We start from the raw sequence: 57,671 nt of genomic DNA on the forward strand, positions 1-57,671 counted from the left end.
CCCCTGTTTTGTCGCTTTGAGCTGAATATAATGCATCATGCGCTGATAAGACTTCGGCTCAAACCGGTAGTATCGCGCCCTCTGCCCGTTACCGATTCGTACTTGTCTTGACTCTGTTTTCAGACCCAACTGGTTCAACAAAAAGCTAATATAGCGATTGGGCTGTTTCGGGCGCACTACCTTTTGATACTGCCCTGTTCCCTGAATCATGGAAGCCGGAATTAACCCCTGCCGCTTTAACGCCCATGGAAACTCCTTCTCTATTTGCATCACCCTGTCTACTACCTGCCGAGCTTCTGTTTCTGTCCACTCGTTCAGCCAACCGTTGTTATCGCGCAGAGGTTCAGTCAGATAATGAAGGTATTTCTGCTCCAGCGACTCATATTTCCTATGGCAAAGCTGTGTATCTCTGTCGTCTTCATGGGCTGCAAGGCTCAGATTATTGGCAAAGGGCGTCATGCAAGCCCGACTGAACTTTCTCGCGCCAATGTCCAACCAGAAATCACAATCGTCTTCAGTGAGTTGTGTCGCATCAATGCCCAACTCGAGACCAATTCGATAACGCTGGCAGCTTAATTGTTCGATTTCAGTCTTTAAGGACTGACTGGAAAGCTGCTGATACTCCGTTTCAGACAGCCGTTTTGCCTGAACTAATTTTCGGGGCAGTTCTTCCCTGTGTTTCTGTCGTATAGCTTTTAACTCGTCGGCAACACCGCTATTGTCATCCTCCGGATTCTGGCTTTCAGACAATGGCGTTACCGTGATATTGCGTTGCTCCAGATAATTCCACAGAGCATTGGCACCCATTTTTAACAGCCTTGCTTTACTGGCCCTTTGTCGCTCGACAAATCCCACATAGTCACTGGCATAAGCAGGTTTTGAAGTATCAAATCCCGCCATACGCTCCAGACAGTGAATCCGCTGTAAGAAGTCCTCGCAATCTCTGGAGGGCGGCATTAAATCCCCTATCACGGTAAATTCCTCTGTTTTGCGATAACGGAACATCTGCTGCATGATGGCCGGGGCATCCAGTTTGTTGTAGCTGAAGACATAGCAATGATCCGGTTTAACGCTGGTAACAGACAAACCGCCTACAATCGCAGGAGAATACAGCACCATAGAGTATTTCGGGGCTTCTGTTTCGGGCTGTTGTAAAAATAACTTACCTTCTTGGTGTGAGCTGTTATTGGCATGAATGGACAGGCAACTCAGGTTTGGGTTGCTCTGCTCAACTTGCTCCTGCAGGTCATTGACCAGCTTTTTGCTGTCGGAAGCCACGGTAATAATCTGTCCCAGCTTGATCCGATCCTGCAAGTCGGCAATAGCGGCATTTCTGGCTTTGATTCCTGTGCCAAAACCTACCTTGATATCACTGTCTTCAAAGGGCTTGTCATACACCTCCATTCTGTCGCATAGGTGTGGGAACCATTCACGGAACTGCCAGAGGCAGTCTGACGATAAATCCGCATCCATGCACAAAACCACACCACTGTTTTCGATGGTTTTTTCGATCAAGTCCAACAGTGTATAAAATACTGCCTCCGGGCGGTCGATTTTACCGCTGGTAAACGCCGACAGTATCTGGGTAATCTCATCGAGCAGCAGTACATCTATTTTCTTGATGGAACCGTCAGCGTTTTTATAGACCGGAGTTACCTGTAACTTGTTCAGGCTATGAACCGTCGTTGCCAGCCTGTTAACCGTCGCTGCACTGTCTGGATGCAGGCTTTGGTAATGATCCAGCCCAAAGCTTTCTGCCACCTCCTGTGTCAGCGCACAGTTAGCACTGACCGATAAAATCCGGGCTTCCGGATTTTGGCTCAGACCATGAACCAGCGCTCTGGCGGTCTTTGTTTTTCCAGTGCCATGCCCTGCTTTGATAAAAATTAACTGCTCTGGACTCAGATCAATGGTTCTTGGGCTGATGCTGTCTGTGATCCGGTGATAATGAGTCCCCAGAGACTGGATCAACTTTGGTGAAAACGAATCATTCTGACGAACGACGTCCAGTTGTTGCCGACGATAGCCGTACAGTTTATGGGACAAGCCTTTGAGCGTGTCAGGATGCACACAGAACCGGCAGGCCATGTTGATAGCATCCATCATTTGCTGCTCAGACAGCCGGGCTGGTACCAGATGGTGAAACCGCTGAATGATTTTCAGGGCAGCACTGACGGCCTGAACTGGGCATTCAGAACAAATCGATTGCAAAGTAGCTATGGCCTGCTTGAAATTCTGCTGACTGATCCTGTCTGAAAGCAGTGAATTTGTTGTGACAGTTTGCAGGTCAATCGAAACCAGTGGTGGCCGTGCAGGTTGTAATAGTTGCTGTTTAAGAGCGGCTAATCCTTCACGCTGTCGTACATCACTCCAGTCATCGCCAAACTGCTCAGGTACAAGCCATTGGTAGCCAGTTCGCTGGCAGGCAAAAATTCCTGGCAGGTCGTGATCCAGTGCGACCACCCACTGATTTTTCAGGTGCGGCCACTGCTCTGTTAGCTGCGACACTATGGACGCGGCATTGTTCTCTCCAACAATGCTTATGGCAGGTTCACCTGTTGCCAGATAAACGCTGACACTATCAGCTATCCCTCCCACGATTCTTACTGTACCCACATAGTCAGGCAGCTCTGCAATAGTCATCCCCACCAGAGCAAAACACTTTGAAGTCTGCGTGTGGCGGGTGACTTTTTTATTGTCACTTGGACTGAAACGATCCGGGCATCGTTTATGGGTAGTGGGGTAAACCTGATATTTTGTAGTTGTTTGCTAAAATACGGCGTATGCCGTATTTGTCATGGTGCGATATGAAAATGTGCTCCACGCCAGTTCACTGCCCGAAATGTGGCGGTAATGACGTTAAAAGCTTTGGTTACAGTGTTCATAATGTTCCTCGCTACTTTTGCTGTAATGCTGAATGTGAAACCAAGTCCTTTATGCTTGAGTACCGGTATAAAGCTTATGAGCCAGGCGTTAAAGAAAAAGTCGTCGATATGGCAATTAATGGTGGCGGCATCAGGGATACAAGCAGGGTTTTGGGAATTAATAAAAAAACAGTAATAAACACATTAAAAAAAAAGAGAAAGGCTTAGTTCAAGTTAATCCAAATATTCAGAAAATGGATCTTGGAACGGGTGCTGTGATTCACGTAGGCCGTGCCTGCCAAGAGTCTGAGATAGATGAACAGTGGTCGTATGTGTTTGAAAAAAGTAACCAGCGTTGGCTTTGGCATGCAGTTGATCATGCGACCAATACTGTTTTGGCTTACGTTTTTGGGAAACGAAAGGATGAGGTTTTCAAAAAACTAAAAGAGCTTCTTGAACCATTTGGTATCAAGAAATTTTATACTGATGATTGGGGAGCCTATGAACGTAATCTCGACGAAAGCAGACACATCATTGGAAAAGAAAATACTCAGAAAATTGAACGTAAAAACCTGAATTTTAGAACTTGGATTAAGCGTCTGGCCAGAAAGACAATATGCTTTTCAAAGTTAGAACAAATGCACGATATTGTTATTGGCCTGTTGATCAACAAAATCGAATTTGGCATTGACATCCATGAAATATAACAGGTTTGCCCCACTACCCGTTTATGTAATACGCCTCTTGGGTATATCCGCTCATAGCCGTATAACTGTCCCAGTGTATTCATCAGTGGGTATTCGAGGCAATCTCCGTACCACTGGTCGTGGGTAATTCTTAGTCCCACAAGTTGTTGCATCAATTCCAGACTGAGCTGTTTTTCCTGTAGGTAGCCTGTGGGGTCAGTGCTACTCTTTTGTTCTCTTGCTGCTTGGTGAGTTTGGGTATTAAAAACGACTGGTACTGCCCCCTGAAGACCAGAACCAGGTTCCATCCGACAAGTGTCATTCAACATGGCAAAAGACCTTGCCAAGTATGTCATTGCAGACTAAATAATCAGATGCAATGCTTGGCTATTCTCGGCACGGGTCGCATTGCATAAGAAGCTCGCAGGGCTGACTGCTACATCATGCGGGCTTTTTTTACTTCTCAAAACCTGCTTGAGAGCAAAGCAAGCGCAATCCCGTGTAATAAACAAATAACTACTCATTTGAGAGCAGTAATGAAATTCACAGGAAAAGCACTCAAGTTTTGATGCTCATACTTATATGCCAAATCCCTTGCTCAGTACGGCACTGGTCGTATTTATAATATTGCGAAAGGAAAGTTCGTTTATCTGCCAATTGTGACTGGAATAAGCTTTCAATTAGGGTCAGGTTCGTCATGATCATACTCTCAGAGCAATCATGCCGAAGCCTTATCAAGCTGTAAGTTTGCTATACTTACTCAGTCTTGACGGGGCTTCGTAAATGCTTGTGTCGTTTTGTCAAGATAGCGTGCTTGCACGTGCCCCTCACTTCGTTGCACCGAGGTGAGGGGTTTGCTGCACGCAACTGTTTCTTAATTTAAGCAGTCACCTACGAAAACGAGTAACTTTTTCTCGCTAGTGGTAAATACTTAGTACGAATCGTTATTGTTTTCTATCGAAGCTTGTTTAAGCTTTCCTCATCAAGCTACAACATGGAAAGCAACATGAATGAAATTACCCTGTGTCAATCTGAGTTTCCTGTCGTGAACTTATCTAGTGATGAATTAGACCGAATGAATGAAAGTCCCGACTTTTTTCATATCGTCGATAATGAACATCGGTGCTATTTTGTAAATGATAGCTGGTGTAGACTTCACAATATTAAGCGAGGTTCTCTCGATGGACTGCCTTACTCAGCAATTCCACATAAAGCATATGATACATGTTGTGATCGTTTTGAAGAGCATGATCTTCAGGTTTTCAGAAGTAAAAAGACTGTTCCTAGTTTGGAAATACATGAATATAGCAAAAATGAATGGTTAGCTTTACTTCTTATCATTGCTCCCGTATTTGAAGACAATAATATCAGTGGACTTATCTGTTCGGCAAAGCCACTACCTGTTTTTTTAGCCGACAAATATCATAAAATTCGATCCCAAATATCAACATCGCTGGTAAAAACAGGATTTGGAATGAAGCTTTCAAATCCTGAAAAATTACATGATGCTGAATTCGATACAGCATACTTGTTCTTAATGGGTTTGCAACCTAAACAAATAGCAGCATATAGGAATGTATCTGAAAATACAGTTTATGCAACATTAACAAACATAAGAATAAAGTGTGGTCTTGAAAAAGGAAAGCAGATAATTGACTACGGAATGGAAAATCAATGGTATGACTATATACCAAATATGTTTAGAAGAGCAGAAACAGCTCTCAGGATAAACAACTATCGCTTAGTGTGAATAAAATGATCCCCATTTATATAACATCATCAATCGGCATAACTACCGAATTTGATTTATTTCATCCAATATTTAATATAGGTACAGAGTTACCATGTAGGAGTTCCAAATTATTCATAAGCTTTGCTAATGAAGACGATAAATATCTTTCTGTCAAAATTCATCAAGGGAACAACTGTAACTCTTCATACAACTCACTTCTTAAAAATATAAATATTAAAAAAAACGTTAGTTGTCACAAAGGACAGCCTCAGTTGTCGCTTGAATTAGAAGTAGCCAGGAACTCAGTCATGACTATAATAGCCAAAGATCTTATGAACAAAAAAATTACTACATCCTATATAGAAATAAATTCTTCCTCAACCATTCAGCTAGCAGCACCTCAATTAGAGAATATTGAGCACATAGTAATTGCAAAAAAAATGTCTCATGCAAAGCGACTTGTTCGTATAAATAAAAAGATCATCTACTCAATAAAAACTAAAGATAAATTGGTAAAAGATATTATAGATAGAATGACTTGTGTCACTCAACAGATTGAACACATACTAAATCAAAAAATTGATATAGAAGATTTAGAATATCTCCTAGAAAAATTAAGTGATCTATCCTGGAGGTTAAATATATTAGCATTTACGAATCATATTAAATAAATCACACTGCAGCTTTACTGGAAGAATTTGACTCTTCTCTTCTCTCAAGAAAGAGCCCAAGGGGTATTGATATTATTATCGAAGCTACCCATATAAATCCGGTTTGAGCAATCCAGCCTTTAAAAAGCTCATCCATTAGCTGATTGTTTTCGTAATTTATATTTAACTTTGATGCAAGCATTGTTAGAAAATTTGTATATGCAATAACAGAAAAGACAGCACCACCTGTCATGGTTGCTGCAAGATTACTAAATGCCATGCGAAAATATGGCCTTCGGCTAATTGATCCAATAACCCAGAACACTAATAGGTCAACGGTTCCTCCAATATTAACCGCTAAAAAATTAGCAATACAAACGCTTTCAGGCAGTGTTCCTTGAATGACAAACACAAGTGAGATAACTAAGGAGGCAAGTATCATAATCGACAAATTATATTTCAATTCGATATTTAATCTTTCACCATAATGCTGTGCAAAAGACCTACTCACGTCAATAAAAGGAATAACAGTTATTACACACAATGGAATCCACCAACCTTCACCTAGAAGAAACTCAAGACTAACTTTTTTTGTGCATCCGTACTGCCCTAAAATAGAAAAAGTTAAAAACAAGAAGAGGCAAACAAAATATTTTTTACACACGACAAAGCTCAATTATTTAAATCTGAATATTCCACGGCGATCTGAGATGCTAATTTCGCATTACTTACCAATAATTTTTGCATTGCAAGCTGGCTATTACCCTCGCTTAAGTCATTAACCTTGTTGAGCAAGTAAGTTGTACAATCTGAACCTTTGATCTGTGCTCTTTTCATTTCATTCAAAGCTGTAAAAATTTTATTATCCATATCAACTTTATTAAGAGAATACTTTTCATCTATTGGATTTGCCACAAGCAAACCACCATTAATTTTTAATTTGTATTTTCTGTTTATCACATCAGCGATATCCTTTGTTGACGAAAATGAATTTTCAATTTTACATTCAGAATCTCTGACACATAGAGAGGGAAAGCATTTTGTGTTGTATCCTAAAACAGCAACACCATAAGTTTCCAGATACTCTAAAGTTAGCTTAAGGTCAATTATGGATTTAGAGCCTGAACAAATCAAAACAACATTATTATTAGCTATTCCCTGTAAATCAGGAGAAATATCAAATGTACTTTGAGCATCAATGTGAACACCTCCTATCCCTGCTGAAACTATAAATTTGATTCCAACCAGAGCTGCTATCTCAATGGTTCCAGATGCTGTTGTTACTCCCATTATTTCACTAGCTAGAACTAAAGGAATATCTCTGCGACTCACTTTTACCAGAATATTTTTTTGTTTTGCTATTTGATGCAAATCAACATCAGACAACCCAACTTTTATAACACCTTTACTAATGACAATTATTGCAGGAATTACCCCCTCTTTTTTAGCTGCATCACACATCTCTAGCATAAGCTCAGCATTTTCTGGATAATTGTACGCTCCATGCTGCAAGGCTGTAACTGTTTCAAAAGCAACAACTGGCTTTCCTTCTTTTAATCCCTGATAAACTTGTGGGTCGATTTTAATATACTCACCACAACGACTAATCAGTTCATCTATATTGCTGCTTTCATTTCTCACTTTTAACATTTCATTTACCTTCATAAAAACTTCTAGCACCAAGCACTGAAAGAGGATACGGTATTTTTCATTTATTGCTAATATCAAAAATTTATTAGTAAATTTTTCTAACCAAACAAACGAAAATAAGTATAAACCACTAGCGAAAATAGTCCTTCCCTTTTTTAGTTGTTCTGCTTTAATCGGAAACACTGTACTGATTTTTATTTTGGTGCAACAGAATAAATTTCAGTGAATCAATCATGACTCAAGACACAAGCTCGAAGTCCATCAAGACTCAATACAGTCTAATTATGACTTCGACATGGGCTCTCTTTGGAGGCGCATCATGACGAACCTCATCTCTGCTTCTGAGTGGCAGCTTATCTTTGCCATATTAATCCTGTCCTATTTTATTACTGTGCTCTATCGAGCGTTGCGCAAGCAATTCATTTTCTGGCACCAGGCGTATCTTAATACTCACTCACTGTCTTTTAATTTTTAATCAGATTTTTTAAATCAGACGAGTTTTATTCTTGTTCTGTTATCACTCACTGCATGACTTTAGCCAAATATTCCTATGGTAGGAAACCGGCGGTAGCGTGTCTAAAGAGGCACTTCGGGAAGATGGGAGGCAACCCGGGGTGCAGGAGCTTTTAAATGAATTCTTCCCGTCCCGTGATCGAATTTGAACTTGAGCTGCAAACCCGTCAGGCACAGAGCATGAAAAACTGGCTGACGCATAACCTGGGAGGCATGTTTTATATGCTTGAAGTGGTGTTCAGGAATAAGCCGGAGCTTGATGAGCCCGTAAGGCAGACCATCAACGAAATTGTAGAAGCCTTTGATGACCTTGATGATGATTTACTGGTCTGTATCGAAGAGCAAGACCGAAAAAAGCTGCCTCACAATGACATTAACCTGAAATATTCGAACCCGAAAAATGTGTCTGTTGAATGTTCTACACCGCAGTTACTTTGCTGCCAGCAGTTGTTGAATCACTTTGATCAGGTCGTACAGGCTTTTGATAAGCAGTGGCTGTTGAAACAGATTTCCCGTCAGGAACACCAGCAGAATATTATGACATGGATGCAAAAAGTGTCCAAAGTGCTGTTTGAGTGCAATAAAAAATATCGCTCTGTCCGGCATCAGGTCATGGATCAGACAGATACTATTCCGGCAAAAACCGATGAAACTCAGGCATTATTACCTCTGGCCTGATATGAACCGATTTCTGGTTTTATGGCTGATCTTGATTTCCTGTAGTTCTGTCGCCAGTTCGCTTCAGCAAGAACTGAACAAAATGCTTAACACTCTGTCATCTTCCAGTTCTCCGGCGGTTTATCAGTCCCAGAGACGCGGTGTGATTACGGGTGGTTCATTTCATGCCAGAACCTCGATCAATGAAACCAACCTGACAGGTTTTGTGCCTCCCAACTTCAGTGCTGGTTGTGGGGGTATTGACTTATACGGCGGATCGTTCTCGTTTATCAATAGTGAGCAGTTCAACAAACTGATCCGGGATATTGCCGGTAATGCATCCGGTTATCTGCTGGGGCTGGCGATCAATGCCATGAACGAGAAAGCCTACCAACATATTGAAGCCTTGCAGGAAAAAATCATGCACCTGAACAGCCTGTTCTCGAATTCTTGCCAGATGGGGCAAGGCATCGTAAACAGTCTGCCCATGCCTGCGGCTATGAAGAAATTTCAGACCGACGCATCGTTGAATATCAGTCGTGCCAATGTGGCCGATACCTTTCAGGCTTTTACCGGAACGGGCTTGGCGGACCGTGATCCGGTAAAAGCCTGGAGCCAGTCCGCCAGTGAACAGAGTAAACAGCAGATGACGGGCAATCTTGTCTGGGATGTCCTGAAAAAGTCATCTGCTATCAGCAGTCCGGATTTTCGAGAAGCGGTCATGAGTTTGACCGGAACGGTTGTCGTATCAATGAATGGTGAAGGTAATCCGATCATTTTTCCCTATGTGGGGAACCATTTGAAAGTGGAAGACCTGATTTATGGGAGCCAGAAAACAAGGCTGTATCGCTGTCGGGATCGTGATCAATGTTTATCCTTGTCGTTGCAAGACAGTCAGCAGATTACCGGCCTGTCAGAGCAGTTAATCCAGTTATTGAATGCGGTGGCTGACCACTGGGATCAGAATGCAGGCAGTGCTTTATCGAGAACCTCAAACTCCGTACGACCTTTGTCGGTTTTACAAAGCCTGCCCGTTGGCACTGGCGGAATGATTCGAAACCTGACTACAGCGGACGTGCAGCTTGCCAGGCAGTTTATAGCTCAGGCTGCACCTCATATCGCTTTTTATATCGTGCATCAATTTATTGAAGACTTGCATCAGGTGGTGCAGGCGCTGGTCAACATGGAAGGCGACCAGAATCCTTTTTCTGAGCAGCTTCAGACAACGCTGAGAAGTTCACGGCAGCAGCTACAGCAGGAACTGCACCGGCTGGGACAACGCTATGGTCGCTGGGGAGAGCTTATTCAGGATTACCGCCATATGCTGGCCGTGGCACAACAGGGGCGCTATCAGGGCAGCCAGTATGAAGCGCAGAAATACCACAAGTATCGTTCCAGTTCTCAGTCAACCCACCAGTGACAGATGGAAACGGTATACAGCATTGGGGATGCAAATTTCCTCTACACCATTCTGAATGGCCTTGTGATGATGGTCGGTAATCCCGAGTTTATTATGACCATCAAGATTGGCTTTACCATCGGGGCGTTTTATCTGGCCTTGCAAGGGTTGATCGCGGGTAAGTTTCCCGCTTTTCAGCACTTGTTACTGAGCCTGCTTATTTATTCGGCACTCTTTGGCTTACCTGCCGGTGGTAAAACATACAAGGGCATCGACGTGGATATTTACGACGTTTATACCGATACCAACCGCAAGGTCGATGATGTGCCTTTTGGCATTGCGCTGACCGCTTCCATGCTGTCATCACTAACATGGAAGCTGACAGAGACATTTGAACAAACCTTCCATACGACGGATGCCACACGACTGACCCGCAGTGGTTATATGTCCAGCCTGGTTCGCATGATGGAAGCCAGAAGTTTTGCGATGGAACGGTTTCACACCAACAGGCATCTCGCCCAGTCATGGCTGAACTACATCAAGGAATGCACCTTGATCGGACTGGACCAAAGCCGTAAAGCCATAGAAGATGTGTTCGATAACCCCAATATCCTGTCCGGTCTGGAATACCCGTCAGAAGTCTTCGGAACCCTGATTTTTAAAACCGCACAATCACAGGGGGAGAATGTCACCTGCAACCAGGCATTTCTGTGGTTACGGCAACAAACCCAGCTTTTCTTTGACCAGCAGTTACAGACAGAGTTGAGCAGTCAACGGGGTATTTCATTGGGTGAATCCCTGAGAGCATTAAGTGAACACGCTGAATCCTCCCGGAACTTCCTGATGGCTTCGGCTTTGCTACCCATATATCACGATGCCACTGTAGAACGACTCCAGCAGATGCAGCAACCACAGGCGGCCATTATGACCCAACAAGCTCTGCTGCAAAGGAACTCACAATGGGCAGGTGAACAGCACCTGTTCCTGAGCAGTATGCGGGCAATGATGGCCTATATCGAGGGATTTGTTTTTGCGGTAACACCACTGATGGGATTGCTGGTTTGTGTCGGATTATTCGGTGTGCGGCTGGCGTTTAAATACCTGATGCTGCTGTTATGGATTCAGCTCTGGATGCCTGTACTGGCCATCAACAACCTTTATATTTCCATGGTCGCCAAGGGTGCAATGGCAAATATGTCTGCACCCATCACCAGCTTCAGCGGAATTATGGAAGCGGGACCGATATTGGAATACTGGCTGGGTGTCGGAGGCATGATGGCAGCTTCAACCCCCGCGTTGGTACTGATGCTGCTTTATGGCAGTGCCATCACCGCAACCCATTTGGCAGGGCGTATGCAAAGTGGTGATTTTGTTAACGAGAAAATTCCTACACCGGATGTTCTGATGCCGGGTTCTGCGATCAATCAGCAGGCTGGCTGGAATATCGCTCCACAGCAGGGAGCTACCCGAGGGCAGATTGATCAGGTGGTTCCGGCGTTATCTGCCAGCAGTCAGCTGTCAAGCCTTGTTCAGTCCAAAGATGCCGCCCGAAAAAGTGCGGGGTTGGCCTTCAGTCAGGCGACAACCAACGCTTTCCATCAACGATTCGGGGAAAGTGTTGATGCCAAAGAAATGCAGCAGTTCAGTGATAGTCTGTCGTCCAGCCAGGGGCAAGTGGCTCAGGTAGTGAATGATATGGCGAGGGATATTAAAAAGAATTTTGGTTTGAGTTCGCAGCAATCCAGAGATATTGCTGTATCAAAAACTTTAAATACTGGTGCAGGGCTTGGACATAGCATTGTTGGTGCTTTTACTGGTGTAAAAGCTGATTACGGGCGTACCGAGAAAGGTGCCAATACTGATACGCAACAGAGTAATTTCAGGGAAGCTATGGAGCATGTAAGCAAGGAGGGTTTCTCAAAAGCCTGGGATTCCCGGATCAATAAAGCGATGGCAATGGATGCCAGTAATAGTCACTCCGAAAGCTGGGTAAAGGAGCTAGGCGTCAGTGATAACCAGCAATATCAAAAGTCTGCACAAGAATCCCTCAGCACCGAAAAAAGTTATGAAGAAGCCAGTCAGCTTCAGCACCAATTAGGTCAGGCATTGAGCACTGCTCCGGCAGTCTGGGCAAACAAGCTGGCATCCTCTGATGCGGCCATGTCCACTCTGCAAAATGTACCTTATGACTCTGATTTCAATCAATCAGTGAACAGCAACATAAAGCGGTTTCAGGGGCAGTTTGCTAATTCAAAAGAAGCATTGGCAGCAGCACTGGTGGCTAGCCATATCAATACACCTACCCAGCAAAATTTTGAACGGTTGGGTAAAGCTCTGGGACAAGCAGGACTATCAGAAACCAGCAAACAAACCGCAACCCCATTAGCTAATCAAGAGTTGAAAGAGAATGAGTTACCGAAAGTATCAGAGAATGTATCTGGCAGGTTAACGACTCCCAAAGCCATTGATAAACATGATGTAGAACAGAATATTTCTGGAAGCAGGCTTCAGACAGACAGAGCGAAGTCACTGACAGGTTCATACTTAAGTGGCAGTCAATCATTATCAGGTAGGTTCGAACGGTCAGATCAAAATAAGTCTCAGGTGACAGGTTTGTTAACGCAATCCAGTTTTGGCAGGAATCCTTCTACTGAAGGAAAAGGTTTGAGCATGACATCCAGTGAAGCATTCGATAAAGCTATTGAGTACGGATTGACACAGACTCAAGCAAGCCTGTTTTCATCACTGGTTAAAGACCGCGACCCAAGTTACGAGCGAAGTACAGAACCTGAAGAGCGGAGCCATCGCTCAGGGCAGGCAATCGCTGAAATCAGTCGTGGCTGGGGAGAAAGTGGAGCAACACTGGGCTTGCACGCATTTAACCATTTGACCCATGCAGCAGACCACCCCGAGCACACTCATTCAGCTTTGTCCTTGATTGGCGAAATGAACCGTGTTTATCAGCCAGAGCTGAAAGCATATGATCAGTCTGTTAGTTCTCTACTCAAAGGGCAGGAACTTTATGCTCAGGAAGGCAACTATCTGGATACTTCCATGCCTCCTGAACATATTGGCTCAGGCGTTAAAGAGCAGTTGCAGGCACGGGAGAAAGAAAACAATCAATGGTTATTCGGTAGTGATATCGGTCGCTTCCATGAAAGCTCCGGCAAAATCACAAGAGCGGTGAGAGAAACAAAAAATGATCTATCCAACCTTATCAAGCCAGATTAATATTATTCCTCATGATGGTATCTCCCGTAAGAGCTTCGTACTTCTCCTGTGAATAGTTAGGACTCATAAATGTAGTTTCATCATGGAGTAAATAACACTCCAGATCTTCTTTAAAGAAGTCAGCATCAAACCGCCACAACAGATAAAAGCACACGACAGAGAAAATCCCCCAAAATACAGGCGAAACCAGGACACCCAAGAAATAACCCGGAACTACAACTGAATACCAAACCTGTTCCAGCACCAGACAACTTAACGCCAGTATCATAAAGCTACGACTAAACCGCTTGATACGCTGCCAGAGACTCATAACTCACCTCCCTTCAGGGATGAAAACAGATTCTATGCCACCCGATTTACCGGACAGCATCTCTGTTTTCTACCCAGTGAACATAGCACAACTGAGATTAAAATCATGTTTGCCAAGCGTCCGGTTCCGACACCGGAACCTCAGCAATTTTCCGACTCATTAATGACTGCCAGAGCTTATGATCCGGACAGCCAAGTGTTTTTATGCGACGACAAACACCTGTTCTTTGGATTTCTCTGCATAACCCTGAGTGGATTGGACAATGGTCTGGATGACCGCCTTAATGGGCTGCTCAATCAGGACTGGCCGGACGATGCCCTGATGCAGTGTGGACTGGTATTAAGTCCCGACCTGATGCAGACCATTGAGCAGCTATTGGCTCTACAGGGGCATGTGGACTCTGCTTTTGCTGCCATGCTGGACCAGAATATCCGGCAGTTACGGGCTGGGGTTCACCAGCCCATGACCAATGACCAGAAGTTGCGGCGGGGTATTTTATGGATGACCGTGAAAGTTCCGCTGCGACAACGGTCTCCCAGTGATGAAGAAATGCTCAGGGTTAAGCGGCTACGACAGACGTTTGCCGGTGGTATTGAAACCGCAGGCCTGGCTTCGGCTCCCATGAGCCAGAATGACTGGCTGCGACTGAGTATGATTCTGGTCAACCATCCTGAACAGGGACGCTGGGCGCTCAGCCAGATTGCTGCTGAACCGGAACATGCCCTGAATGAACAGGTGTTTGATCCTGATACACCGCTGGAAGTTCACCCTGATCATTTGGTTCTGGGTACAGGGCAGAAGCAACGTTTTGTCAAAGTGCTGGTTGCGAAACAGCTACCGCCTTTTGCCGCTCTGGGGTTGGCTTTTAATTACATGGGTGACAGCCAGAACGGACACCGGGGCATCAAATGCTACGCCCAGATTCATGTGTTACTGCATTTCCCGCCGGTGCGCCAGCTTCAGACTTCACTGAATAACCGGCAACGGATTGCCATCCAACAGGCATCCAGCCCGATTACCCGTTTTGAACCGCGGCTGATGGAACGCAAAAAAGATTTTGATTTGTTGTTTGGCGCATTGAACCAGGGCGATGCACCTCTGAAACTGACTTTTACGCTGGTGCTGTACTGCGACAGTCAGAAAGAAGCCGACATGTTGTCGTCCAATGCCAGCAGCTATTACCGTGAGTTGGGATTCATGCTCTATGAAGATGTGTATTTCATGCTGCCCATGTTTCTGAACACCTTACCCGGCAATGCCCAGAAAGCCACCCAGACCCTTGCCCTGCACGAGAAGACAGTGGCGACCCGTCATGCGGTGTCACTGCTGCCACTGTTTGATGATTGGTCTGGTCATCAGGAAGTATTGCTGAATCTGGTGTCCCGGCGTGGGCAGTTAATGAACCTGTCCATGTTTGAGTCCAACAGCAACTATAACGCTATTATTGCTGCGACCTCCGGGGCAGGAAAAACCGTACTGGTGAATGAAATTATCAGTAATGTCCTTATCCGAGGTGGGCAATGCTGGACATTAGATATAGGCGAAGGCTACAAAAAACTCTGTCAGCATTTTGATGGACTTTTTCTGGACTTTGATCAGGGCAGCACCATTGGCATGAACCCTTTTGCACTGGTGCATGACTACGAGGAAGAAGGCGATATTCTATTGGCTTTGATTATTGCGATGGTTTCACCGAGGGAACCATTAACGCCTTATCAGGAAGCCTGTTTAAGAGAGCAGATCAGGGAGTTGTGGGAACAGGAAACGACTGGCAGTACGATTGATGGGTTACAGGAACGCTTACGGCAACACCCTGATGAACGTATTACCGATCTTGCCGTTCAACTCAGTGCGTTTACTTCCAAAGGTGAATACGGTCGTTTTTTCTGTGGTGATAATACACTGGACATTAACCAGTCATTTACAGTGCTGGAACTGCGCCACCTGGATAGCCGTAAGCACCTGCAACGAGTGGTTATTCTGGAGCTGATCTACCTGATCCAGCAGATTATGTACTTTGGTGATGTGAACCGAAGAAAACTGGTGGTGATTGACGAAGCCTGGAACCTGATGCGGGACACTCAGGGAGCCGCACTGTTTATCGAACACGGCTTCCGTCGTTTTCGTCGCTTTAACGGCTCAAACCTTATGGCAGCCCAGCGTATTGAGGATTTTTATGAAACCCCGGCAGGCAAAGCCGCGCTGGACAACAGTGCCACCCAGTTCCTGCTGAAACAGGAAGTGGCAACCATTAACGAGCTGGAAAAACAGCAACGGCTGCCACTGTCACCGGAAGGCTACAAGCTATTGCGAAGTGTCCATACGGTGGAAGGTAAATATTCCGAAGCCCTTGTTCTTACCGGGCAAGGTTCTGGCATAGGAAGGCTGATTCTCAATCCTTTCAAGAAGTTACTGTATTCAAGTCATCCAGAGGATGAAGGTGCAATCAGAGCTTACCGAGCACAAGGTCTGTCGTTGAGTGATGCGATCCTTCATGTGCTTAAAGACAGAAATCAACTTTCAGCTTTTTAGTCATGCCTCTCTTTTTCTGCCTGGTAATCATCGGGTTTTGCAGCTGTACTCTATCCGTTCAGGGCAGCGTTCATATCAAATTATTTGTCTCAGCGAGCATGAAACAACCATTGCTGAATGAGTTGCTGAGCCATTCTGAAAGCGAAGTGTTGGTGGTCAGGGGTATCGACTCACGGCAGCAAAGTTTGGCGGTTGCTTTCCAGCAGTGGCATCAGCTGTTGAAAGCCAATAATTCTTCCGCTTCGGTAGAGATTGATCCGGTCGCCTTCAGGCAAGATCAGGTTGATCAAGTTCCTGCCATGTCACTGATAGTCAATGGTAAAACAGAACTCACAGCATTTGGAGTCACATCGGTTAACTGGATGGTGCGCCAATACCATGCTGGCAAGCGAGGCAATATCGGCACTTATGGAATGACTTATCCAATCAGTGAACCGGATTTATTGGAGGTATTGCTACAGCGGTTACAACAGCAAGATTGGCAGACCATCAACGCACAGGCTCAACGACGGTTACAGAGTAAAGTCTTCTCTTTTGGAGTGACATTGCCAACCAGTCGGCAGGTGGCCAGTAGAGTGTTGAAACTGTCCGGTAGCTGGCGCATCCCAATGGTTGTTCTGGATATCAATGACCGTCAGCAACAGCAAGCCGTGGCGTCTTGGCTGCAACAATATCCCGATGCTCTGATCCTGATTTCAAATGGCTCATTGCAGCAGCTTAAACGGCTGCCTGCGATCTGGCACAAACACCCGATGTATGTTGCAACTCCGGAATTAATTCGGCGCTTCCAGTTAAGTTCTTTGCCTGTTTTACTGGCACCTGAAAACCATAATAACTGGCGAGTCACTACCGCAGCCGTTTCGGCGTTCTCGGTGCTGGATAGCTTGTCATGGATTAGAGCCTTGATTTCCAAAGCCTCACAGCCAGCCTATGCGCTTGGCACGACTGACAACCCATCTAAAGCCCTTTGCCAGAACGCGCCAGTTCTCTCTGAAAAGCTCATCACTTCCGTTCCCTGGAAAGAGCTGTTTCCCATCCGAATCGGGTTGGCAAAGCTGGGCTCAGGTAAAGAGCCGAATCACAGAGCCAAAACCAGCACAGGGCTGTGTCTGTGCGAAGACAGTGCAGGCATGTTTCATCCAGGCGTAACTACCGGATTCTGGCGGCCTCAACGACTAATAGAACTTGCCCGCAGTCCGGGCTGCCTGATGGCTCTGGGCGGTCACAAATTGCCTATTGTTGATCAGCGTCGTTGGGGAACTCTGGGTTCAGCCAACATTCCCAAAGGGCTGACTTATATGCACGCCCATGTATACAGCCTGCCATTGATTGAGATGTTGAATATGTTTACGGGCATTGGTGGCTGCACCAGCGATCTGGTGGATTTTGACCTGATGAACCTGTCTGAAGTCGATCCATCATGGAATCACCCTGAGCTGGCTGCCCTGCTCTCTCCGGATATGGCGGCTTATGCCAACCCTGCAGCGATGAATGCCTGTACTGCCGACGGTCTGGCTGCTTTGAATTCACAACCAATGGACAATCTGCACTGGTGCGCCGGAAGCTGGGGTAATATCTATCCTCTGTCAGGTTTCACCAGTACTTATGGCCACTTTGCCGACAACACCAGCCTGCTGGCAACAAGAGCTTTAGCCAAGATTCACCGCATCGGACTTGCCCGAAAAACCGTTGGCGAGGATGCACAGTGCCACAGTCGTATTACCCCCTGGCTACCCAAAAGCCAGTACAAGATGAGCATGTTCTGGCCGGAACCGGAAAAGCAGAAAGCCCACTGGATCGGTACCTCTGCAGCAACTTGGGGAATGCACCGGCATCCGTTGGGTAAAGACGACGCCATGTATTTGGTCTGGCAGTACCGGGACTGTTGTCAAACGGCTGTGAGCCAGTGAAACCGTCATTCAGCACTTAATCTGAGAATTTCCTAAAACCATCTAAAATGTAAAAAATTTTCAGACTGAGCATATGCCATGCAACCTCATCAATTTCACATTCAACGCATCGACCATACGGGGTTGGTGGCCGGTATGTGCAAAGAGCTCGGGATCGCTAACCTCTTGGATTCTCTGGTTCCCAACCAATCTGAAACCAGAAAGATTTCCTTCGGAGAAACCGTTGTCTCAATGCTGCTTAACGGACTGGGCTTCACTGCTCGCACACTCCACATGTTCCCTGAGTTTCACGCCGACAAACCACTGGATAAACTTATTCGGCCGGGTATAGAGCCGGAACATATCAACGAAAGTGTACTCGGCAGAGCCTTGGATCAAATTTTTGAACTGGGTGTAAGTGAGGTCTATTTATCACTGGCTGTCAAGGCCGTTAATGTCTTGAAACTGCCGTGTAATGCTCTGAATCTTGATTCAACCAGCTTTCATGTGGACGGTCGTTATAACAGTGAGTCTGAAGTCGATGAAGAAGATCTGAACTGCATTAAAATCTGTCGTGGATACAGCAGAGATCACCGACCTGAATTAAATCAGGCGATACTGCTCCTAATGACTGAAAATCAGGCGGGTATTCCCGTATTCATGGCCGCATCCAGTGGCAATATAAACGACAACACTAATTTTAAAAAAGTCATCAGCAAGCATTTGAAATGCTACAAAGAGGCGCTGAATAATCGTTACCTGATCGGCGATGCTGCACTTTATACAACAGACAATGTACAGATATTGCATCAGCAAAAGCAACAGTTCATCACCCGGGTTCCGGCTAAAATAAAATCCGCAAGAGAGCTTGTGGACAGTGTCGCTTCTTGTGCGATGACACCGGTTGAAGATGCCGAAGGTTATGAGAGCTGCGAAGTACTGTCCGACTATGCGGATGTATCTCAACGGTGGGTTCTGATTCGCAGTGAACAGGCTCGGAAAAGCGAACAGAAAACACTGCTCAAAAAACTGTTGAAAAAGTCAGAAAAAGAAGCGGAAGCACTGACCAGCAAGCTGGCGAAGAAACCGTTCAAGTGTGAAACGGACGCATTGCGTGCGTTCAATGAGTGGCAATCAAAAAGCAATTATTGTCAGGCAGAACCTGTAATTACGACAAAACCATGCTATACCAAAGTGGGACGTCCGGAGAAAGACAGCAAACCAGATAGCGTGGAGTATTATGTCAGCGGTCATCCTTGGGTATCCGTTGACTGTCGTAAAGTAGCAGAGGCTTCCCTGGGGTGCTTTGTGTTGGCAACAAATGATCTGGACAGGAGCCGGCTAAGTTCAGCAGAAGTGTTGAGCACTTATAAATCACAGCAGTCGGTGGAGCGTGGATTTCGGTTTCTTAAAAGCCCTGAATTTCTGGTCTCCTCGCTGTTTTTAAAGAAGCCGGAACGTATAGAAGCGTTGCTTATGGTGATGACGCTTTGCCTGTTAGTCTACGCAGCGATACAGCATCGAATCAGGCATGAATTAAAGCGTCAGAGTAGGTTCTTTCCGGATATGAAGCGAAAGCCCTATCAGAATCCGACTGCACGCTGGGTATTTTTTTGCTTTCAGGGAATTAATGTTTTATTGGTCGATGGTCATGAAAAACATGTCGTTGGCTTGCAGGAGAGGCAATTAACCATCATTTCAATTCTTGGTCGACCGTACCAAGAGATTTATTCCTGATATAGGTGCTGAATGACGGGTGAAATACTGTCAACCCAACAAAACGTATTGCCTTATTCTCTTTTGCACAAGCACTGCCTTTGCAGAAGAAGCCGCCAAAACCTTTGAGCAGCACACCCGTTCCCAGTGGCTAAACGACATCAATCATAAGACTGAAGCCATTACCCGCAATCCAGAACCGATTATTGGTTCTGACTCCACTCTCATCATGGAAAAGCCTGAAGACCATCAACACCGGCAACAGCTGGAACGCTTTTATCACCATGAAGATTTTGATGGCTTGCAAACCTTTGGCGAATACAGGGCAACCCAGTTGGAAACCGAACAGTCACCGGAAGGCGAAGCCTGGCGTCTGCTGAATCAATCGCCTGATCGCTATTACCCCGACGCCAATGAACACCGGATTCTCGGAGCTATGGAACTGGGCGTAAATGCACTGCAACATCCCAACACGTGGTCAAAACAAAAACACTGGCCTACCGATGCTCAGGGCAATCCGGTTTATGACTCTAATGCAGAGATGAGTGCCACCATTGCCCGGCTGCGCCAGCACTTTAAAGGCTGTGATTACCAGAAAACGCTGGTGCTGAAACCGGATCGGCAAGTGCATAGCCCCGATATCAGGGAATGCACACGGGCATTGGTCACAGACGACAGCGTAACGCTTAGCCGTAAAATCAGAATCAGCCCATTCCTTGAATACGTCTCAAGTTCGGGATTGGCAGGTATGAACAGCTGTGAAAGCAGTTCTGTCAATGAAGGCTGCATTCAGATTCGATTAGGTAAAGACCGGGGCGCAGATAACTACTATCGCTGCGGCTGCTGTATCAAAGAAGAAACATTCACTGTCACATTGCCAAGACCGGAAGCCCTTACCCGTGCCGTCATTCAGGAAGCCCGCTGGGATGACCGGATGCAAATCTGGATTAACGATCATAAGGTATGGCAGAGCAATGGTGACTTTCCACCGGAGAGCGGCGGTGGTTGTGAGCTGGACTCCAACTTTTATCTCAATAGCCCTGTGGTTCTTGATACAGCTCTGGTGACAAACGCAAATCGCCAGCTGACCTTCAAGATCAGAACATCCGTCGGGGGTGATGGTGAGGGCTATGCGCTGGTCAAAATGTATTTTGATACCAGCCAGCTGGTTGAAGATGACCGATGGACACCCGCTTCAGCACTGGCACAGCTACAGAAAATGCGACAGTGGCAACTGGATGGACTGTGTAACCTGTCTTACCAGTGTCTTGAATCCATAAGCGATGCTGAACACACCCTTCATGGCAAAGTGATTCCCTTGAGAGCCACTTTGTCGCCTCAATTACCATCTGACTGTAAAATCGTCAGAGCTGAAGCTGATTGCTTCTACTACAAAACCGCAGCATCACATTACCCGCCGGATCACTGCACTCAATACGCCAATGATCCCAACTGTGAGTTTGTGGACAGTCGTTGTCTGGGTGAAAAGAATACCATCTGCTATACCCGACAAGACCGATACGACTGTGGTTACACAGAGAACCTGAACCGCATAGGCATCAAGGAAAGCATTCAATGTGAAGGCCAGCCCATGCAGTGCATGTCAGGCGAGTGTCAGGCCGATATCACCGAAGCCGATAACAGCGACTTTGCCAGTGCAGTGAGCGGTCTTCATGCAGCAAAACACATGGCGCATGACATGCAGTGCAGTCAGGACGGCACTGGTTGCCGAATATTCAGTGGCAAAGCCTGTACCTGCAAACAGGGCATTTTCAATATGGTGGATTGCTGCAATCTTCCAACGAATGTGAATTTCGCCAGCTATATAAACCTGTTGCTGATGGGCTATCTGTTTGACAAGTCAGCGATTCACCTGCAATCCAACTACCCAAACCAGTTGACCGGACATTACCAGAAAATGCGGGAGCCGCTGATGCAGGGCATTAACAAACTCAGCCAGCCCGCTAAAAATCTCTGGTCGCAGATGGGAAAGACTTGGGACAAGCTCTCAGAAAAACTCTGGCCAACACCCGCCGAAGTCCATACACAGACGGCAACCTCCAAGCCTATTGCTGGTGAACTATCACAGGAAGCTCAGAAAAGTATGCTTGGCAACATGCAGCAACAGCTCATGCGAAAGATGGCCGAAGTCGTCCAAAAAGTGCTGGGAGAAGACGCTACCAACCTGTTGTTCCGAACCGTGGGTGACAATTTGGCTTCACAAAGCGGGCAACTAAGTCAGCAAGCATTGATGCTGAATCCAGCCATCACCTCGGCGATCAGTGCCGTTACCATGCTCTACACCGCCTACACCATGACCAAACTGATCATCCAGATCACCAACAAATGTGGAGACGAAGAGTTTGAGCTGGCAGCAAAGCGGGAAATGAAAACCTGCCACAGGGTCGGTAGCTACAAAAAATCCAAACTACTGGGAATAAGCAGCATGAAGTACAACAGCTACTGCTGCTTCAACTCACCACTATCACGCATTCTGCAGGTACAGATCAGACAACAGTTACACATGGGCTGGGGTTCGGCCAGGCATCCGGATTGTTCTGGTATCACTCCTGAGGTTTTGCAAATAGTAGACTGGAACCAAATTGATCTGAGCGAATGGCTGGCACTACTGAAGCTGCAAAACAAATTGCCAGAACTGAATGCAGATACCCTGAAGCAGCTTAACCTTGAAACCCTGACCGGCAAAGGCTCACGGCTAGATTTTGATGAACAGCGGGAGGATAGCCGGAAACGGCTGGAGGCGAGATATGAGGGTATCAGCCCAGCGCAACTGGACCAATATCAAGGCGGAAAGACCGAACACCTCCGTAGTCAGATCAGAGAAAAACAATGATCTCGTACGAATAGGCGATCAATAGGATTTTGACTGGCAATCCATTGACTGGTGAAGCACGCGGGCAATGACAATGCCGGTTTCAGATTCTCGGAAAAACACAACGTGTGCATTAACAGGGTAAGACCGGAGACCAGACCTTACCTCATCACGCTTTCGTGCCATGCCCGGCGTATCGGCAAGTGCCTGAAACGTCTCAAACAACGCTCGAATGTACGAATCGGCCTGAGCCTCACCAAACTCCTGAAGGGTATAGTCAAATATCCCTTCCATATCCTGCTCTGCCAACGGCCTGAACAGGTACTGCTTTTGTCTGGTCATAGGTTTACCGATGTTTTTTCATCCGGGAAAGAAATTGTTCTACTTCAAGATCCACAGGAGCACCGCTACTGTCGCCCTCATCAATCATGTTTCTCAGTTGCTCCAGACTTGAAGAAGCTTTTTGTTCCCGCAAATTTCTGAGTGCTTCACGCACAACTTCACTCACTGAAGAATATGCACCGGAGTCAACCAGCTTCTGAGCGTAGCTCTGAAGCTCATCTCCAAGGCTAATAGTTTGAGTTCGAGCCATCAAAAACACCTCATGTAAGAATATGTCTTACACAGTATAGACCGTCCTTTTGGATAAAACATCATGGAAATCCCCCGCACCATCAATGACCCTATTCAATTTTTGTTCTGGTCTCTGGATGAAATCTACCCCGTTGCCGTTGGGCTGATCTGGGGCATCTGGTTTGACCGCCTGTTGCTCGGTATGTTTCTCGGTATGATGGCGATTCGACTTTATCGACGCTTTCGTGACCGTAACCCCGATGGACACCTGAGCCACCGGATGTACTGGCTGGGCTTCTATTTTTCCGGCACGAAGACACTGCCAAACCCCTATGTCCGGGTATTTTACCCCTGCCGAAAATGACCGTTTCTGAATACCTGCGTCGCTTCAAACAGTGGCGGCAGCAACTCTGCGTGGACCGACTGATAGTGTTGATGCTGGCGCTGAGTAATTCGTTGCTGTTAATGCACTGCTTAAACAGTAAACCCACTGTTGAGCTATCGCTGCCATTCATGGATGCTCAGGTGGGTATCCAGTCAGGCAAAGCATCACAAGCCTATTATGAATGGTGGGGGCTGGCACTGGCCGAACTGCTGGGCAACCTGAATACTCAAAACCTGTCGTTTGTGGAGTCCCGTCTGCAAAGTCTTTTCTCACCCAACCTGTATCAGCAGGTACAAACCACACTGAACCAGCAGTTCCAGCAGTTGCGAGATGATAAAGTCAGCATGAGCTTTGAGCCGTTAAGTCTTGATTTTAATGAACAATCACAGACGGTTACTGTGGCAGGCAACAGTGTTTTGTCATCCGGAAACCAACGTCTTTCAGGACGAAAAACGTATAGCTTTCGCTTTGACATGATTCTCTATCGCCCCGTATTAACTGCTTTGCAGATCGAGTCAGACCTGAAGTAATCCCTTTACTCAAAATCATTACGAGCATTTCTTATGAACAAAGTCATCGCTGTTGTAGCCGGTTTCTATTGCTCATGGATTATGGCCGGAAGTTCGCCGGTTAAATTGCAGGTATCTCCGGGACAGCAGCAACCCGTTACCCTCAGTCGCCTGCATTTAAACCGGATAGTGACGCCTTTTGCGGCTCCGCAGATACGCACGATTGACCAGGCTGATATCCGGATTGAAGGTTCTGTGATTTATTTGTCGTCTCAACAGGAAGAACCTTTTGTCGTTTACATCACGCCCCACGATAGCGAAGCCCATGCTTTGTCTTTGCTGGTGACACCGCTGGATGTTCCACCGAAAGAAATCCAGCTCTCCCTGCCTAAACAGTGGCAGCAAAAGCTGAACCGGAACCGGGAGACAGCCAAACGCTTTGAGGAAGCCGGGAATTACCAACAAACCATCACTGAAGTGCTGTCTACTCTGGTTAAAGGACAAATTCCCGAAGGCTATGAGTTAACGAAATTCAACAAAGCGAATTATCAGCCCTGCCAGCAAGACGGTTTAAGGTTTGATTTTTCCAAAGGCCAGCAAGTTCAGGGGCATCATTTCAATGTGCTGATTGGCACGGCAAAAAACCACACAGAAAAACCAGTTACCTTCCATGAGCGAAACTGTCAGGGCAGCAATACTTCAGCCGTTGCCATGTGGCCTAAAAACACCCTGTATCCGGGGCAACGACGAGAGTTGTTTATCCTTTCCAGTACCGCAGAACCGGAATCTGCGCCACTCATACGTCCGTCACTGATGAACTACTGATGTTATCAGTACCATGAACGACCTTAGCCAATATATAACACCAAGGTTCAAACGCTATAGCATTGTGTTTGGGAGTGCGCTGGTGCTCGTTATCCTGATCTTTGCCACCAGTAAACGCCATGAAAAACCAGACAATAAGGCACCCGAAAAAGAACCAAAGACGGTGGATTTTACCGGCGTGCCTCCCAAAGAGTTAACGCTGAACCGGATCAGTGCTGACCTTGAGCGAATGCATCAGCAACAACAGGCTCTCCATACACAGCACCAAAAGGATATGGACTCTTTAAAGGAAAGAGTACAGCAGGAAATCCAGCGACTGAGCCAATCAGAACCTGTTCAGCACCCTGCCTCTGCCGCAGAAAGTCATGAGCTTTCAACCATGCCGGATGTATTGCAATGGAATCAATACAGCCCGCCGCCACCCAACGGTTACAACGAACCGGAGAACTATCAACCGCCCCCTCAGCCTCCCAGACCAATTCGAATGCTGGGAGCCACAAGACCAGCAGCATCCGAGCCGAATATTCAATCAGGAGACCAGCCAGGATTACTCCGGTTGATGGCGGGCAGCATTTTATCAGGCCAGCTGATTACCGGACTGGATGTTCCCACCGGGCAAGGCGCACGGCGTGAACCTTATCCCGTTCTTATTCGCATCAAAGCCTCGGCTATTTTGCCGAATCGCTATCGAACCAATGTCAGGGAGTGCTTTGTACTGGCTTCAGGCTACGGCGACCTGAGTTCTGAACGGGCTTACCTTCGCAGTGAAACCCTGTCGTGCATTTTCAGGCATAAAGATAAAGAGCAGGTCATTGAGCGACCATTGGAAGGTTATTTAGCGGGAGAAGATGGCAAGGCTGGACTGCGTGGCAGACTGGTCAGCAAGCAGGGACAGGTCATGGCAAAAGCGGCAATGGCGGGATTTCTCAGTGGGGTTAGTGAAGCCTTCGATATCAAACCTGTTCCCGTATTTTCAGTGGTACCTAACCAGAATGGACAAATCCAGTCACCTTTCCAGTCCGGTTTAAGGGGTAGCGAAGCCCTGCAAAGTTCACTGATTAAAGGCAGCAACAAGGCACTGGAAAAACTGGCGGATTTTTACCTGAAACTGGCTGACCAGATGGTGCCGGTGATTGAGATCAGTGCCGAGCGAAAGGTAGACCTGATTCTTACCCGTGGTCTGAAGAACTGACCAAGGACTTTTCTATGAGATTGTTTTATTTCAAGCCATTGTTACTGACTATCTTATCTACCTCGCTCATTCAGGGTTGTTCCACTCTGGGTTTGGGAGAAAGTGACTATGCCTGTAGCAATCCGGGCAAAGGTGTCTGTAAGTCAGCAAGACAGATTTACAAAGACACCGATCATTCTGTGCTGGAGGAAATGACAGCAACCTCTATGCCCTCCTTTACAAGCCATGTTTCACCTGATCTTTCCATCGTTACCCCTGAGGCAGCTCCCAGTCGCTTACCGGCTCAGGTATTGAGAATCTGGTTGGCTCCATGGGTCGACAAACAGGGCAACTGGCACAGTGGCGGTGTTGTCATGACAGATATTTATCCAAGGGAATGGCAGTCAGCGGTTCCTGTGTATTCCCCTTCTGATAACGAATAATTGGTTTTAAAAGGAGACAGTGTATGTGCAGTTCTCTCTTTCCCTACCACAACAAAAAACAAATTCTACAGATCAAGCGAGTCCTAAAAACCGTTTTGCAATCCTGTGGTTTTGCCTTGATTGTATTTTCACCCTTGCTCTGGGCAGAGGGTATGGCCATCACTGGCGGTAATGACTTTGCGGATATCTATGGTCGGTTAGTGGGCTGGATCAAAGGCGACCTCGGGCGTACGTTGTCCATCGCATTTGTCCTGATCGGACTGGCCTATGGTATGGCTCGCCAGTCATTGATTGGCTTTGCCACAGGCGTTGGCGCTGCCGTGGGTTTGCAGGTGACGCCCACCGTTATTAATTCCATTTTTGGCTTATGACGCCTCTTTTCTCTTCTTCCATATCTCGTCAGGACAGCCGCTATGACTTCCCTTCAGGCTTTAAGCCTTATCCATCGCTGGTTTCACCATGATTCCTCTCAATCCAAATCTGTTGGTTCACCAGAAAAACCGCCGCTACAGGTCACTGAACAACAGGGTTGCTCAGGGTATCAAACCGGAACCGGAGCCATACTGCATCAACAGCAAAAGTTGCTGGATCAGCTTAATGAGCAGCTGAACCTGCCCGATGAGTTGCAGCGCCTGTTCAACCAGACCCTGGATAACCTTGTGAGCTGGATGCATCTGCTTCCGGCGCACCCGCAACATCATTGTGAACCGGCCGGAGCCATTCGCCATGCTCTGGAAACGGCATTCTGGTCAGTGGTGGCAACAGAGCAAATTCATTTTGACCATGAACTATACCCTGATCAGCGCAGGGTGAGGCAACCGTTATGGCGACTAATAGCAGGCGTTGCCGGATTATTGTATGACAGTGGTCGAGTGGTCAGCAGTATCACCGTTCATGATTCCGGAGTCGGGCACTGGCCATCCCTGCAAGCCGGTCTGGAACAGTGGCTACAAAAGTACCGCATTACGGGTTATCAGCCCCACTGGGTACAATCCGATAACCGTCCTGATAAACCTTTGTCCTCTGAATACACCTGCATCAACCTACTGTTACTGGACAAACTGACCAGCAATGAGCTGGGTTATGTCCTGAAACCGGATCACGACAAAGGGTCTTTATGGCAGACTTTTATCGGTTGCTTAACCGGACAAAACAGTCCCCAGTCAGCGGCGCAGATGGTCAGCGCCATTGAGTTAGCCCGTCTGAAAAGTGTGAAACTGCATTTTATCGGTGGTGCCGCATTGGCGGCATTAAACTCGCCGGAACCCGATATTCTAAAACAGGATACTGAAGAAAATGTTGACTCAACAGAGTCTGCTGAGCCACAAAACCCAACTGTTCAAAGCAATGGGTTAGCCCTGAACGGTCTGCAACAAGTCATGAAGCAACTGAAACCGGAAAACACACGCTGGAAAAAAGACAGCCTGGTTTTGCGCTGGCCGGATGACTGTCAGCTCTCAGATCAAGAAGATCAGAGCCCCTTTCCCACGGCAACAGAGTTGCTGAATCAATGGAGTGAACAAGGCTGGCTAAGACAAGTTGGTGACGAAAAAACCTTTCTACGAAATGGGCAGCGTTACGTGTTCCTTCAACCGGACATTTCTCTGCTTTGCCGACAGTGGCTGAATACCCAACCAGAAACGGAATCGTCGCCATGTTAAGTGATCAGCCTTACCTGCAAAGCTGGCGTCCGGTCTATGAACTGTCGTCGGCTGTTTTGTGGTTCACCAGCATGAATACGGCGTTGTGCCTGTCGTTTTTCAGTCCTCTGCCATTATCAGGCTTTCTGGCAACAGCTTCGGTTTGTGCCGGTATGACCGTTTTGCGGTTAGGACAGGCACTCCCTCGCTGGCAGCAACATCGGCGGTTAAAAGGTCAGTCATTGTCGTTTCTGGCATTAAACCCGCAACAATGCCTGAAGCTGCAACAGGATAACGAGCAGAAAGGGCTCTGGCTCGGCTGGGGTTTTGAGTGGCAGCGTGAACACGGACAAAAAGCCTGGGACCTGATGAAAAGTGACAACATGCCCGCCAAGCTGCAAAACTCTATGGGCGCACACTGGATTCACGGCATGGCGGATCATGAGCAGCCCCTGTTTCAACCACTGGAGCAGGTTCAGATGCACACCATGGTCATTGGCGTTCCGGGCAGCGGCAAGACCCGGCTGTTTGACCTGCTGGTGACACAAGCGGTCTTGCGTGGGGAACCTGTCATCATTATTGACCCCAAGGGAGACCATGATCTTGCCAGCCATACCCAGAGAAGCTGTGAATTGTCAGGACAAAGACAACGCTTTATGAAATTTCATCCGGGGTTTCCAGCGGAGTCCGTGAGAATCAACCTGCTTCAGCATTTTAACCGTTCCAGTGAACTCGCCAGCCGCATTGCCGGACTCATGCCGTCCAGTGGCAATAATGCACCGTTTCAGGCATTTGCCCAGAAAGCAGTAGACGCTGTGGTTCAGGGCTACCTGCTATGTGGTCAGCGTCCGACGCTGGTGTTGATCCGGCAGGGACTGGAATCAGGTGTCACCAAACTACTGATTCGGGCATTAACGATGGTTTGCACTCAGCATCAAGCTCAGGCAGAGAAAGCCGTGGCTCAACAAGCAAAACAACCTCAGCCAAAGAATCAGCGACAGCCGTCTTCCAAGTCAGAACAACTGGCAAAAGCCTGGATCAATTATTACCGTGATGAAATCATGCCTGAGCATCCCTGTACGGATGTAGAAGGGCTGATCTCCCTGTTTGAGCATGACCGGGCGCACTACAGCAAAATGATTGCCACACTATTACCTATTCTGGGTATGCTGACCGGCGGCGCACTGGCTGACCTGTTATCCCCCGATCCCACCAATATCAACGACCACCGCCCCTGCACCCAGACTACGGCACTGGTTGAGCAGCAAAAAGTGATGTATTTCGGGCTGGATTCCCTGAGTGACCCGATGGTGGGTAAATCCATTGGGCAGCTGTTACTGGCTGATCTGGCTGCGGTGGCCGGAGACCGTTATAACTATTCAATGCAAGAGGGAGAAAAACAGGCTAAACCGATCAACCTGTTTGTAGATGAAGCGGCAGAAGTCCTTTGCCCACAACTGTTGTCTTTGCTGAATAAAGGCCGTGGCGCAAAATTCCGCTGTTATGTGGCCACGCAGACACTGGCCGACTTTGAAGCCCAGTTAGGCTCTGAAGCTGCCGCCCAGCAATTTATCGATAACTGCAACCACCTGATCTGTTTGCGAACCCAGAACCCTGAAACCCAGAAGTTTATTACCGATAAACTGCCGCCTGTTCGCTACCGCTACTTTATTCGCAACCAGGGCGTCAGCACCGATGCCAACCGCCCGATGGAATTCACCGGCAACCTGAGCGAACAACAACTGGAAGAAACCGGCGACCTCTTTCCACCTCAGCTACTGGGTGAACTGCCCAACCTCGAATACATTGCCCGGTTGGGCGGTGGTCGTTTACTGAAAGCCCGGATTCCAATTCTTACTGAACCGCAGCACTGACTTCCACACAAAACAATTTCTTTGCCATGAATAAACAACAAAAAACCACCAGTCCTTTAATGATCTGGTTTTACGGCCTTGTGCTGATTCTGCTCTGGCTGGCGGTGTCTGGTCAAACCATGACTCAGCATCTTCACCGTGAACAGAAAGGCTACTCAACCACGCTGGGAAAAGAAACCGGCGAATGGATTGTCCGTTATGGCTCACAACTGTATCGCTCAATGATTATCGAATCCGGCTTTCAGGGGTTTCTGATGAAACACACCACTCCGGATGGTCAGATGGGTAATGGCTTTGTCAGAGTGATCCTTTTTTTCAAAGGGGTAGCTAAAAACCTGCTGATTTTGACGCTGCAACTGTTTGAACGGCTGGTGCTGCTATTGGTGTGCTTACCCTTCTGGGGGCTGATTTTGCTGGCGGCAGTAGCGGATGGTTGTTTAATCCGAAAAATTCGCTACCACGATTTTCATTACACCAGCCCACTGCAAAACGTCTGGAGCCGACGGTTATGCCAGTGGATACCGGGGCTGTTCCTGTATCTGGTTATTGTGCCGCTGCCGTTTCCTGCGTGGCTAATTCCCACAATGGCTCTGCTGACTTCAGTCTGTGTCGGATGGTGGACTGCTAACTGGCAGAAAAAAGTATAAATGCGCGCCCTTCATTTATTACTCCTGTTTTCAACTACGTTGGTTGATGCTGGTGCCGATGAGCGATGGTTTGACCGACACTCTGAAGGCTGGTTTTGGTATGAGCCACTTGATGATGAGTCCACCGGTGAAGATAGTCCTCAACCAATGAAAATAACACCCCAACAATCACTTTCAGCTGCGTGGATTCGACAGAACATCGGTCAGTATCTGGACAGAGCCATTGACGAGCCGAGCAAAGAAAATGTCAGTAATTACCTCTACCTGGACCGGATGGTAAAAGAGAAAGGTGAGCAATTTGCCCGAGTAGGTAAACAGGTGATCGAAAGTGACCCCATGCTGGATGAAAACGTCCGTCGTCCCATATCGCCAGCAGCGGCAAAAATCAAAGACGATATGGCACATCAGGCGAAAGAGGAAATACTGAGGAAGGTCGCCAAAATAGCCGGACTGGTTTTTTACTATCGGGGCAACTGTAAGCTGTGCCACCTGCAAGTCCAGTCGGTTCAGTTGATGAAAGAACATTATGGTTTTGAGCTGATTTCATTTTCGACAGATGGAATCCTGATACCTCAACTGCCAGATAGCAGGATTGAGCAATCCCCTCATCCGGCACTGAATATAAAAGCGTATCCAGCTCTCTATCTTATGCAACCACCGGATAACATTGTGCCTTTACGTCAGGGAGGAGTGTCTTTCACCGAGTTAGGTAATCGAATTATCAGTGTATCAGCGCAGCAGCGATGGATTAGTCAGCAAGAGTTTAACCAGACAAAAATCAACATTGAGACATGGGACAACATCCAGGTATCACCACAATCTCTGGGTTTATGAATAAACAGGCTCTCTGACAAATGTCAGATGGGTAGTATCAAGCTCTATGTATAAACGGTGCCATCATGAGTCAAAAATGGGTTCGATTGAAAAAATACTGTGAAGAATCTGGGGAACCAGACAGAACAGTCATGAAGAAACTGGAAGGCGGCTACTACAGGTTGGGTATCCACCTGAAGAAAGATCCTGCTGTCAATTGTTGGTGGGTTAATACAGAGGCGGTGGACGAATGGCTGGACAAAGCAATTACCCGGGGGTAGAAGTCCGGGGTAAATCTCTTCGCATCAATTTCCAGTGGCGCGGTAAAACCCGAAAAGTTCTGGTGCCTGGTATTCCTGTGAATGCTAAAGGAATCCGGCAAGCTGCGGCCCTTCGTGAAATTATCAAGTCTGAGATAGAAACCGGACAGTTTGACTGGTCTCGACACTTCCCCAACCATCGCCTTGCTGAGACGGAAACGGCTCACCCAGCGGATTATACAGTCGCAGACCTTCTGATGGACTGGTTTAAAGACCAGAAAGGTATCCTTTCTCCTAACTATGAGCACAACAGCCAATGGAAAATAGATAGAGTCCTTATTCCTGCATTTGGACACCTGCCTTTAGGTGTTCTGAACTCGGGTCATATCAGGAATTGGGCAAAAAAACTGTCGGTCAGCCGAAATACGGTGAAAAATTATCTCGCCCCCTTAAGGGCAGCGATCAGGGAGGCTCTAGATGATAAGAAGCTCTCAGAGAACCCGCTGGACGACCTGCGTTTACCCAAAGAAAAACGATCTGTCACCAAACGAGTTGAACAGAATCGGGAAAAAATAGACCCTTTCAGCATGGAGGAATACTCACGAATTCTTTCAGGATGCCACTGGCCTGTTGAACGAAACATGTTCCAGTTTGCTTTCTGGACAGGGGTTCGCCCCGGCGAGCTGATTGCTCTGGAATGGCAACATATTGATCTGAAGGATAAAACCGCAGCTATCCGGCAGGCGATGAGCCGTGACGTGGTATCTGATATCAAAACCAGAGCCAAAGGTCGCAGAACTATTTTACTGCTGCCTCTATCACTGGAAGCTTTAAAAAAACAGGCTGAACACACACGAATGACAGATCATGGTCGTGTTTTTATCACCCGGAGAAATGAACCATTCGTCAACTATAATCAGGCTTACTGGTCTTTCCGCTGGGCATGTGAACGAGCCGGAGTCATTAACCGGGGGATTGGGCAAACCCGCCATACATTTGCCAGCTGGATGCTCATGGCCGGTGAAGATGAAATGTGGGTCTCCAAAATGTTGGGGCATACAACAGTAGAGATGGTCAGAAAGCACTACCGTAAATTTATCAAGGATGGTTCACCGACAGGCTACACTCCTAGAACTAACTGGGAAAGTAGTGATGGTATTTCGCTTGAGGGAGATAAACCCCAGTAACAGCTGGTCAGAAAAAGTGTCCTCATTTCTCCCCAAATCCTCCCCATTTGGGAAATTTAAAAAAGCTATTCCTTAATTACCAAAGGCTGGAGAGTCAGTCTATATACCACTCCTAATGGTCTTAGCCCGTCACTTCTTCCCCCAGAATGGCGGGTTTCTTTTTGCCCGGACAAAAGGCAGGAAGCCAGTAATAGCAAGGCCTGACACAGTTTCATTGATTCATCCCTTCAGTCAGCTTTTCATTTTCAACCTCATTTGGGTGCGTAAAAGTGTGTGTATTTGCTCATAAAAACGTGCCAAAAACGTGCCAAGGTGATTCAGCCTGAATCGCCTATCAGATTTCTTCCGATCCCTTGTGAGAGAACGTTGGTCTGACAGGTACACAGGGCAAGTACCAAGAAGTTTTACGGCCTGTTGAATCATCGAATGAATCAACATTTTCATGACAGTTTTGCTTTTTTTAAAGCTCTGTATATCGACGGCTGACTGGTCTCCAGAACTCGGGCAATCTCCCGTTGTGACATGCCCTGTAAAGAAAGTTGGTGGGCTCTGGCAGCCAGAGAATCACCTTCTGTTATCTCAACTTCTTCTACCTCCTGAGCAGAAAAGACATTTGGGTAAGGCTCTTCTGAAGCAGATAATTGATGCACATTGCATCGCATCACCTGCTCATAAGCCCCCTGAACTTTGTTGGCTCTATGGGGCTGAGGCATAGGCCCCCACTGAAAGATAATTTTCAGCAGTGATGCTTCGATATCCAGTTCTCCCAGGCTGACACCCTGCTCTACCCGTTGCTCAAAAAATTTGCTCAGATCATTCCCGTCAATCAGCATCGGGTATTCATTACCCAACACATGGCAGATATTGTTTTTCGCAGCTTCCAGGGCTGCAAAAAAGTCATTCACCCGCCAGCACTGGCTTCCTTCTGACCGGAGTACATCAACCCCGACCTGCACCTGAGGGTGATCAGAACCTAATTTTGTCACCAGCTCCTTTTGCAGCTTCATACGCTGCATCTGGGACTCTGTTTTTGCTTTCCAGTTAGCAGCTTCTTCAGCAGTCACAAAATAACCGACCTTTTGCCGTTGGCGGCCATTAATCCAGACCGTGGCCCGGCTTTTGATCTTTGTTGATGACATAGTTCACCTCCTATACGAAACGAATATAAAGAGGTACCGGATTGTGTTTATGATGGGTTGTGGCATGGTTCACTCAAAACTAGCGACACTGTATTTATATACAGCATGCTGCAATCTGGCAAATTTCCAACATAAACAACTCTGATTTCAACCAAAAAATGCCACTCACTGCAAAAATGCAATGAGTGACACTTTTAAGTTCATAGGATTAGCCAGTCACGGGTTAAAGTAAATAATGAAGACTTTAACTGGCTTAACTGATCAATCATCAGGCTCTTCGGAAACAGGTTTTTCACCAAAGGAACATTGATTCCCAACCCCACCACATCTATCCCTGACTGCTGACAACGACTCACCAGATCGACTACCGCATCGTGATGCTCACAGTCAGGCGCTCCATCCGTAATCATCAGAATTAGGCGACGTTCCGCCTTTGCCTGACAGATTTGGTGAACCGCATGCCACAATCCGGTGGCCATGGGTGTTGAGTCGTGGCTGTCCAGAGCCACCAGTGTTTGAGCTACCTTTTGAGTAGGCTCTTGACCTGTGACGATAGGAAAGACTCTATCTTCTCTGGTACCCGGATAAGCCGATGCTGAAACAGTGACTCCGTTTATCTGCTTCAGTGCATAGACCAGCGCCAGAACCGCTTCCCTTGCCAGCGGCATCCTTACTGCCATGGAAGAAGAAATATCCAGCGAGATATGAACGGTGGCATTGATAGTGATGGATTCTGCCCGTCGTTTGAAAAGACGACCATCATCTAACGCTATTCTGTGCAACCGTTTGCCATCTATCCGGGTACCTCTCTTGCCTGTGCGATCTCTGGTGAGCGTTTTGGCCTGAACCAGTCCGGTTAGCTGTGCGGCTAAACGGGTGGATTCTGACTGCACTTTCCAGAGCAAGTCTTTGGCGGCCTGCCTGTCCTCATCTGTCGTCACCACCGCATCCAGTCCTGGTGTTGTGGTGATGGCTGACAGGCCTGAAGACTGCTCGCAACTCCATGACTCCAGCTCTCCGGCGACCGTTTCAAACAGGTCATCCGGCCAGTCCTGATCGGTAGATTCCAGAATTTGTTTCAAGCTCTCTTTTTGGAGCAACAGGTCTTCAGCCTTGTCTGAAGCATCGCCATTGTCTGAAACGTCCTGGTTACTACTTCCACACGAATGTTCAGGATTATCATCTTCTCTTTCCTCAGAATCGGATTCCTGCTCACCACCTGACACAGAATCTGTTTTACCCTCCTGATCCTGTGCTTCTGGTTCTTGAGAACCTCTCTCCTGTTCTTCTGACGAATTCTCCGGTTTATCAGAACCTTCCTCACCAGAATCTTTGCTGTCAGAATTTTCATTGCTGAGATTCTGAAACAAAGCGATGATCTGGTCAGCCAACGTCAGAGCTTCCCTTGTGCTGTTCAAATCGGGAACCTGCTTTAACAGTCCATTCAGTGAGTCCAGTAACTGTTTGGGAAAACAGGCTTTCATCACTTCACGGGCTTTTATTGCTTCCTGCTTCAGAGCCTTCTGATCCAGCACTTCAAACCGCAAGATAGACAGCAAAGCGTCGTTCAGCACCTTCACAGGCGGGTCACTCTTGTCCGGCGCACTTAATCGACCTTCAGTCACCAACTGGTGAACGACACCCGCAAGAGAAAAAGCAGCACCGGGGTATTCCCGGCTGATGGCTTTTTCAATGCGAATGTCTTCTAAAAGGTTGGTCAGTCTGCGCCGAAGGGCTGAACCTTCATAGTCTAAAAAGAAGTTCGTGTAACGGACATGAGCCGCTTCATGACTCAAGTAACCCCATGCCAGCTTTTCCTGCTCTGGCCGTTGCGGGTCAAAGGCGGGTAGCCAGATACTTTCACCATCGGTGCAAGCCCTGCGACCAGCGACTTCAACCCGAACGCCCATTTTCCTGCCCAATGCACTGCCAACGATGGGTAGTGCTTTCTGTAAAACAGGAGCCATATCCAAATACCTCTCTATCTATATAAAAGAAAAAAGGGACATAGCACCTGCCCAGGCGGGCACTATGTCCCGCCAGGGCTTTTTATCGTAAAAGACAGCGTCCTTTAAAAAGACGCTTTAGAAGTAGAAAGTGGCTGTGGTGTTTGTTTCCTCTGGCACCACGACCGGTTCCTCAATAACAGGCTCTTTCTGAGACCCTGTGTCGTTGACCTCTGGCAATTGATCCACCTCCAATGGTTCCTGCATCTTTACAGGTTCCCTTCTGGGATAATCAATAGCCGTCAGCCCTTCTGCACAACGTTCCATTTGTTCCACAGAGCACAACAGCAACACTCGCTCCATCAGCTGAGTCAGCACCTCACCTTCCAGCGCACCGCTATTGGGTAACTGCGCTAACCCGGCATCCAGCCGCTGCACTATGGGAGCAATACCGGGATCAACAAAAGCCAGTCCGTGTAGTTTATCCCTGAGCCGTAGAATCGGGTTCAGGGCTTTACGGGTGACTTTTTCTTTCCCTCGGAAGGTCTGCTCAAACAAGGTCTGAGCATCCCGACTGATTTCCTCCCGCAATGCGCTGCCCAGCTGATTGACCTGTTGGTTCAGGTTATCGGGCTGAGGCGATGCCACCACTTTGTAAGTCGTGTAACCAAACTGGAAACGCTGACCTACGTGCTGAACATCCGGCACGGCATTCCTGATCGCTTCGGCAAAATCAGGATGGGCATTCACCCATTCCTGAATATGCTGGTCGTAGCGAGTCAGAAAGGTCTGCTTTTCCTGATTGAAGTCCTGCTGCACCTGATCCAGTTTCAGGCTTAAACCTGAAATGGAGTGATCCGGCACCGCATAGCCTCCCAGAAACCGCACTCCTTCTCTGGCACAAAGCCGACACGCCTGATCCCTCAGGCGATGGAACGGCTTCAGCACTTCCCGCTTGCACAGTTTCTTGCTGCCCAGCGACACCACTTCATCAGACGGCAGTTGCCCGCCTTTGCCCAGAACCAAATCCTCTGGTTTCAGACGACGAGCGCCTGACCAGATGGAACAGTCCAAAGCAATTACGGACATTTGATCGAGTATTTGCGTCACTGTGGTATGAGTTGTACTCATGATTCATGACCTCCTTCCCACAGTTCCCCAAACACGTCACTGGCTATCCGGTGAATCGCCTGCCGTTCTGCCAGTTCCACTCTGGCGGTCAGGGCTTGCTCCAGAGCGTATTCAAACACCCTCGGCGCACCCTGAAACCTCAGCGATAGCCTTGCCCAGCGCACCAGCCCACGAGTGGACAATGTAACACTGAGCTGTGACTCCCCTTCCCCTCTTCCATTAGCGTCACCAGTGAACAGACGACGAACCTCGTTGGCGAGCTTCACCATCTTTTCCCTGACGATGGTTGGAAGGTCTGGCACCACCTGGTCCAGAATCATTATCTCAGTGAACTCATCGGGATAGTCCACTTCGATACAACGGAAGCGGTCTAACCAGGCCAGTGACTGTCGCAGAACACCCTGATACAAGCCACTGCCGTCACCTGCTCCGGCACTGTTACCTGTGGCAACAAACCGAAACCTTGGATGCACCGGAATAATCTCTCCGCCGTTCTGCGCCAATACGAGAGGCGCACCGTCCAGCAGATCGTACAATCCGGCCAGCTCTGCGGGATCGGCCACATCCATTTCATCCATGATAAGGATATGACCTTCCTTAACCGCAGTACTCAATGCCCCGTACTGAAAAGGCGTTGCACCCTTATCAAGAACCTTCTGACCCAGAAGGTCGTCCAGTTCCATTCTTCCGTGAACGGGTACCATCTGTGTAGGCCAGTGCAACCTTGCAGCCGCCTGAACCACCAGACTGGTTTTGCCGCAACCTGTCGGCCCCGTCAGGTACAAGCCATCACCTTCAGGGTTATCGAGAAACGCCAGCAACTTACGCAGCCGGTCTCTGTCAAACACATAAGGCTGAACAGTCGGTACTGCCGGATGCCCACACTCCTGAAAACCTTCGAGCAGGATGAGTTGATTCGTATCCAGGTCAAAGGTTTCATTCAGTTCATAAAAAGCAGGCTGTAAAGCCGCTGGCATAGACTGAACTTCAGTTTCCATCGTTAATTTCCTGCCACTTCGTAAAATAAAAAAAGGGCAGGAACCCTCCCCGGATGGAGAAGGTCACTGCCCCACCCGGGTTAAGTAAATGTTGAATCAGAAATAGAAGCTCTGGTGACTCACGGTTGGGTTACGGTCCAACAGCTCGTTGCCTGCTCCATTTAGTCCTGATTCACTGTCGTTCATTCCTTTGTCCAGCAGGGTCACCCTCACCTGCTCCCTGCCCTTACGGCGGAAAGCATCAAGATCAGGTAACGCCAGCTGGTGTTGCTGACACAAGGCCTCCAAAGCCTTTTGGTAGTCCACGGAACCGGCGCAATCACTGCGGCAGATTCGCAAATCATCCGACTCAGCCACCCGAAAAGCGCCCATCAACTTCTGCAACTCATGTTGCATCAGCTTCTGCTGAGACTTTCCGTGGTTCAGTTCTTCCTTTAGCTCATCCAGATGTAACTGACGACGGCGATAAACCGTTGCGAGCTTGTGCCATTGCGCCTGTTCTGACAGACCTTGCGGCACAAATACATCCAGATTCGGGTCTTTGTCCGGCTCATCCCCTTTTTCCACCCGCTGCCAGAACGCTTCTGCTTCCTGCTGCAACGGTTGGATGAGGCTCTCATCCCTGTTGATACAGACCGGCAGAATCGGCATGCCTTTGTGGTAAAAGCAGAGCCAGGCTCTGGGCGCATCCGCAACCAGCATCTGAAACTGCACCTGCACCAATGCACGTCGATAGCCTTCCGCCTGATCCTTCAACGTCTTCACTTCCTCATAAACCTTCTGGCACGGTGCTTTCAGCTCTACCGGAATACCATCTTTGGTCATTCCGTCAAAGCTGGCGCGTAGCCTTGGGTTCTGCTCCCACTCACCGCAAATCGGCAAAAGAGGTGCATCACCCAAAGCCTGTTCCATCCGATTCCGGGCATCGTCTTCATCCTCAATGCCTCGCTGGACATGGGGGTTAGACGACAAATCCGGCTCCTCCAGGAGCCCGGACTTCTCTGCCCAAAGCTGCCAACGTGATTTATAAGGTGATTGCCCCAAGATCACAGCAGCATCACTGGCGGTAATACCTCCACGACGCCAGTCCAGCCACACCTGCGACCGCTGCTCAAGATTGACCGTTTTCATAAGGTCAGCCTCACGCAACAGAAGCCGGTGGTACTGAAGCCGCCTGTGCTTCGTCCAACCGAAACAGGCAGTAATTCAGGGCATTGCCATCGTCCTTAAACCGCTCCTGGGCAAAACCCTGGGCGGCGGTAAAAGCGCCTGTCCCTTTAGCCCGATCCACAATCTGGTCGATAAACGACAAAACTTGTGGTTCCAGATCGCTGGGTTCGGGTACTTCATCAGAAATTACATCCTTTTCTGGCAGTAACTCTCCTGACATTTCAGCCAACGCCTCATCAAAAACATCCGGTTCAGACGACACAGGCTGTGGTTTATCCCTTTCCTGAACACTGTCTAGCTCAACGGGATTTGATTCGGCTTCACGCAGGTCTGGTACCGGTTCACCCAGCTGGGTTTCCAGTAGCCGTTCCGCTTCATCCGGTTCAAATAAACCACTGAGTCCATAAGCAATCCTGATTGCCTGAATTTGCGACTTGTGCCGAAGCATGCGCTTTGGGCAAGTCTGCCAGGGGCCAGGAAACTTCTTGCCATTCTTTATCACAGCAGGCCGGTACAGCTCATCCAGATACTCACGCACCCGAATCGCATGTTCCCGATCTTTGCGATGCACAATACATTCCATCCACGGGTGACAGGCTTTCATATCTTCATCGAAGGTAATCAACTCATCGGGATAACTGAACTCCATACCATCGCTTTGAGGGTAGGAATTCATAATGGATGTCCAGCCATCAATGGAAATCACAGGCAGCACTCCGCCTTTTCTGTCGGATAGCGCCCATATCTGACGAATGAAGGGATTCAGCCCATAGGTGTCTGCCACAGACAGCAAAGACATCAGTTGCTCCCGGGAAGGAAGCGCACCGTTTTGCTGCCTGAAAGCAGTCTGCGCCAAGGTATTCAATAACTCATCTTCACCAAAGCCATAACGCTCCGCAAAACGAGCCACCAGATCATTAGTACTATCATGCATACTATTAGCGGTAACCATAGAAGTTCTCCTTAAAACAAAAGGTTCTTCCCTGTTTTAAGTGGGTAGTTTTCAACGATGTACGCCAGTGGGGTACAAGTCCAAGCCTCCAAGATGAAAGTAGATCGCTGTCTTATATCTTTCACGGTTTCGAAAGCCACAAGCCCGATTCTTCAAACTCTGAATCTTGCTGTTCACTCCCTCTGCTCGACCGTTATTAGCCTCAAGGACAATAGCGTTGATGATACCCCACAAGTGCTCTTTGACCGTTCTGGCAACTTCTTTTATGGGCTCAAGCCGACATCTCTGCGCCCAGCATAGCCACCTCTTCCAGGCCTTGATTGCCCAAGCTCTGGACTTGTAATTCCATAAGCTCATTGCCATTTGCCGGATGGCCCAGGCGCGAGCTGTTTTAAGTGTCGAGTTTCTCAGTGGTTCGAAGTTATCCCACTGCTCTTCAGACATGTTTTCAGGGTTAGTCAGCCAGTCGTAGCGAGTCCCCTTAAGCAGCTCTACACCTTGGTTTACAAGGGCTTTGTTCTCTTCTATCCGAACCTTGTTGACAGCTTTACCCAGAGACTGAGCAACGTGAAACTTATCAAATGCAATCTTCTGATCTGCGTCTGGAACATTCTCACTGACTGACTTGATGTAAGCCTTGGACATGTCCATCGTCACGCATTCGATCCCCTCTTTATGGTCATAGGGCAGTGTGTCAAAGTACTCGTTGAGACTGTCACTTTTACGGTCATCAGAAACGTGAATAACAACGCCTTGGTCGTGGTCAGTGACCACTGTGACGTATTCATGATGCTTTTGAAATGAGGTTTCATCAACAGCGATTCGTTTTGGTGGCTTAGCATCACGACGAGCCAGTCCTCTCTTCACTGCACGCTGCTGAATACCGTCTATGGCATTCCAACCAAGCTTCATTTGTCGTGCAACTGCCTTCGTAGTTGCCTCCTTTAGCCAGTCAATAACAAGGGCTTCAAACAGAGCTGTATATCGAGAGTCAGATTCAGCCCAGGGCACATTGATGGCTAACACCTTATGCTCAGGGCACTGGGTCCGTGGAACCCTGGCAACTAGAATAGTCTGAAACTGACAGGTATCCAGATGACGCCACTTCTGAGTGATGTGGTCGTAGCCAGAGCAGGGCTTATCGCAAACACTGCATTTGCAGGCCTTTTTACCATTGTGTTCAATGAATACCCGAACCTGTTGATCCTGTAATGACAATTCAACTTCAGAAACGAACCAAGGAGACTCAATACCCAGTATTTGAGAATAGAGTTGCTTATCACGCATCGGTGCATCCTTGCATTGAGTGCTTCAGAATATAATAAATCACCCACTCAAATTGAGGAAGAGCCAAACAAAAAGGCAGAACTTCCCTGCATGACAGAGAGGTTCTGCCATGCAGAAGGCGCAGAGTGTTTTTGACAAGTAATGGCAAGTCAGAAAGCTCATACGTCGTTTGGAACGTCACCTAAGTGACGGGGGAAGACAAGGCAGTGGACAAAGCCATCACCTTATTTTGAAAACCAGCTTTCGCTGTCAGCCTTCAAGCGTATCGAACGACACAGACCATTCAGCCAATCTCCGGAAAAACCACACTGCTGCGAATGCCTGAACTGCCGGGTCAGCAGAGACTCTAACCTGTGTGGCCGAACAACCTTTTCATCATAATCGTCACTGGCTTAACCCTGGGGGGGTGAAAGCCGGCTCCTGATGAGCAGGTAAAAGGAGAATTAACTATAGGACAGAGGAACAGATATTCAATGCAGTTTGCTGTGCCAATGAAGCGAACTTTTTCTACCGGAAAGAATCAGACATTGGATACAGTTCTAAAAACTGTATGTGATACACTCAGGATTCATAAAAAAGAGGCTATTAAGGAGAGCATCATGGCTAAATCCAAACGAAAACGCCCTGCTTCGGCAGTGCTGAAACTTATGAGTGACCCCATGTTCAGACAACGCAGGGAGAAGCTTAAAACCCGCTACAACCGTAAGGAAAAACACAACGGACGGTCTGATTCAAGGTCGTACCAGAAAGCATTGAGCGAATCAGTGCTTCCTCGTGCGGCTTGAGTCAGCCTTTCTGTTTTTACGGCTTCCTAAATACGCTGACACTACATGAATGCGGTTGTGGCCTAACTGTTTTACAATGGCTTCTCTGGCTTGTTTATCTACATTTTTATCGGGAATACGATCATCCCTGAAAACGGGTGCCAGACAGCCGGTTAACTGCTGGTATTGCTCACAGGCAAAAGCCGCTCGCAGGTCATGGCGATTATTCAAGCCATATTTCTTCAGTACAGGGCCACTGTGCATTCTTACTAAAGCCAGAAAATCCTCAATACGCTTTCCTTCAGGAATCAGGTTTCTGCCACTTCCCTGTAATCTTGCAGCCTGTGATAAAGCGATATGCGCAGAGTCTGATACCGGAACAAAACGCTCTGCCCTGGAAGGGCTTGTCGCTGTTGATTTACCACGCCCACCCTTGGTACCCAGCTCAATATCAATCTTCCTGTTCTCATGGCTTTGCTGCAGAGCTTTCTGGCAATCCAGCAGAACCGCTTCTCTGGAGCGAAGCCCAAGTTCACGACACAAACCCAATACCGCAGCAATGCGCTCCCGCCCCGCCATGATTAATTCAGCCTGAGCCTGTGCCAGTTTTTCGCGGCTTAACTCCGGTGCTTCGGTACGAGCTTTCTCACGGTTGGCCTGCAAAGCTTCGGAGGGATTGATTCGAATATCATTGTTATTCCGTAATGCTTTCATGACCACATTACAGGTCGATAACAAATTCTGTGCCGTAGCCACTGACAACGGTTTGCCCTGCCCTTCCAGCCTTGCCCGCAGGTAGAACGCATAACGCTTCAAAGTCTGGTTGTTTATCTGGTGGGCTTCCCGAATATTCTGGGTTTTGCTCCAGGCGCAAAACTGCTTCCACCGCTGAGTATGGGTTGCCACAGTACAAAACTGATCTGGCATCATTTCTCTGAGCGCATTATGTCCAGCATAAGACAACTGTCTGCCAAAGCCGAAATTATGGTCGTTGCGTGTTAAATATTGAGGCACAAAAGTATCCCTCCACCCATCTCTTTATCAAAAAAGGGGCACACTGGAAAATCAGTCCCATAACCCTAATCTAAGTTCAATGCGAAGCCACATCACGCAGTGGCCAAACGGGACAACCTGTAACGCAAGGGTTGCGGGCAGTGACGCTCATTGCTCCAGAGAGCTGAGCCTTGCTGATGCCAGCAGCTGAGGCGATGGCTGTTATAACCAATTCTAAAAATTAGCCGGGTTTAGCGAGTCGCCTGCTTATAAAAAAGTCCATCACACATCTGAAATTGCCGATAGAAGACGCTGGTCGATCTGTAGGGCACGGATACCAACGGATCCAGAGAGGGTCTCTCGAAACGGCTTTTTGAAAATGCACTGCAACCGAATTTAAGCACGCCTTTTCCTGTGACCCGATGTAATGGGAGATGAAAAACACAGGTATCAGCACTCTGAAAAACGAGCAGCAATAGAGACAGGTCAATCTGACAAGCAAACCAACCCTAAAGCCAGAGCGATTAAGCCCTGACGGTATCGCAGCAGGTAATCTGCTGAGCAGAAAGACTCGCGAAGAGTGGTGGGTGCCTCACGGCAAAACTCTTTCTGCATCAACGTCGTCGAGGGTAAATTGCAACCCTCTCCTTAAATTGCAGAAAGTAAATTTGCCATGCAAAAACAAATTACTCATGGCAAATAGCAGAATCGAAATTATACCTTAAGTTGGATTTTTTTCACCTATTCAAGCGTTAATCCGCCCCAAGAGCCTTAAAAATCGCATCCACTGGATCAGAATAAAAGCTTGTTTGAAATTTTGCGAATAACTCTCCGGGTACAGTAGGGATATCAGCCACGCTGGCCATTGACAGAAGAATCCGTTTCGCCCCAGCATCCAGTGCAATTTGCAAGCATTCAGCTAAATTTTCAACAGGAATAACATTTCCACCAAGGCTCATGTCCCCGAGGATAACCAGCTGGCTTTGCAATGGTCTTCCGAGAAGCACCGAACTGAACGCTATAAAGTTAGCCATCGCTGTTTGAGTAGATGGTCCAGTATTATGTAATTCAACACAGTGAAGGTGATATTCATGATCTGCAAATTTTGCCGATGCACTGACTCTGGAAACATTCGCCCGAAAGTAGTCAAACCCTACTTTCACTGCTTCTTTAGCAGGCGCATTAGAACCAAATCCTGATGTTGTGTGCTTGCCATTGCCAGGCGTCATCTGGGTTTCTAGTCGATACAATCCTCGATGACCACTGCTGCCAACTCCTACAGTATGAACAACGCCTGGCTTCATAGCATCCTCAGGAATCAGCTTACTTCCACCTTGTTCAGGAATCCCCACAAACACTTCATCCATTGATTCCTGTTCCAGGTAGCTAAAATGCACATCATAAAACTCCATGCCACCCAGCTTTTTCAGCTGTTCCTTAACCCTTCGACGAGCTTCCAGCGCATACTTTAAGCAACGCTCAACAGCTTCTTTATCAAAAGCCTCGTTTGGATACAGTAGTTTCAACAAGCCAGATACAGTCTTCTTAACTGCAATAGTGTCCCTCTGGTTGAGGTCTCTTCCCAGAGTGAAATGCCTGTAGATCGAATCAGAATAATTTCTTTTACGCATTTCCCGGAAGAACTCAGCAAGATAGTCAACAATCAATCCATACTGGTCTGTAAAAAATTCAGGCCGCATCTTAGGTATTTCCCAGCCAGGGATATAAGCATGAAAACGATCAAAGAATGCAGTATCAATCATTGGGGCTGGAAATGGCGCTAATAAATGACTGGTCTTAACCAGAGTATCTACAGACTGATTGATATTACCCACAAACACCATAGATGCATTGGCACTTATAGACTCCCTTCCACGACTGAAAGCACCATTTGCCATAAACCCTTTCATAATCTGGATGCCGTCTTTGTCTTTGAAGTTAATACCGGCAACTTCATCAAAAGTAACAACATCCCATAAACCCACCAGCCCAACTGAACGGCTGCTCATATTGTAAAAGAGATTTGCTACTGTCGTCTGTCCTCCCGAGACCAGAATACTATTAGGACTGATATCCTCGTACATATAGCTCTTACCCGTTCCTCTGGGACCAAGCTCACAAACATTGTAGTTATTCTCAACAAACGGAATCATGCGCGCCAGTAGGTGCCACTTTGTCCTCTCATCAAGATTAGTCGGCTCCATTCCTGTTGAACGCACAAGAACATCTATCCACTCTTCTTCTGAGAAAGCATCCCGCCCTTTCAGCAGTCCGTCCATGTCCATAGTTGGCATCTGGATCGGCTTAAGCTGAGAAACTGAAAAAGGAGAATCTTTTTGATTCTCTTCGTGGAAATACTCTATGGTAATAATGCACCAGATGCCTCCTGCTAACAACTTGTCAAACTCTTTGACTTTGCTGTCGGCAATAAATACACCCCGTAACCCAAGATTGCTGAGCGCTGCCTCATACCGGTCTTTTTTTTCATTAAGCCGGACTGTGACCTTATCGATGATCTTGTAAACACCACTCTCGCGAATTTTCGACTTAATTCGTTCCGCTTCGTCTGGGCGAACATAGTTATCAGAAAGAATCTGCTTCACCCGAGCCAGCCCTTCCTGAATCAATTGCTCATCACTGGACGAGCAGTACATCCCTAACAGGTACTCAAGAACATAAACAGGAACATTCGCCCCTTCGCGAACCAACTTTGTCAGATCCTTTCGGACAATTTTTCCCGGAAAATGTTCTATCAACAGGTCATCAGTCTGGCTCATTAAAAAACTCCCTGATCAAAAGTCATCAAAAAAAGCAATATCTATCAGCACGGGCTGTGACATGACTTCAGAGCGTGTATCTGCTTTTTCCAGAACCAGATAATATTGGGCTTTCCGGTCAAACTGCAGAGCCTTGAGAGTAAAGCGAACTCGTTTTTTTCGCTCATCCATAGAGGCAGATGCACTATCAAAAGTAAGAATTTGCTGATCAGATACTGCCTTTCCGGAGCTGTCCCGGATTTCAGCTCGCAGAGAAACAGCTTTTACTTTTTCGCTGACCACACTGGCTTGCAGCATAGTGAAGTAATGGGTCGGAGTCGTGATCCTGTGGTTATCGCCCAGAATAACAACATCCACATCGGATACTCTCTGTTTATGGGCTGACTGACCTCGTTTAAGGCGAGCTTCGATAACTGGCACCACGGTTTCCTGAGCCAGTAAGCCGCCATGAACAAACCTGGCTCCCCCTTTGAAGTGAAAGCGTTTAACTCCCTTGGGAAGAACAAATTCTTCAGGACCAGATACTCCCGAGGTAATCGACAGTTTGCCATGGTGAACCTGATCATCCACGTCAATACCCGTGCCAATCAGATAGCGTTTGTTCTCTTTGATAAGCATTCCGGAAGACATGGATGCCGGGCTTTTGTCCAGTTCTGAAACTTTGCTTGTCTGATAGATAAAGCCATGATCAGAGGTAATAAATACTTGGGTACCATTCCAGCTATTCACTATTTTATTTACCAGCGTTTTCAGTTCCTCAACTGTCTGACGAACGGCTGCAAATGCTTCCTGCTCTGTGGCTTCCTTGTCACCTTTAGCATCAATAGCGTCATGGAAAATATAGATAACCCGGCTATCTTTGAAACGTTCCCGTCCCATAGTCTTGTTGAGCGATTTGGTTTCCTCAAAATCAAGAGCACAACCATCAAAAGCAGCCAGAACCCTGTTTCTCTCTTCGATGCTAACGCAATTCGCACCGTCAACTTTAACCGTGCTATCAACGAAGCTGATGGTATCTTTTCTCGGTAACAGGGCTGCCTTACCCAGTGCAGTATACGACGGCAACACACCAAGCTGGCTTGACAGTTCTGATTGAACTCTGGATATACCAGCCAGATGATGATTCAGCTCATGAGCTACTTCATAGCGCATGGCATCGCTGACAATAACAAATATCTTCCGCTTGCTATCTTTAGCCAGCTCCGTAGCCACTCTCTCTTTAAAGAAATTAAACTGGTTTGGAATCTGTGGCAGCGTCCATCGTGACAGAAACTCTCCACCAAAGTGACGATCCCACTTCAAAGCAAAAGGTGCCATAAAGGTATTCACATAGGTGTTCTCAATGGTTTCTGTCAGCTGAGTCAATATGCCCCAGTGAGTGACCTGATCGGCATTTTCCCTGTAGATACGGTAATGCATGTCACAGAAGAAATACTGATTCTCATAAGCCTGATACAAATCCGCCGGACTGTCAGATGTATCATTCTTGAAATCTTCTACCGCTGTCAGCAGATTAAGAGCAGCATCAAATGCTTTGTAAACAGCACGAAACCCTTGATGGGTATCATTATTGGATACAGGTGATGCCCAATACCCCTCCAGCCTCTGCTGAACCATATTTTTCAGGGCACCAGCGGCAAGTCTTGGGTGTTCCAGAGTATTGTCCTGCAGAATGCGATCCCTGAGTACAGAGGCAATATACCGTTCAACCGCAGCAAAGGTTTTTGCATCCACCAGATGCTCTATCTCCAGAGAAGCCAGCAAACTGTCGATATTCAGCTCTTTTTCAACCCAGCTTGAGAGTTGATTATAACTACCCATCCAGCTTATAGAATCTCGCCAGGCCGATAACGTAACCACGGTATTATTGGTTGCCCTTGATCCTTTCAGGATTTTAGATTCAAGTGCTGTTGGTATGGATGTCAACGCGGAGTAATTAAAGTCAGAGACCATCAAACAGCAGAGCAAGTGCGCCAGTTTTGGTACTTCTGCATCATAACTGAACTCCTGAGCAACCAAAGCCCAGAAAGCATTCTCAAGGCCGAACTTGCATAAGTCATTCCAGCCCTGGGGCATAACCTCCCAGTTAATGTCTTCAGCTGACTCAAACTGTCCGGAGAACAGGTTATACAACTGGGTTAACAGACTAACGATATCGTAGCGGTCTGAATTTAGCAGAACGCCTAACATCTTCTTTTCCAGCTGGGCATGATCATCCCGCACATCCAGAACTCTTTTGAGCTTCTTTATCCGCTGCCTGTTTTTGAAAAAACTCCGATGTTTTTCAATAAAATCCCTGACTGCCTGCAATGCCAGCTGTGATTCAGGCTTAAGTCCAAGTTCCTCAAGCATTAATGCCGCAAAACCCACGGCAACTTCATCAGAATAGAGCCTTACATCCAGCAACCAGTCGTTCCTGGGTTCTGGTTTGGCCTTTTCACTGAATAACAAAAAGGGCTGATCAGGTTCATCGATTTCTATACGGGTTTTCACACCCAGCATAGGTTCGTTATCCAGCCTGATCAGGGCAACATCAGGCAGATGAGTCATAAGCTCATCCAGTTCATCGGCATACACCCGATCGGTATCGTGCCAGAAAACCAGCCTGTGGCTGGAAAAACGACGCTGAATATCTTCCAGCACTTTCCCGGTAGACCCACCTTTGCTGCTGCCTGCAATGCTGTTGCCTGAAACAAGAGCGTTTTTGCGCTCGGGGCTGATAGACTTATCCACTCACTCTCTCCGCCTGTAGTAGCAGGGCCTGCTCCTGCCTCAGCCGATTCACAACCACCTGAGAAAAAGGCTCCAGCTGACCATTATCATCCGCTGAATTATAGAGCTCGATATACTCTTCTATATCTTCCAGCTTTAAATCGTCCTCAAACAACCCGGAGCCCGATAGAGCCGCTTTACGCATATTTCTCAACTTCACAATATTCAAATTCAATACATCAATACTGGTGTCAGCGTCCTGATCATCTTCTACCGAGGCAACGTAGCCATTGGAGCGGAAAACAAACCGCTCTTCACAATCATCCTGTAAAGGGGTCACTGGCAATGGCCGACTGCCTTTGGCGTGACCACAATGTTCCTGCCGTGGCCCACCATTACAGGATGCCAGTAAATTACTGAACTCCAGCTGGAGTTTCTTGTGTTTATTCTGGTCAAGCACATGTTCGATATGCGTTGAATCCAGTTCAACACGAATGCCACAGTAGCAACACTGCCCCAGCTGATCTCCTATCAACTGTTGCTTAACCTCGTTATAAAGCGGCTGGTTAGCCACGAAGTTTTTATAGGTAGCACCATTACAGCCTTTGTACGCATTAAAAGCAGCAGGGGCAGCCGACTTTTTGATATGTCTCATCGACCCAGTTTCTCCCTGCGTTTCAACAGGATGCCGGCACGGATCAACTCAGGATCGTTACCAATCAGTGTCTGCAACTGATTCAGCTGTTCCCTGGCTTCAGTCGTCTTATTCTCATCCAGCAACAAAAATAAATGATCCAGCTGCTCACGAACCGAAAGCGTTCTGGAAGAGGCGTCCATAACCTCTTCCAGAAGGTCAGAGGCATCCCGTCCATAAACAGCCTCTGCCAGTGGCAGAATGGGAGGTTGCTCATGAATATTCAGGGCATAAACAGCCGCATGCTTCGCATCACCCAGCACTTGAGGGGAATGAGTGGTTATCACAAACTGGCAATTCGGAAATGTGCTTTCCAGACCCGGCACAATATTTCTTTGCCAGCGGGGATGCAGGTGCAGTTCAATCTCGTCAATCAGTATGATGCCTTCGCCCTTTAAAGGGCTTTGACCTGTCGGATTTGCCAGAGCCAACCGGCGTGCAAGGTCGCCGACCAGTGCTAACAGGCATTTCTCACCATCAGAAAGCTGATTAATAACAATGGTTTTGCCAGCTTTTTCTGCCAGTAACCGTGGCTTGTGCTCTTCCCGGTCAATTCTTAGTCCGGAAAGCTCTGGCAGGAACGCGGTAATCGCAGCACGAACCGACATCAACTGGTGATCCTGATAATCAAAATCCTTGAGTTTCAGACGTTGTTCATTTTCCAGGTCTTCACGGTTACGGAACCACTCAAAGAAGCTGTTAAAGCTGGACGCTTTGGTAAAGGCATTAGAAAAAGCGTCCAGCTGATCATAACGCTTACTTTTTGGCTCCAGCTTCGCTTCAGTGACCGAGCGATTGACAGGGTAGTAAGCCACCAGCGGTAAAGCGGTGTCGCGCTGTTCCGTCAGTTGCTGTCGAAAATGCAATGCCAGGGCAGACACATCGTCCATAATGCTCTTTTCAGAACCTGTACGCCCCAGTCGTTTTTTCACCCGCGACCAGAGTACGTCCTGACCATCATGAGTCAGGCATAACTCAACCAGTGCCGTACTTTCATCATTGAGGATATCCGTGTCATCCATTCTGTTCCCGGATGACTTTTCGCTGCGAATACGTGCAGGCAGCCAGGACAGCATCATTCCGATGGCTTCCAGCAGGCTGGTTTTACCGGAACCGTTGCCACCAATAAAAATCAGTGTCTGGGCGTCGGGCAGCGACAGTGTCAGGTCTCTGAAACCCCGAAAATTCTTTAGCTCAACGGACTTAAGTTTCATAGTGCCCGGTTCTCCTTAGTAAAGTGCCGGGAGTGGCAGTACTCCCGAACACATCATCCTTGCCTTTAACAGGAAAAATTATGACTTCTTGCCGGTAATTTTTTTCTCTTCCGCCAGCAGACCGGGGAAGCTACCGTAATTCACCTTAACACCCTGATCGAGATCCAGTTCAATTTTCTGGTCCGCATAATGGCGCAGGTTCTCGTCAAAGGTTTTCAGCTCCACCTGCTTTTCCCGCCAGAGTTTCAGTTTGCGGTTAATCTGGCTTTTCCGGGCGGCATTGTCAGCACTGGCCAGCTCACGATCCAGCTGATCAATCTGGTCACGGAGTCGTCCCTGCATGGGTACAACATACTCCATCCGCATACGGGAAAGCGTGCTCTCGTTGTAACGATGCAGGTAAACCAGCCCCTCAAAGGCTTTTTTCTTTCCGCTGGAGAACAGCCAGTAGATTGGGCGGTTTCTATAGGTTTGCAGATGGTCTTTAAAGAAGTCTTTGGCCATATAACGACGAATACTGTCCATCGCTGTTTCATTGGCTTTGCGCCCCAGGGCATCGGCAATAAAACTCAGGTTCTCGGATAACGTCTCTTCACCCCAGACGGCTACCAGAAACTCACGGAGCTTAAGGGAAAAGTCCTGGTCAAAGGCCAGTTCTGACTCATCACCAAGAGGCACAATACCATCTTCATCCGCAGGGAAAGTAGCATAGGCTGAGGCATCAAATCCTTTGTTGCCACTGTTGGCGTAGACCAGACCGGGCTGATCCAGAGAGTAGCGTCCCATCAGGCAGCCAAGCACATAGGACAGAAGCTCTTTGACTGAGTCTGTCTTGAACAACGCTTCACGCTCTTCACTGGTGAGAGTTTTGTTCTTTTTGTCCGGGTAGCGGTAGGCCGGGTTTTGGGTCAGGGTAATCTGGTGTTCAGGAACATCTGCTTCCAGTTCATTCTGTAAGCCATAGGCATCGATAAAGAGGCGGTTGTTTTCCTCTTCTAACCTTATCATTTCAGCAATCTGTTGCTGACCATGATTTCGCCAGTTGTTGTATGAGGTTTCTGTATTTTGATCTTTGAGATTACCAAAAATCCAAGGAAGCTTTTTAAAATCCCATGAGGTTTCATAGGAATCCCAATCATCTTTAGTGTATTCAGTAAGCTGAATGCTTTTCGTTTTTTCAGGAAACTTTAATACTGGAATCTGTTTGATGTTACCAACTTCAAAGCTCAGATTGGGACTAGTAAATGAAAGTAAACTTGCAGCTACTTTACTATTTAGAAAGGCAAGTGCATCTTGAAGATCAAGCTCATCAGATGAAAAAATCCCAGGCCCTTTATGGCCAAAAATCTGCCCTTTAGGTTGATATCTGAACGAAGGTATTCCTCCTGAAATCAATGACCATGCAATCATTTCTTTAAAATAAAAGGCCATATTCTTTATTGTTCGTGTCGCACTCCCATATAAGGAAGAGGCGTAGTGAATTACGTCAGCACCATCACTTTCCCAGTTTATCAACAAACTGTTATTACCATACCAACGTCTCATGCTTCCTCCTTTAACAAAAGGAAACCATTTGGCATTTTTCTTCTTTTCTTCTTTCTCTGCTGTACATGCTCTCTGGTTATCAACTTCAAACCAGTGACGTAGAAATCGCTCGTCATCACTTGTAGCAAGACCCTGCCGTGGTGCTGACTGTTCACCCAGAAGGTCACCAGTCATAAATACTTTTAAAAAGTTTTTGCTTGCCCAATACGCTACAGGACTTCCTGAAATATTTTGGAAGTCATCTTGTTTAAGATGGTCGAATTGATATTTTCGCTCTAATAACGCCTGCCTCTTTTCCTGAGCATCACCTTCAATCAAGCGGAAAAATACTGGTGTAAATTGGTCAAAATGCTGTTTACCAAGAACCCAGGCTGTAGTTTGCACTACCTCTCCTGAAATTGTTTCAAAAGCACGCGCACCAAAGTGAGCCATTGTAATAATGGTTCTTTGAGTCAGCAGTTCTTCTCGCATTTTTTCAAAGCTGGATAGGAACATCCAAGACTGCATATTGACCTGAGCGTTATAACCTTCTTTTTTTATCAGAGAAAAACCATGTTCCATAAACATGGCAAACAGGTCTGACTTACTATTTGAAAACTTTCTTGAAGCGAAATTTTTCAACTCGGGATTGAGCTTATTCATATAAGGCGGATTAGCAATCACCGCATCATACTTCTGCCCCAATACCCGAGCCTGAGCCACTAACAGCTTCAGTGCCTCCAACTCCGGCTTTTCGAACAGCTCCGCTGACAGCAGACATTCATCAATCTGCTGCTCCATGGCTTCCAGCTTCTCAGTCAGCTCACCGGGCACAGTCAACAGAGAACCGTAGGTTTTGCCGTTATGGAACGTATCCAGCAATTCATCCAGCCCATCTATGGCGAAACGCTGAAGATGAGAAGGATGAACCGCATTACTTTCGCCTACTGCATGAAGGTTCAGTTTCACCGGCTCATCACTGCTCCGCAGCCGGAATATACGACGATTGTCTTTTCTAGCTTTCATCATCAGGGCAAAGCCCGCCAGCTGCACGGCACGCTCATCGATATCGAGACCAAAGAGGTTTTTTTCCAGTATCAGACGAGGGATTTCGCGGTCATTGTAATGGCATTTCTGATAGATCGCTTTCAGCAGCTCATAGGCTTCCACCAGAATATGACCTGAACCACAGGCAGGGTCGAGCACCCGAATGGTTTCAGGGTCGATTTCTTCAGGCGTCATGGCAGCCAGCTGTTGCTGAACAGCTTCGCTCTGTTCTGCCGGTTCAATATAGAACGGCATTTCGTCTTTCAGGTCTGATTCCGGATTGCTCATCAGCCATTGACGACCAATGGAGTTCTGTACCAGATATTTTACAATCCAGTTCGGCGTGAACAGCTGGGTGACCGCAGGAATTTCATCTTTCTTATAGGCTTTTTTCGCCTTCATCAGCTGGGCTTTGCGATCAGAAATATAGAACTGATAGAGCCAGCCAATGGCTTCCACTTCTTCCAGGCTGGATTCCGGCACTTCGGTGACCAGCTTGCGAATCAGGGAGTCGCTGTGCAGCAGGTTATCCGGCAGCAGCAGTTCGGTGTCGTCGTCCAGCTTTTCAAACAGGAAAGGCATCACCTTGTTCAATTCCTGACACTGCGCTTTCAGAATCAGGGCGTACAGGGCCTCACTGTCGTTATTGTCCTGAAGTTCCAGCGCCTTGCGGAAATCAAGAAACTCCAGTTCATCTTCCAGCTCCGTGACGTGTTGCAGAATCTCTGGCTCATCATCTACTGTATCACTGTGCAGAACATGGTAGCCATGTTCCAGGTAGCCATGAATTTCCATATAACGAATAGCCACCAGCCGGTTAAACCAGGTATAAGCCACCTGCTCCATAACCTGCTGAAAGCCATCCCGCCGGATACGGTCTATCAGTGCACGACGCTGCCCTACAATCTGCCGGGGAAAGCTGACACCGTTGATGATAACCACATCACCGGTTTCCTGAGTATCAGCGATCTTTTTCTCTGTCAGGCCAAACTTTTCCGCTTTTTCGCTAACAGCTTTAATAAAATCGATCCGCGCCTGTGGCGCGTATCGTTCAAGGTGTCTTAATTCCATGAGTGTACTACTCCCGATCAATTAACGAATACGGATGCGCTTGCCATTGGTCAGCGCGGTTTCCAGTTCAGTACGTAGCGTCTTCAGAAAATCATCCACGGCGGCCTGGTCTTCCAGAAACTGTCCGGGTTTTAACAGCTGGCTGACGGTCACTTCCTGACTTGGTTTGAGTCGCACAACGGGTTTTGGTTTCGCTGGTACAGGTTTGGGCGCAGGCTTCCCTTCTTGCTCCGCTTTGCGTCTGGCTTCTTCCTCAGCCCGCTTTTGTGCCTCTTCTTCAGTCTTGCGCTGTTTTTCCTGTTCCTGCTCAAGCTTGTCCAGAGACTCCTGAAACAGATCATCAGCACCTTTCGTGGAAGCGTATTGCATATGGGCAACAGAAGTCTGCTGCTCAATAGTTCGCCTTTGTTGCTGCAAACCGTAGAGGCACTTGTTACGCAATATGGCATCGGCATCAGCCGTATCCAGCTGCTGCTCCATGGCGGCGATCAGCGTGTCCACTTTGTCCAGTGCGGTATTACGTTCACGCTCAACCAGTGTCAGGTTAAATTCATCAACGGTAGTGATAAGCGCAGGAACTGTCTTTAATCGCTTGAAGGGTTTGTCATCTTCACGAATTTCCTTCAGTGCCTGCAACGCTTTGGCTGCAGAGTCATCATTCAGAATATGCTCTTTGTTTGGCTCTACTTTCTTCAGAAGGGCTTTCAGACTATCCCAGCCTGTTTTCTGGGATTTATAGAAGTTGTGCAGGTCGTGGATATGATCTGAAGTATCGAGCAACTCACTTTCATTATCGTTGAAAACTTCAAAGAAACGAATGGTTTCCTTGATATCCAGCAGAGGTTCAACCACCACCAGACTGCCGTCAATGATCTGTCCGCCGGGGTTACCCTCATTTGCCAGCAGCCTCCAGGATTTCAACTGGCTTTTCCAACCGGTCAGTAATCGTCTGATATCATCAAACAGTTCCTTCTCGGACGCTTTCAGCTTCTCTTCAAAGAGATCCATGGCCAGCTTGCGGGCGTTCTTCAGAACTTTTTCATCAACCCGTTTGCATTTTCTGACTTCGAGGTACTGCCACTGACTGGTTTTTACCAGCAGATTTTCCAGCTGCTCATGGGTTGCAGGCTCTGTGCCTTTAAGGATTTCGATTTCACCCACATGAACCAGTCGGGCAAACAGCAGTGCTGTTTCCATTTCTGGCCAGCCATAAGGCAGCCCGGCAAAGTTTTCGATTTCCTGCTTGAGAACGGTTCTTTCTTTTCGGATTTCACGATTTTTCAGGCGGTTACGAATTTCCTGCAATGCTTTTTCGTTGGCTTCGCCCGTGGCTCCCAAGGCCAGCTGATCCGCTCCGGTTGGATCACGGCGCAGAGTGTCGCGGATTTCTTTTGCGGTATCGTTGTTGGGGCTGAGCGTATCCAGATAGCTCAGTTTGTTAAAGCGATTCTGGATAAAGTAGGTGAAAGCTTCTTCCAGTATCTCTTTTGGACGGCTCTGCTTTAAGCTGAGTTCTTTTTCAGCTGCATAGCAGGTAGCCTGTGACATCATTTCTTCGAGGCTTTCCCGAAGCACTTTTTCCTGCTCTGCCAGATCAGCCTGCAGGCGATCACGCACCATTTTTGTCGAAGGTTTGGAATTGGAGTGATCTCGCCCAAGGTAGCTGCGGGTTTGCAGGCTCTTCATCATGTCGTCAAATAGCCGTTCATTGTTCGGCAGTCTGAGCAATACGGCTTCCATGCTGTGAACCCTGCAGCGTCCGGCATCACTCCATAACCCATAATCTTCAAACAGGGGTGACACCACCTGAATGGTCAGAGGTCGATCTTTAGCTGAACCTTCGTAATGACCATCACAAATGCGGTTGTATTCAAAAATCTTGCCGTTGGCTTTGTACATGTAGCGATTGTTGTCGCTCAGTATTTCACTGAACAACAGGCTGGCAAGACGTTTATTGATTTCACCATCATCCAGCTTGATCCCCTTGATCTCGTTAGCAATGTCACGCTCTTCATTGGTCAGGAAGAAGTATTCATTACCAGTACGGCTGATCAGGGTTTCTTTTTCCAGTCGTTGCAGGGACTGCTCAATCTTGCGGCGAAGCACAACCAGGTCAGCATCAATCTCATCAATAGAAAGAGATATCAGATTATTGATGGTTCCCGGTATTTCATCTACGTAACGAATCAGGAACAGGGTACGCAGCAACTGGGTATCGAAAGGGTCTTCTTTCAGAACATCATCAGCACTACTAACAGTCGTTGTTACAATAGTGTTCAGTGTATTTTCAATGGCAGAGTAAAAACGCCATAGAGGCATCAAGACACCAACAGATTCGTCCTTAACAGACTGGGCTGCACGCTGGAAGGCACCAATCAGTGAACGCTCTCCACGACTGGTTTGCCCACCCGTCATTTTGACATCACGCAGCCGTTCGAAAATCTTTTGCACCAGTCCGTACTGGTAGGGCACGAAAGGATAATGGGCTGTGAATTCTATTTCACCCTGGTAATTTTTCAGGGTCATTTTCGCATCAGTAAAGCTGAGTTGATGACGAAGAATATCGCCCTTGTCGTTGAATATTTGTTTCAGCTCATTCTCAGGTTCTGCTTCTTTTTCCAAAAGGCGATGTTGAATAACTTCGTCGGTACGGGTGCTGCCAAGAGACATTCTGGTGGCAAATCGCCCCTGGATTTTAGAGAAGTCTTTGTCTTCTTTATCTTTAAGGGCTCCGATTACTGCACTCATATCTTCCTGGGCAGTCACCATCACCCATGCGCGACCGCCACAGTATGTACCCAGATTCTCAACCACAGTTTGCAGGTTCAGCATTAAATCCGAATCACTGCCTACAAACTGGCTGATTTCATCCACGAGAAAATAGATACGCTCATCAGGGCCTTTGCTATCCAGGTAGTCCCGAACATCCTCGGCAAATTTTTCAGGCGTCATGGCAAAGGAGTTATCACGGTTATTCAACCAGTGCTCCATAATGTCTTTGTCCTGTTCCAGAACATTGGCCAGAGCCTGTGAAGCCTGCTTGCTTTTAAACCGGTATCCTTTTCGCTTATCCTTCCAGCTCTCACCACCAGTAATACGGGCAAATTCGTCCTGAAATGCCTGGTACAGCCCCTGCTGTTCCAGTTGGCGCTCTATGGCGGCGATATGAGGAAAGTCCCCACTGTAACCACACACCTTATCGTTAAAAACATTAACAAACACTTTGAGCAATGCATCCTTACCCTTCTTGGCATCGGATTTAC

44 protein-coding genes (2 of these 44 cut by a window edge) are annotated in these 57,671 nt (G+C 47.4%); 24 read left to right on the forward strand and 20 right to left on the reverse strand.

Features of this window, described 5'->3' with window-relative positions; translation table 11 throughout:
- Window positions 1-2,643: the 5' portion of an AAA family ATPase gene (locus tag NX722_RS09230; RefSeq protein ID WP_262567731.1), read on the reverse strand. The gene continues 231 nt to the left of window position 1, outside the view; only the first 2,643 of its 2,874 coding nucleotides appear in the window; its start codon is at window positions 2,641-2,643; the stop codon falls past the left edge of the window.
- A gap of 164 nt (window positions 2,644-2,807) precedes the next feature.
- Between NX722_RS09230 and NX722_RS09235 the strand changes: the two genes are divergently transcribed.
- The 4 genes from NX722_RS09235 to NX722_RS09250 all read left to right on the forward strand — a co-directional run bounded on the left by NX722_RS09235 (window position 2,808) and on the right by NX722_RS09250 (window position 5,953).
- Entirely contained in the window at window positions 2,808-3,092 is a 285-nt protein-coding gene (locus NX722_RS09235) for an IS1-like element transposase (RefSeq protein WP_262564263.1), read from the forward strand.
- 26 nt (window positions 3,093-3,118) lie between these two features.
- Complete coding sequence (locus tag NX722_RS09240) at window positions 3,119-3,571, forward strand: IS1 family transposase (protein WP_262564262.1); 453 nt, start codon at window positions 3,119-3,121, stop codon at window positions 3,569-3,571.
- A 985-nt stretch (window positions 3,572-4,556) separates the two neighbouring features.
- A complete protein-coding gene (locus NX722_RS09245; RefSeq protein WP_262567732.1) occupies window positions 4,557-5,300 on the forward strand; it encodes a hypothetical protein in 744 nt (247 codons plus the stop codon).
- Between the two features lie 5 nt (window positions 5,301-5,305).
- Window positions 5,306-5,953 (forward strand): Hsp70 family protein, encoded by a 648-nt coding sequence (locus NX722_RS09250; protein ID WP_262567733.1) that lies wholly within the window; start codon window positions 5,306-5,308, stop codon window positions 5,951-5,953.
- Window position 5,954: 1 nt separating this feature from the next.
- Here the strand turns inward: NX722_RS09250 and NX722_RS09255 are convergent, their stop codons facing one another.
- Both NX722_RS09255 and NX722_RS09260 read right to left on the reverse strand, forming a co-directional pair.
- On the reverse strand, window positions 5,955-6,608 hold the full coding sequence (locus NX722_RS09255) for a hypothetical protein (RefSeq protein WP_262567734.1): 654 nt from the start codon (window positions 6,606-6,608) through the stop codon (window positions 5,955-5,957).
- Window positions 6,605-7,765 carry a pseudouridine-5'-phosphate glycosidase gene (locus NX722_RS09260; protein WP_262567735.1) on the reverse strand — a complete coding sequence of 387 codons (1,161 nt, stop codon included), beginning with the start codon at window positions 7,763-7,765 and terminating at the stop codon, window positions 6,605-6,607. The genes NX722_RS09255 and NX722_RS09260 overlap by 4 nt, the downstream gene beginning before the upstream one ends.
- 447 nt (window positions 7,766-8,212) lie before the next feature.
- Between NX722_RS09260 and NX722_RS09265 the strand changes: the two genes are divergently transcribed.
- Genes NX722_RS09265 through NX722_RS09275 form a run of 3 tightly spaced genes read left to right on the forward strand, consistent with a single transcriptional unit; the run spans window position 8,213 to window position 13,382 of the window.
- Window positions 8,213-8,773, forward strand: coding sequence for a hypothetical protein (locus tag NX722_RS09265; RefSeq protein WP_262567736.1), 561 nt, complete (start codon window positions 8,213-8,215; stop codon window positions 8,771-8,773).
- Window positions 8,742-10,172 (forward strand): conjugal transfer protein TraH, encoded by a 1,431-nt coding sequence (locus NX722_RS09270; RefSeq protein WP_262567737.1) that lies wholly within the window; start codon window positions 8,742-8,744, stop codon window positions 10,170-10,172. Before NX722_RS09265 ends, NX722_RS09270 begins: the two co-directional genes overlap by 32 nt.
- A 3-nt stretch (window positions 10,173-10,175) precedes the next feature.
- Window positions 10,176-13,382, forward strand: coding sequence for a conjugal transfer protein TraG N-terminal domain-containing protein (locus NX722_RS09275; RefSeq protein WP_262567738.1), 3,207 nt, complete (start codon window positions 10,176-10,178; stop codon window positions 13,380-13,382).
- Here the strand turns inward: NX722_RS09275 and NX722_RS09280 are convergent.
- Window positions 13,369-13,692: a hypothetical protein gene (locus NX722_RS09280; protein ID WP_262567739.1), complete on the reverse strand. Its 324-nt coding sequence runs from the start codon at window positions 13,690-13,692 to the stop codon at window positions 13,369-13,371. The two genes, NX722_RS09275 and NX722_RS09280, sit on opposite strands and share 14 nt — an antisense overlap.
- 105 nt (window positions 13,693-13,797) lie before the next feature.
- On the opposite strand from NX722_RS09280, the gene traC reads away from it, so the two are divergent.
- The 4 genes from traC (at window position 13,798) to traN (ending at window position 22,683) form a co-directional block, all read left to right on the forward strand.
- Entirely contained in the window at window positions 13,798-16,224 is a 2,427-nt protein-coding gene (traC, locus tag NX722_RS09285) for a type IV secretion system protein TraC (RefSeq protein ID WP_262567740.1), read from the forward strand.
- A gap of 2 nt (window positions 16,225-16,226) precedes the next feature.
- The gene (locus NX722_RS09290; protein WP_262567741.1) at window positions 16,227-18,134 is read left to right on the forward strand and encodes a TrbC family F-type conjugative pilus assembly protein; all 1,908 of its coding nucleotides are present in this window, start codon (window positions 16,227-16,229) and stop codon (window positions 18,132-18,134) included.
- 78 nt (window positions 18,135-18,212) lie between these two features.
- A complete protein-coding gene (locus NX722_RS09295) occupies window positions 18,213-19,850 on the forward strand; it encodes an IS1634 family transposase (RefSeq protein ID WP_262564376.1) in 1,638 nt (545 codons plus the stop codon).
- A 19-nt stretch (window positions 19,851-19,869) separates the two neighbouring features.
- Window positions 19,870-22,683 carry a conjugal transfer protein TraN gene (traN, locus tag NX722_RS09300; RefSeq protein WP_262567742.1) on the forward strand — a complete coding sequence of 938 codons (2,814 nt, stop codon included), beginning with the start codon at window positions 19,870-19,872 and terminating at the stop codon, window positions 22,681-22,683.
- 18 nt (window positions 22,684-22,701) lie between these two features.
- Here the strand turns inward: traN and NX722_RS09305 are convergent, their stop codons facing one another.
- Both NX722_RS09305 and NX722_RS09310 read right to left on the reverse strand, forming a co-directional pair.
- Window positions 22,702-23,004, reverse strand: a complete 303-nt coding sequence (locus NX722_RS09305) for a type II toxin-antitoxin system RelE/ParE family toxin (RefSeq protein WP_262567743.1) — start codon at window positions 23,002-23,004, stop codon at window positions 22,702-22,704.
- A 4-nt stretch (window positions 23,005-23,008) separates the two neighbouring features.
- Window positions 23,009-23,254 (reverse strand): type II toxin-antitoxin system ParD family antitoxin, encoded by a 246-nt coding sequence (locus tag NX722_RS09310; RefSeq protein WP_262567744.1) that lies wholly within the window; start codon window positions 23,252-23,254, stop codon window positions 23,009-23,011.
- A gap of 63 nt (window positions 23,255-23,317) precedes the next feature.
- On the opposite strand from NX722_RS09310, the gene traL reads away from it, so the two are divergent.
- The 12 genes from traL to NX722_RS09370 all read left to right on the forward strand — a co-directional run bounded on the left by traL (window position 23,318) and on the right by NX722_RS09370 (window position 32,989).
- Window positions 23,318-23,599, forward strand: a complete 282-nt coding sequence (gene traL / locus NX722_RS09315; RefSeq protein WP_262567745.1) for a type IV conjugative transfer system protein TraL — start codon at window positions 23,318-23,320, stop codon at window positions 23,597-23,599.
- On the forward strand, window positions 23,596-24,150 hold the full coding sequence (locus NX722_RS09320; RefSeq protein ID WP_262567746.1) for a type IV conjugative transfer system protein TraE: 555 nt from the start codon (window positions 23,596-23,598) through the stop codon (window positions 24,148-24,150). The genes traL and NX722_RS09320 overlap by 4 nt, the downstream gene beginning before the upstream one ends.
- 33 nt (window positions 24,151-24,183) lie before the next feature.
- Window positions 24,184-24,954 (forward strand): type-F conjugative transfer system secretin TraK, encoded by a 771-nt coding sequence (locus tag NX722_RS09325; protein WP_262567747.1) that lies wholly within the window; start codon window positions 24,184-24,186, stop codon window positions 24,952-24,954.
- A 13-nt stretch (window positions 24,955-24,967) separates the two neighbouring features.
- The gene (locus tag NX722_RS09330; RefSeq protein ID WP_262567748.1) at window positions 24,968-26,146 is read left to right on the forward strand and encodes a TraB/VirB10 family protein; all 1,179 of its coding nucleotides are present in this window, start codon (window positions 24,968-24,970) and stop codon (window positions 26,144-26,146) included.
- Window positions 26,147-26,160: 14 nt separating this feature from the next.
- On the forward strand, window positions 26,161-26,568 hold the full coding sequence (locus NX722_RS09335; protein WP_262567749.1) for a TraV family lipoprotein: 408 nt from the start codon (window positions 26,161-26,163) through the stop codon (window positions 26,566-26,568).
- A gap of 23 nt (window positions 26,569-26,591) precedes the next feature.
- On the forward strand, window positions 26,592-26,939 hold the full coding sequence (gene traA / locus NX722_RS09340) for a TraA family conjugative transfer protein (RefSeq protein ID WP_262567750.1): 348 nt from the start codon (window positions 26,592-26,594) through the stop codon (window positions 26,937-26,939).
- A 42-nt stretch (window positions 26,940-26,981) separates the two neighbouring features.
- Window positions 26,982-28,229, forward strand: a complete 1,248-nt coding sequence (locus NX722_RS09345) for a TraI domain-containing protein (RefSeq protein ID WP_262567751.1) — start codon at window positions 26,982-26,984, stop codon at window positions 28,227-28,229.
- On the forward strand, window positions 28,223-30,082 hold the full coding sequence (gene traD / locus NX722_RS09350; RefSeq protein ID WP_262567752.1) for a conjugative transfer system coupling protein TraD: 1,860 nt from the start codon (window positions 28,223-28,225) through the stop codon (window positions 30,080-30,082). Before NX722_RS09345 ends, traD begins: the two co-directional genes overlap by 7 nt.
- Window positions 30,083-30,108: 26 nt before the next feature.
- Window positions 30,109-30,729, forward strand: coding sequence for a DUF4400 domain-containing protein (locus tag NX722_RS09355; RefSeq protein WP_262567753.1), 621 nt, complete (start codon window positions 30,109-30,111; stop codon window positions 30,727-30,729).
- Window positions 30,730-31,563, forward strand: coding sequence for a conjugal transfer protein TraF (gene traF, locus NX722_RS09360; RefSeq protein ID WP_262567754.1), 834 nt, complete (start codon window positions 30,730-30,732; stop codon window positions 31,561-31,563).
- Window positions 31,564-31,628: 65 nt separating this feature from the next.
- Window positions 31,629-31,823 carry a hypothetical protein gene (locus tag NX722_RS09365; protein WP_262567755.1) on the forward strand — a complete coding sequence of 65 codons (195 nt, stop codon included), beginning with the start codon at window positions 31,629-31,631 and terminating at the stop codon, window positions 31,821-31,823.
- Window positions 31,793-32,989, forward strand: a complete 1,197-nt coding sequence (locus NX722_RS09370) for a tyrosine-type recombinase/integrase (RefSeq protein ID WP_262567756.1) — start codon at window positions 31,793-31,795, stop codon at window positions 32,987-32,989. Before NX722_RS09365 ends, NX722_RS09370 begins: the two co-directional genes overlap by 31 nt.
- Before the next feature lie 440 nt (window positions 32,990-33,429).
- On the opposite strand, the gene NX722_RS09375 is transcribed toward NX722_RS09370, so the two are convergent.
- The 7 genes from NX722_RS09375 to NX722_RS09405 form a co-directional block, all read right to left on the reverse strand.
- Window positions 33,430-34,128, reverse strand: coding sequence for a hypothetical protein (locus NX722_RS09375; protein WP_262567757.1), 699 nt, complete (start codon window positions 34,126-34,128; stop codon window positions 33,430-33,432).
- A 200-nt stretch (window positions 34,129-34,328) separates the two neighbouring features.
- Window positions 34,329-36,095, reverse strand: coding sequence for a hypothetical protein (locus NX722_RS09380; protein ID WP_262567758.1), 1,767 nt, complete (start codon window positions 36,093-36,095; stop codon window positions 34,329-34,331).
- Between the two features lie 117 nt (window positions 36,096-36,212).
- Window positions 36,213-37,205 (reverse strand): DUF3150 domain-containing protein, encoded by a 993-nt coding sequence (locus tag NX722_RS09385; RefSeq protein WP_262567759.1) that lies wholly within the window; start codon window positions 37,203-37,205, stop codon window positions 36,213-36,215.
- A complete protein-coding gene (locus NX722_RS09390) occupies window positions 37,202-38,203 on the reverse strand; it encodes a CbbQ/NirQ/NorQ/GpvN family protein (protein ID WP_262567760.1) in 1,002 nt (333 codons plus the stop codon). The genes NX722_RS09385 and NX722_RS09390 overlap by 4 nt, the downstream gene beginning before the upstream one ends.
- Before the next feature lie 96 nt (window positions 38,204-38,299).
- Window positions 38,300-39,334 carry a YqaJ viral recombinase family nuclease gene (locus tag NX722_RS09395; protein ID WP_262567761.1) on the reverse strand — a complete coding sequence of 345 codons (1,035 nt, stop codon included), beginning with the start codon at window positions 39,332-39,334 and terminating at the stop codon, window positions 38,300-38,302.
- 10 nt (window positions 39,335-39,344) lie between these two features.
- Window positions 39,345-40,325 (reverse strand): RecT family recombinase, encoded by a 981-nt coding sequence (locus tag NX722_RS09400; RefSeq protein WP_262567762.1) that lies wholly within the window; start codon window positions 40,323-40,325, stop codon window positions 39,345-39,347.
- Window positions 40,326-40,376: 51 nt separating this feature from the next.
- Window positions 40,377-41,612: an ISL3 family transposase gene (locus tag NX722_RS09405; protein ID WP_262563604.1), complete on the reverse strand. Its 1,236-nt coding sequence runs from the start codon at window positions 41,610-41,612 to the stop codon at window positions 40,377-40,379.
- Window positions 41,613-42,211: 599 nt separating this feature from the next.
- Between NX722_RS09405 and NX722_RS09410 the strand changes: the two genes are divergently transcribed.
- Window positions 42,212-42,397 carry a hypothetical protein gene (locus NX722_RS09410; protein ID WP_262567763.1) on the forward strand — a complete coding sequence of 62 codons (186 nt, stop codon included), beginning with the start codon at window positions 42,212-42,214 and terminating at the stop codon, window positions 42,395-42,397.
- On the opposite strand, the gene NX722_RS09415 is transcribed toward NX722_RS09410, so the two are convergent.
- From NX722_RS09415 to brxC, 7 genes are all read right to left on the reverse strand, one after another.
- Window positions 42,374-43,390, reverse strand: coding sequence for an integrase domain-containing protein (locus tag NX722_RS09415; protein WP_262567764.1), 1,017 nt, complete (start codon window positions 43,388-43,390; stop codon window positions 42,374-42,376). The two genes, NX722_RS09410 and NX722_RS09415, sit on opposite strands and share 24 nt — an antisense overlap.
- A 731-nt stretch (window positions 43,391-44,121) precedes the next feature.
- Window positions 44,122-46,146 (reverse strand): protease Lon-related BREX system protein BrxL, encoded by a 2,025-nt coding sequence (gene brxL, locus NX722_RS09420; protein WP_262567765.1) that lies wholly within the window; start codon window positions 46,144-46,146, stop codon window positions 44,122-44,124.
- A 15-nt stretch (window positions 46,147-46,161) separates the two neighbouring features.
- Window positions 46,162-48,879, reverse strand: a complete 2,718-nt coding sequence (gene pglZ / locus NX722_RS09425; RefSeq protein ID WP_262567766.1) for a BREX-1 system phosphatase PglZ type A — start codon at window positions 48,877-48,879, stop codon at window positions 46,162-46,164.
- Window positions 48,872-49,513 (reverse strand): retron system putative HNH endonuclease, encoded by a 642-nt coding sequence (locus NX722_RS09430; RefSeq protein WP_262567767.1) that lies wholly within the window; start codon window positions 49,511-49,513, stop codon window positions 48,872-48,874. The genes pglZ and NX722_RS09430 overlap by 8 nt, the downstream gene beginning before the upstream one ends.
- Window positions 49,510-50,766, reverse strand: a complete 1,257-nt coding sequence (locus tag NX722_RS09435; RefSeq protein ID WP_262567768.1) for an AAA family ATPase — start codon at window positions 50,764-50,766, stop codon at window positions 49,510-49,512. Before NX722_RS09435 ends, NX722_RS09430 begins: the two co-directional genes overlap by 4 nt.
- A 78-nt stretch (window positions 50,767-50,844) precedes the next feature.
- Window positions 50,845-54,408, reverse strand: coding sequence for a BREX-1 system adenine-specific DNA-methyltransferase PglX (gene pglX / locus NX722_RS09440; RefSeq protein WP_262567769.1), 3,564 nt, complete (start codon window positions 54,406-54,408; stop codon window positions 50,845-50,847).
- Between the two features lie 21 nt (window positions 54,409-54,429).
- Window positions 54,430-57,671, reverse strand: partial view of a BREX system P-loop protein BrxC gene (brxC, locus tag NX722_RS09445; protein ID WP_262567770.1) — the 3' portion only. 424 nt of this gene lie beyond the right edge of the window; 3,242 of the gene's 3,666 nt are visible here — the last part of the coding sequence; its start codon lies off the right edge, out of view — the gene reads right to left on this strand; its stop codon occupies window positions 54,430-54,432.

The sequence above is a fragment of the Endozoicomonas gorgoniicola genome, assembly GCF_025562715.2.
Lineage (GTDB): Bacteria > Pseudomonadota > Gammaproteobacteria > Pseudomonadales > Endozoicomonadaceae > Endozoicomonas_A > Endozoicomonas_A gorgoniicola.

Coding starts and splice junctions, on each gene's coding strand:
- NX722_RS09235 (WP_262564263.1), top strand. CDS start 2,808: ATGAAAATGTGCTCCACGCCAGTTCACTGCCCGAAATGTGGCGGTAAT.
- NX722_RS09240 (WP_262564262.1), top strand. CDS start 3,119: ATGGATCTTGGAACGGGTGCTGTGATTCACGTAGGCCGTGCCTGCCAA.
- NX722_RS09245 (WP_262567732.1), top strand. CDS start 4,557: ATGAATGAAATTACCCTGTGTCAATCTGAGTTTCCTGTCGTGAACTTA.
- NX722_RS09250 (WP_262567733.1), top strand. CDS start 5,306: ATGATCCCCATTTATATAACATCATCAATCGGCATAACTACCGAATTT.
- NX722_RS09265 (WP_262567736.1), top strand. CDS start 8,213: ATGAATTCTTCCCGTCCCGTGATCGAATTTGAACTTGAGCTGCAAACC.
- NX722_RS09270 (WP_262567737.1), top strand. CDS start 8,742: ATGAAACTCAGGCATTATTACCTCTGGCCTGATATGAACCGATTTCTG.
- NX722_RS09275 (WP_262567738.1), top strand. CDS start 10,176: ATGGAAACGGTATACAGCATTGGGGATGCAAATTTCCTCTACACCATT.
- NX722_RS09280 (WP_262567739.1), bottom strand. CDS start 13,692: ATGAGTCTCTGGCAGCGTATCAAGCGGTTTAGTCGTAGCTTTATGATA.
- traC (WP_262567740.1), top strand. CDS start 13,798: ATGTTTGCCAAGCGTCCGGTTCCGACACCGGAACCTCAGCAATTTTCC.
- NX722_RS09290 (WP_262567741.1), top strand. CDS start 16,227: ATGCCTCTCTTTTTCTGCCTGGTAATCATCGGGTTTTGCAGCTGTACT.
- NX722_RS09295 (WP_262564376.1), top strand. CDS start 18,213: ATGCAACCTCATCAATTTCACATTCAACGCATCGACCATACGGGGTTG.
- NX722_RS09305 (WP_262567743.1), bottom strand. CDS start 23,004: ATGACCAGACAAAAGCAGTACCTGTTCAGGCCGTTGGCAGAGCAGGAT.
- NX722_RS09310 (WP_262567744.1), bottom strand. CDS start 23,254: ATGGCTCGAACTCAAACTATTAGCCTTGGAGATGAGCTTCAGAGCTAC.
- traL (WP_262567745.1), top strand. CDS start 23,318: ATGGAAATCCCCCGCACCATCAATGACCCTATTCAATTTTTGTTCTGG.
- NX722_RS09320 (WP_262567746.1), top strand. CDS start 23,596: ATGACCGTTTCTGAATACCTGCGTCGCTTCAAACAGTGGCGGCAGCAA.
- NX722_RS09325 (WP_262567747.1), top strand. CDS start 24,184: ATGAACAAAGTCATCGCTGTTGTAGCCGGTTTCTATTGCTCATGGATT.
- NX722_RS09330 (WP_262567748.1), top strand. CDS start 24,968: ATGAACGACCTTAGCCAATATATAACACCAAGGTTCAAACGCTATAGC.
- NX722_RS09335 (WP_262567749.1), top strand. CDS start 26,161: ATGAGATTGTTTTATTTCAAGCCATTGTTACTGACTATCTTATCTACC.
- traA (WP_262567750.1), top strand. CDS start 26,592: ATGTGCAGTTCTCTCTTTCCCTACCACAACAAAAAACAAATTCTACAG.
- NX722_RS09345 (WP_262567751.1), top strand. CDS start 26,982: ATGACTTCCCTTCAGGCTTTAAGCCTTATCCATCGCTGGTTTCACCAT.
- traD (WP_262567752.1), top strand. CDS start 28,223: ATGTTAAGTGATCAGCCTTACCTGCAAAGCTGGCGTCCGGTCTATGAA.
- NX722_RS09355 (WP_262567753.1), top strand. CDS start 30,109: ATGAATAAACAACAAAAAACCACCAGTCCTTTAATGATCTGGTTTTAC.
- traF (WP_262567754.1), top strand. CDS start 30,730: ATGCGCGCCCTTCATTTATTACTCCTGTTTTCAACTACGTTGGTTGAT.
- NX722_RS09365 (WP_262567755.1), top strand. CDS start 31,629: ATGAGTCAAAAATGGGTTCGATTGAAAAAATACTGTGAAGAATCTGGG.
- NX722_RS09370 (WP_262567756.1), top strand. CDS start 31,793: ATGGCTGGACAAAGCAATTACCCGGGGGTAGAAGTCCGGGGTAAATCT.
- NX722_RS09375 (WP_262567757.1), bottom strand. CDS start 34,128: ATGTCATCAACAAAGATCAAAAGCCGGGCCACGGTCTGGATTAATGGC.
- NX722_RS09380 (WP_262567758.1), bottom strand. CDS start 36,095: ATGGCTCCTGTTTTACAGAAAGCACTACCCATCGTTGGCAGTGCATTG.
- NX722_RS09385 (WP_262567759.1), bottom strand. CDS start 37,205: ATGAGTACAACTCATACCACAGTGACGCAAATACTCGATCAAATGTCC.
- NX722_RS09390 (WP_262567760.1), bottom strand. CDS start 38,203: ATGGAAACTGAAGTTCAGTCTATGCCAGCGGCTTTACAGCCTGCTTTT.
- NX722_RS09395 (WP_262567761.1), bottom strand. CDS start 39,334: ATGAAAACGGTCAATCTTGAGCAGCGGTCGCAGGTGTGGCTGGACTGG.
- NX722_RS09400 (WP_262567762.1), bottom strand. CDS start 40,325: ATGGTTACCGCTAATAGTATGCATGATAGTACTAATGATCTGGTGGCT.
- NX722_RS09405 (WP_262563604.1), bottom strand. CDS start 41,612: ATGCGTGATAAGCAACTCTATTCTCAAATACTGGGTATTGAGTCTCCT.
- NX722_RS09410 (WP_262567763.1), top strand. CDS start 42,212: ATGGCTAAATCCAAACGAAAACGCCCTGCTTCGGCAGTGCTGAAACTT.
- brxL (WP_262567765.1), bottom strand. CDS start 46,146: ATGAGCCAGACTGATGACCTGTTGATAGAACATTTTCCGGGAAAAATT.
- NX722_RS09430 (WP_262567767.1), bottom strand. CDS start 49,513: ATGAGACATATCAAAAAGTCGGCTGCCCCTGCTGCTTTTAATGCGTAC.
- NX722_RS09435 (WP_262567768.1), bottom strand. CDS start 50,766: ATGAAACTTAAGTCCGTTGAGCTAAAGAATTTTCGGGGTTTCAGAGAC.
- pglX (WP_262567769.1), bottom strand. CDS start 54,408: ATGGAATTAAGACACCTTGAACGATACGCGCCACAGGCGCGGATCGAT.